Raw genomic sequence first — 56,925 nt, forward strand, 5'->3', positions numbered from 1 at the left:
CCGGCCGTCTACGGCGACCCGATGGAGTTCATCGGGGTCAAGGACGGCTTCAACGGCGAGCAGCTGCTGGAGTGGACCTTCCACGACCTGCACGGCAAGCACACCGATGCCGCGGTGGCCCGCCAGATCGCGGACCGCGAGCTCGGACGGGACGCGATGATGTCGCCGGAGGAGCTGCGCGAGGTGTTCGGCTGGCAGGACGAATGGGCGTTGACCGAGGCGATCGAACAGGAAGTTGTGACCGCATGACCACCACGGCCATCCCCGCGGGCGGCACCAGCCGTCCGCACAACGTGCAGCTCGGCCCCGGGGCCATGCAGAACTGGTCCGATCTGGAGCACCACCCGGCGGGCGCCAGCGCGGCCCAGCGCGCAGTGGTGCAGGAGTTGGTGCGGCCCGGGCAGCGGGTCGCCGTGGTCGGTCCCCACTCGCTCGACGTCATCACCGGCATCGCGTCGCAGGTGGCCCACCTCAGTGTCATCACCCGTTCCATCCCCGACGCGGTGACCATCGGCAACGCGCTGCTGGAGCATGAGTCGGTCGACGTGCAGTGCGCGAGTGCCGCGACCCTGCTGGAGCAGCCCGAGCCCTACGACCTGGTCGTGGCCCTCGACGACGTCACCCGCGTGTGGTCGCCGGAGAGCGAGCCGATGACGTGGGCGCAGGTCTACGACGCCGTACGCCGACTCGTCGCCCCCGGCGGCAGGTTGCTGCTCGGTGTGGAGAACGAGCTGGGTCTGCAGCGCATCACCAGCCTGCACTCGCGGTACACCAGCGACCACGACGAGGACTGGTCGGTCACGGCGACGTTCGACGCCAGCCGGCCGCGGTCCCTTCAGGCGTTGATCGATGTGGCCGACGGCGACACGGGATCGGTGCAGGTGCTCGGTGCGCTGCCCATCTGGCAGGAGCAGACCGTGCTCGTCAGCGGAATCGACGAGCTGTCACCCGAGCTGACCACCCTGCTCGGCGCGCTCACCCTCGGGTCGCCGGCGTACCGACGCGTCGGCGCCGACCCGACCCGGATGACCCGCGCCGCGGTGTTGTCCGGCCGCCTTCCCCATTTGTGCTCGGGCTGGATCCTGATCACCGGGCCGACCCCGGTGCAGGCGTACGCCGGTGCGGGCATCCTGGCCGACGACCCGGCCGGCCGGGTCGCGACCTACACCGACGTCGACGGTCAGGTGCTGCGCCGCGTGCCGGGCGCCTCCGATGCCATCGTGCCGGTCAGTGCAAGTGCCGAATCACTGTCAGGCACAGCCCTCGACGCGTGCGCCGCGCAAGACGTCGCCGGGTTGCGCGCGCTGCTGGTGCGCTACCGGGCGTGGCTGGTCGCCAACGCCACGGACGGTGTGCTGTCGCGCGACGTGGCCGACACGCGGGTCGACAACGTCATGCTGGACGACGACGGTTTCCAGGCGCTCGCGCCGGCCGAGGACGACCGTCCGTTGGACGAGGCGACCTGGGCCGCGCTCGCCGACCTGGTGCTGGTCATCCGGGCGCGCGGCTCCCGTCACCCGTGGCCGGCCGCAACCGACGACACCACGATGCTGGCCACTCTGGGCGCGATGGTCGGTCTGCCGGCGGACGGCGTACCGGAAGGTCTCCTTGCAGCCGCGGACGAGACGGCCGGTCTGCCCGCACACGACGTGTCCGGCCTTCTGGCCGTGGTCGAGCGGCTCACCGAGACCAACGAGGCGCTGGCATCGCGTTCGCGTTGGTTCGAGGAGCGCCTCAACGTGCGCGAGCGAGAGATGCGCGCGCGTGCCGAGCGGCACCGCAAGGAGCTGGAGCTCGCGGTCAAGCAACAGCGCATCCTGCAGGATTCGGCCGAGGACCTGCGCCGCTCCATCACCTACCGGGCAGGCGCCGCGATCATCAACCCGATCCGCAAGTTCGGCGGCAACCTGCGTCCCTGACGCGGCAGTCGCACGCACGGGCCGCAAGGGACCGCGCGGCGCCGTCGTACGCGCCGCGCGCCCCAGCAATCGGTCGAAGCCGCCTGAAACCCGAGCACGGCACCGCTTCCGGACCACGAGCGACAGCGGCAGCCCCGGACCTGCCGATAAGGGACCGCGCGGCGCCCTCACGAAGGCAAGACACCGCCGCGAAACGAACGCGCTGGTCAGCGCATCCGGCGGTAGGCACGGATGGCTCCGTCGGCCCGCTTGAGCGCGACCCGCGCGAGCTTCTTGGGGTCCCGCAGGTCGGCCACCTGGCTCGCGCGGCGTGCGAGCCGGTAGGTGCGGCCCGCCGTGAGCGCCGCAGTCGCCGCGACAGCCTCGTCGCGTTTCTCGACCTCGTCCAGCAGGTCCCGTCGCAGCCCGCGGATCCGTGCCTCGCGCAGCTGCAGTGCGGTGTCGCGATCTGCGAGCACCCTTGTCGTGGTATCGAGTTCAGAACGCATCGTCGCCACCAGATCCTGGTCGCGGTGTGCCCTCTCCAGCGTCGAGCGCAGATCCTCCGGTGCCGGGGGTAGCGGGGGCGCCTCTCCGTCCAGCACCGGCTCCGTCACCCCGGACATCCCGAGCCACAGCTCGACGAGCTGGTCGGTCGAGAGCGTGGCGGGCCAGGGGTTCTCATGCCCGGCCTCCCGCAACCGGTGCGCGAACCGGCGCCATGCGCGGTCGAGCAGAACGGCCGACGACGCGGACGACCCCGGCGTCGGTCGGTGGTCGAGACTCAGGCCGGGCGCGAAGCCGTCGCCGACGGGATGGATCTGGTCGAAGTAGACCGACATCGTCGCGAAGGACGCCGCAGATTCGCGTATCCAGGATCCCAGCCGTGCAGCGAGCGATCGGAACTCCTCGGTCTGCGCGAGCGCGACCTGCTGCAGCAGCAGGTGTTCCACCGTGCTGGACGTCGGCAGCGTCGCAGGAAGATCACGGGTGTCGTGCCCCCCGGTGACCAGCCCGTCGGTCGACCGGTCGAGCCAGACGGCGTCGTCACCGGCGCGCAGGTAGGCGGACCTGCCACGCCCACCCACGACGGCGATCCAGCCCGCAGCCGCGGCGGAGAGCGAACCGGCCAGCGACAGACGGTGCACCAGTGCGGCGGCCGACAGGATCCGTTGGCCGTCGGCCTGATCCAGGGCGCGCTGCACGACCGACGTGATGACCGTGCCCGGTCCACCATCGGCGAGGGCGCGGACGGAGACCAGGGTGCGCAGGTCGCGCGGATCGCCGAAACCGCAGTGCACGCTCGCGATCGGGAAACCCTCGGCCGCGAGAGAGGACTCCAGAGCGTGGACGGACGCCGGGCGGGAGTGATCGTGCCCGGCCGCCTCCAGCTCGCGCTCGGCCGCGTCCCGTGCGCTCGGCACGCTGAGCAGTTCATCGAGTCGAGCCGGGTTGCGGGCGCCGATCACGAGCGTCCCGCCCGGCCGCAGCTGCCCGCAGAGCAGACGCAGCGACTGCGACCAGGTCGTCGGGGTGCCGTCCAGGGCACCGGTGCGGTCGAGTCCGTCGACGGCGACGACCGCGTCGTACGACGCCCCTTCACCCGACGCGAACGCCGCGAGCGCGCCGGCCACGACCCGCACGTTGCCCGGCGCATCAGCGGCAATCCGGCCCGCGTCGTCGTGCGAGCGCACCAACACCGTCACCGAGCGCCCCTGGGCCCACAGTGCGGGCAGCAGGGCAGAGTCGGTGGCTCCGACGACGAGAAGCGAATCAGACTGCGGGAGAACGTCGCTCAGGAGATCGAGCAGGACCGGTCCGGAGATGACCGGCTGGTCGTGTACGGCGCGCAGGGCGCCCTCGATGACATCAGTCACGGTGGTTCCAATCCAGGAGGGTGCGCAGTTCTTCGGGGGTCACCACGTGCGCGGCGCCCAGTTCGCGGTCGGCGTACTCCCGCCAGCCGGTGTCGTCCAGTGTCGCCATCCACCGTCCGAGGCCGGTCAGGACCGGGTCCTGCTCACCGACAGCGGGTCCCTCCAGCGCGACAGGGAATCGCGACGCGGCGGCGAAGAGCAGCTCCGCGCGGGGTGCGTTCGCAATGACCCGTTCGTGGCGTGCGAAGAGATCCCGCAGCCGGACCAGGTAGCGCGGTTCGTCCGTGCCCGGCTCGTCCTGCGTCGGCCCGAGCGGGACGATGTCGTGACCGAGGTCTGTGTAGGCGGCCCGCAGCGCGGGGACGGCGTCGTCGGCCGGTGACAGACCGACGGTCGCCGATCCTGCGACGTGCTGCAGATGCACGGCGAGTCGGCGAGCGAGGTGCTGACCCTGGATGCCGTGGGTGGGGAGGAAGACGACGCCCCGGGGCGCCACGGGGGCAGGCGGCTCCTCCTCGCGCAACTCCAGCTCCTCCGGGGTGCGGAACGAATCCCGTTCCAGGGTCTGCAGATACGCCCACGGCGCGCCGAGCGCGAACCCTGGAGTCTGGCCGGCCGCCATCCGCCGACGACGTGCTGCGTCGCTCCAGACGAACACCGGCAGGCCGTCGTGCGCACCCGACGCCCGTCCCGTGAGATCCCATTCGGCCTGCACCTGCCCACGGATGCTCGGCGGACTCCACGGGTCGAGGTCGTCGTGCTCGGGGTCGGCGTAGACCGCGAGGATCTGCGCGTGGCCGAAGCGGTGATTGTCCGGGTGCATCAGCGCACCTGCGCGCGGACGGTCTCGGCGTTGGTGGTCAGCGTGAACAGTCGACCCGCGACCTGCAGTTCGTGTGGGAGCAGGCTCGCCGCGCCGGGCTCGCAGGCCACGGGGAAGTCGCCGCCCTCGATGTGCGCGAACAGCGTCCAGTCCGCGGCCGGTGCCCCGGGGACGACCGGTTCGTCCACGAGCGGGATCAGGAGCGCCGATTCACAGGTAGCCGTGAATCCGCCTGCGGTGACCTCGTATTCGCAGGCGACCTCGACGAAGTCGTCACTTCCCGGCAGATACCTGCGCCACGCCATCCCGCTGACCGGCACTCCCTGCCACACGACGCCGTGCACGACCACCTCGCCGTCGCGAGGCAGCACCAGGTACGCGGACGGGCGCGCCGGACCGTGGGTCAGACGCATCAGCCCGAACGGCGTGCGGGTGAGGCTCACCAGCTCGTCGGCCACCTCGACGGCCACGTTGCGCGCGTGATCCGGCCAGGACAGCGGGACCGGCCCGATATCGGTGATGAGTTCCACCGATCGCACGGACGTCTGGGTGAACGGATCGTCGGCGTGGTCGCCCTCGAGCACCTGTGCCGCCGGGACCCGCACCGTGAAGTCGGTCCGGCCATGGTGCTGGCGCAGCTCTGCAGGGAAGGACGCCGGCGGCAGCGGCCGGGCGCGGCCGATCTCCAGTGAGGCGACGGCGGAACGGTCCGGGATCGACCCCTCGATGACCAGGTCGGTGCCCTCGGCACGCACCTCGGTCACGGTCGTGGGCGCGTAGACGCGGAACACCGCGAGGACGCCGCCCTGCGACGCCGACGGTTGCAGGAGTGCATCCTCGCCCAGCCGGTGCGACGGCGCGTAGCGCGCGCTGCCGTCGTACAGGTTCTTCAGCATGCCGACCCGGTGGATCCCGCCGTTCGTCAGGTCGACCTCGAAGCGCAGCGGCCAGACCATGTCCGAGCGTTTCGCCAGGTGGGCGACGTCGACGCGGGTCTCGAACCCGACCTCGCTCACCCCGCCGCGCAGGTTGCGGGTGCGCCGCCGGGTCACCTCCAGCGGGTAGCGCGCCAGGCCGCACACCGCGCTCACCCCGAGCTCGTAGTCCGGCGCATCGGGGAAGTGCTCCAGCTCGACCCGACCCTGGATGACCAGATCGTCACCGTCCCAACGCAGATGCGTGACGGCGGTGGCCAGTTTCAGGGCGGTCAAGGGGTAGGAGTAGGTGCGCTCGGGCGCGGTGGAGCGGTCGTGGCCCGGGTAGGCCGCGGCGTACCGCCAGGGCGTGCGCCACGACCGGCGCAGCGGCACGCCGCCGACCAGTCCGCCGTCGTCGCGGAAGCGGGCGAGTTCGCGCAGCAGCGGGACGTCCGAGGCGCGCAGCGCGTGGTACTGGATCTGGTCGATGCGTGGCCGGGAGGCGATGTCGAATCTCAGCCGGGAGGTGAGCCGGTGGCCGAGTTGCAGCAGGGCGTCGACGTCCTCGTCGGGCACCACGGCGAACGCCGCACACAGCGCGGCCAGGTCGATCCCGGCCAGATACCAGTGCAGGGTCTCTCGGATCTTGGGCGTGCCCTTGCGGTCGGCCAGGTCGAGGACCATCTCGGCCGAGATCACCCGGTCCAGCAGGTTGTCGTAACGGAACACCTGCTGGGTGATGGAATCCCCGGATTCCCTTTCGCGCCAGTAGTACCCGTGCGCGGAGATGATGTCGACGGTGACGGCGTCCAGATGGGCGCCCAGCGTGACGGGGTAGTCCTCGTAGCGGATGGCCGGGAACTCATAGCCGTACTCGTCCCAGAAGCTGCGGCGGTAGACCTTGTTCCACACCATCCGGTCGCCGACCAGCCCCGGTCGGTCGAAGATGTCGGTGCCCGCGACGGTGTGCTTGCAGATCCCCCCGTGGGTCCAGCTCTGCCGCACTCCGGAGGTGCGGCTGAAGCGTCGCGCGTTGCTGAGCGCGAACGAGGAGCCGCTGCGCTCCAGCGAGGACACCATCAGCTCGAAACTGGAACGGCTCACCAGGTCGTCGCTGTCGATGAAGGTCAGGTAGCGCCCGGTCGCGTTCCGGGTGCCGGTGTTGCGCGCGGGCCCGAGGCCGGCGTTCTCCTGGGTGACGATCCGGAAGCGCTGATCGCGCTCGGCGTACTCGCGTGCCACCTCGACACTGGCGTCGGGGGAGCCGTCGTCGACGAGGATGACCTCGATGTCCTGCAGGCGCTGCACCCGGATGGACTCCAGGCATGGCGCGATGTAGTTCTCGACGCCGTAGTAGGGGACGACGACCGACAGGAGCGGACTGGACACCGGCGGTTAGATCAGGTCCAGCGAGAGCGCGGTGCCCCGGGCGACGTCGCGGGTGAAGGTGCGCCCCACGACGGAGTCGAAGTCGTCCGGCGGCAGACCGTTCGCCGGGCGGATGGACCGCACGTTGTCCGCCGTCACGGCCTCGCCGGCCTTCACGTCCTGGACCACGTAGAGGGAACGGCGGAAACGCAGCCCCTCCTTCTCCTGCTGACGTGCGCCGATGCGCGGCTGCCCCAGGCACTTCCACGCGATCTCGGTCTGGCTGACCAGTGCTGCCAGCTCGTCGGGCTCGGAGGAGAACGCCGAGTCGACGCCGCCTCCCTCGCGCGAGAGGGTCACGTGCTTCTCCACGACGACGGCGCCGAGCGCCACCGCGGCGATCGGCGCGCCGATGCCGATGGTGTGGTCGGAGTAGCCGACCAGGGCGCCGAAGGTGTCACGCATGACCGGGATGCCGCGCAGGTTGGACTCCGCCGGGTCCGCCGGGTAGTTCGCGGTGCACGCGAGCACGACGATCTGGTCGTTGCCCGTGCTGCGGGCAGCCTGGACGGCGGCGTAGATCTCCCCGACCGACGCCATGCCGGTGGAGATGATGATCGGCTTGCCCTTGCTGGCGGCCAGCCGGATCAGCGGCAGGTCGACGATCTCCGAGCTCGCGATCTTGTACGCCGGGGTGTCCAGCGACTCCAGCAGATCGATGGCGGTCGGGTCGAAGGGGGAGGAGAAGACGGTCAGGCCGTGCTTGCGCGCCTCGGCGAAGATCGGCTCGTGCCACTCGAACGGGGTGTGGGCCTCGACGTACAGGTCCCACAGGGTGCGCCCGCCCCACAGCTCGTGCCCCTGCGACAGTCGGAAGTCGGGGGCGTCGGACTGGATGGTGATGGTCTCCGGCGTGTAGGTCTGCAACTTCAGCGCGTGCGCACCCGACGCGGCGACCATCCGGACGATGTCCAGGGCCTTGTCCAGGGAGCCGTCGTGGTTGCCGGACATCTCGGCGATGATGAACGGCGGCTGGTCGGGGCCGATCTCGCGGTCGCCGATGCGGACGTTCGTCGCGGTCGTGCGGTCACTTGTCACGGTCATTGGGCTGCCTCCTGCGTCGGATGGTGTGCACGAGCACGCGTTCTCCATCGATGGTGTGCTCGGTCGCCGAGATCTCCTCGAAACCGTTGCGGGTGTTCATCCTGCGGACCGCCTCGTTGGCGTCCAGGACCTCGCCGTCGAGCTGCTCCAGACCCAGCTCGCCGAACGCGTAGCGCACCGCCTCGCGCTGGATCTGGATCCAGGCCGGAAGGAGCTCGCCGCGCGCTTCGAGTCCCGCGTTGTCCAGGTAGTAGCCCCACATGGCCCGGCGCTCCCCGGACTCCTGCTCGATGTCGAAGAACGTCACGACGCCGGACGGCGTATCGCCGCGCTCGTACATCAGCACGATGCGGGAGGGATCGTCCTGCAGTGCAGCCCAGTAGCGGTCGTGCTCCTGCGGGCTGATGACCCCTCGCGTCAAGGACACGGATCGCACTGCGGGATGGTTGCGCCAGGTGCGCACGGACTCCTTGTCCACCTCGGTGGCAGGGCGCAGCATCGAGCCTCCGGCAGGGCTGGTCTAGGGCGGATCACGGGTGGCGGACGGATGTCTAGACTACATCGCCATGACCACCCTTCCCCGTGACCAGGTCCGCAGCATGATGGGCGAGGTCCTCGCCGCGCAGGGCAAGGAACTTCCCGCCGAGGACGGCGCGCTGCTGGAGACCATCGGCTTTCGCTCCCTGGATTTCTCCGAGTTGGCGCTGCGTGTCGAGGACGAGTTGGACGAGGAGCTGAACTTCGACGCTCCCGGTCTGCGGTCGATCGAGACGGTGGGGGACGTCCTCACCTTCATCGACCAGCTGCAGCAGGCGTGAGCGAGCGCCTGTCTGCCGGCGCGGACAACCGCGTCGTCTCCCGTGGGTACGTCGGCCGGTGGCGTGACATCGACGAGGCACCCGACCTGCCAGACGCGGCGGCCTTCCTGGTCGCCGACAACACCGAAGCGATCCGGGCCGTCTGGCAGCACGTGCTGCACGCGGACCGCCGCGAGACGCTGGTGGCCGCGCGCTCGCGCATCGGCGCCGAGCAGGAGCAGGGGTTCCGCGAGTTCGGGCTGGCCGTCGTACGACCGCCGGACGTGCAGCCGGCACTGCTCGACCGACCGGCCGAACCCGGCCGCATCTGGCTGCTGACCAGCGGGTCCACGGGGCGGCCCAAGCAGGTCGCGCACACCCTGGACTCCCTCACCACCGTCGGCACCGATCAACCGCCACGTACTTGGCTGTGCCCCTACGCGACCGGCGCGTACGCCTGGTGGCAGGTCGTCACCCTCTCGATCCAGGTGCCGGGTCAGGACGTGGTCTTCGTCGAACCGGACGAGATCGACGCGTGGCCCGCGCTCGCGGAGCAGCACGGCGTCACCGCCGCGTCCGGCACCCCGACGTTCTGGCGCCAGGCCATCTTCCGTGCGGTCGACACCCTCTCCAGGGTGCCGCTGCGACAGGTCACGCTCGGCGGCGAGCCCGTCGACCAGGCCATCCTCGACCGACTGCACGAGGTCTACCCGGACGCGCGGATCTCATGGATCTACGCCTCCTCCGAGGCGGGGGCGGCCATCGCGGTGCACGACGGGCAAGCCGGATTCCCGACCGCTTGGCTCGACCGAGAGACCCCCGGACGACCCCGGCTGAGCGTGCAGGACGGTGAGCTAGTCATCGCCTCGGCCAAGGCCGCCGAGGGGATGGACGCACAGATCCACACCGGTGACCGCGCGGAGATCGTGGGCGACCGGGTCCTGATCACCGGCCGGATCGCCTCCGATGAGATCAATGTCGGCGGCTCCAAGGCCTCCGCGTCCGGCGTACGCGCCGTGCTGCTCGCGCACCCGGCAGTCGCCTGGGCGGCTGTGAAGGGCCGTCGCGCGCCCCTGGTCGGCAACGTCGTCACCGCGCAGGTCGTGCTCTCGGGCGACGCCACCGAAGCCGACCTCCTCGCGTGGTGCAACGCGCGGCTGCCGGACTATTCCGTGCCGCGCCGGTTGCGCGTGCTGCCCGAGATCCCGATCAAGGAGTCCCTGAAGTCCGATGTCTGATCACCCCACGAAGTTCTCCGCTGTGCTCCGATACTTCGCGGGGACCCCGATCTTCCTGAAGGAGATTTCCAACTCCCATGTCTGAGAATTCGACCGCCATTCCCCGCGCCAGCTGTGTCCTGGTCTCCGGCGGCTCCCGCGGGCTCGGGCTCGCGCTCGTGCAGGACGCGCTCGATGCCGGTGCGAAGGTCGCTACCTTCGCCCGCACGATCACCCCGGAGCTGGAGAAGCTCGCTGACGACCGCCCCGACGACGTGCATATCGGATCGGTCGACATCACCGATGAGAAGGCGGTGCGCACCTTCATCAAGGAGGCCGCAGCGCACCTCGGCCCGATCGACGCTCTGGTGAACAACGCTGCCATCGGCCAGGACTCGCTGCACGTGCACACCTCGCCCGAGCGCATCGCGGCCATCGTGGCGACGAACCTCACGGCCCCTCTGCTGGTGGTTCGCGCGTTCCTGCGGCACGCGATGGCGAAGTCCGGCCGCGGCCGCATCGTGATGGTGACCTCCGTCTGCGCGCAGCGTGGTTACTCCGGTCTGGTCACCTACTCCGCCACCAAGGGCGGGCTCGACTCGGCGATGCGCACCCTCGCCCGGGAGATGCACGGCCGCTTCCTGGTCAACTCGGTGGCGCCGGGCTTCTTCGCCTCCGAGATGTCCTCGGTGCTCGGCACCGAGCAGCTGTCCACGATCACCCGGCGCACGCCGACCGGTCGCCTGGTCGAGCCGGAGAACATCGCGCCCGTCGTGCGCTCGCTGCTCTTCGACGACACCAACATCAACGGCCAGGTCCTGACCATCGACGGCGGCGGCAGCATCTGAGTCCGCTCGACCCGGCGGACTACGTTGCGGCGTACGCCGATCCGGCGCATCTACGCCTCACGCCATCGCTGACGGCGGCGCGGGCGCTCGGTGGAGTGCGGTCCTACCTGCCCGACGGGCGCGGCGTCGTCTGGGTGGCGCCGGAGCTGCCGGGAATCGCCCGGGCCATCGACGCCGAACCCGCCGCGGCCGAGGTCTCTCGGCGGCTCGCGCGTCGAGCGGGCACCGAGGACCCCACGGTCGTCTGGCCCCTGTGGACCCGCGCCGAGACGGTCGCGAAACTGCTCGACCTTCCGGTCCTGTCCTGGCTGGCGTGGCCGGGCCTCGAGGTTCCCGCCCACCTGGCCTCCCGGGTGGCGCTGAGCACTGTCCTGCTACCTGACGAGGTGACAGGTGGTGTCACAGTGTCCTGTGGCGCCACCGTGGCGACCTGAGGCCTCAGCCGTCGGCGAGAGCACCCATCGGGTCCCAGGCCGGGAGCACGATCGGCTCCTGCTCCAGAGCATCCTGCAGCTCCTGCGGCAGGCGACTCCTGTGCGCGGCGATCTCGAAGACGTACGGCGCGAACCACGAGTCGTTCATCGTGTAGAAGCCCTGGTCGGCCTTGCTGTCGCCCCAGGAGTTCTCCACCCGCCACTTGCGCGGCGTGTCGCCGTCCAGGTCGACCCCGGTCAACAGCATGGCGTGCGTCATGAGCGTGTCGTGGAACTCCAGCCGGGCGGCCTTGTCCAGCGCGAACGAGGTGTCGTAGACGCCGTCGTAGTCGAAGAGCCGGGCGTCCCAGATGCCCAGGTCGCGCGCCATCATCTTGCTGACGTCGCAGCCGAACCACACCGGCTCGCCGTCGCGGATCGAGGCGGCCGCGATGCTCTTCAGCAGGTCGGGCTCGACGTTGAGGTAGCGCACCGGCACACCGCCGACGACGTTGCCGAGCTCGTCCACGGTGAAGGTCGCTCCGCGCGGGCTGCTCTCACGAGGGTCGTCGACGAGGCAGACGTAGTCGTCCAGGTCCTGCTCGACGTACCGGTCACGGAACTCCTGCGGGGTGAGCACGCCGTCGCGGTGGAACTGCTTGTCGGTGTCCGTCCACTGCCAGTCGACGGTCTCCGGCGGGGTGCCGAGGTGCATCGCGAGGATCCGGTACGCCGCGGACATGACCTGCGCGCGTACGCCGTCGATGTCCTTCTCCTTCGCCGCCCTCAGGTCGCGTGCGGCCTGGCGCAGCAGCGAGCGCAGCACGCCGTTCATCGCCCCGGTGTCGGAGGAGGAACGGGTCTCCGGCATCGCCGACTTCGGCACCAGGCCGTGCTTGTGCACCAGCGCCACGAACATGTTCCACTGGCCGCCGTCGCCCATGACCTCGTCGAGCACGAAGCCGAGGGTGCGGTCGTCGGACGGCCGGTCGCGCAGCCGGACCACCGAGTCCATGAAGTAGTTGCAGCGCTCGAGCTTGTCCCAGAAGAGCAGGTGGTTCTGGGAGAACTCGAAGTCCTTCAGTCCCATCCGGCGGGCGGCGCCGACGCGCAGCAGGTTGAGACCGGCGAAGAGCCAGCAGCGCCCGCTCTTCTCCTGGTTTGTGACCTTCCAGTCGTCCAGGCGGTGCGACATCGAGGTGTCGGTGCGGGTCACGATCGTGCGATCGAGCGCCACGTCGGCGAGCGCGGTGTTGGTGAGCGCGTTCTGCACGATGCGGTGGGTGGGGGAGGCGTCGAACTCCTTGCGCAGCAGGTCGACGTCGTCGGAGGTCAGGGCAGTAGTGGGCACATCACTCATCTATGCATCGTCGCACGCATGCGGGATTCGCTCCGAGGGCCGGCGCTGGCGGTAGGGCCCGCTCGGCCCGAAACGATGGCGCGCGGTCGCGCTGGGCTCCCGTGAGGGCCCGCTCGGCCCGAAACGATGGCGCGTGATCGCGCTGGGCTCCCGTGAGGGCCCGCTCGGCCCGAAACGCAGGCGTGCCGGTCGGTCAGCCGGGCTTGTTGATGCGGTTCCGGGCCGCTTCGACCAGTCGGGACGTGGGTGCGGTCATGAGGAAGAGCGCCTGTCGAGCCCGGGGGCCATGCTCGGTCTCGATGGCGTGCTCCAAGGCGCGGATCCGGCGTTCCTGACGGGTGGCGAGTCCCTCCAGATAGGTGATCTTCCCCTCGCGCTCGCGCAGTGCGCTCTCCAGTTGCGCGACCCGGGGGGCGTCGCCCGCGGGTTCGGCCCGCGGGTGACGCGTCGGGAGGGCGACTTCGTAGCGCAGCTTCTCCGCGTGCCGCCACGCGTCCTGATCGAGGTCGGCCCGTCCCGCGAGCGCTCCCAGCTCGTGGGCGATCCCGGCGGCGTCCAGCTCGGGCGGGTACGGGTGCTGGGAGGTGCCGGCGACCAGCGCGGCGGCGTCCCACAGGCCGTGCGCCACGGCCACGGGTGCGGCGACGTCCGCACCCTGGACGAGCACCCGCCGGGCCAGGACGCCGTCCTCGCCGACGACCGTGTTGCGCGGCACGGCATGCCCGCGCTGATCGGCCGGCAGTGCATCCACGTGATCGCTGTAGCGGACCACCAGGGCGCGGACGCGGTCCAGATCTCCGGCCCGGAGGGCCGCGACGAGCAGCACCTCCAGGGGTTCGCCCTCGGTGTGGGAGTAGTCAGGCAGCGTGGGCGCGAAGACGGCAGGCAGCTCGGGCAGGTCCCGGCCGCGGACGAGGACCCACCCGCTCGCGAGCTGGCGCACGGCACCGGCGCGCAGGGCGTCCAGCCAGTCAGGGTGCGCCGGCAGTGCCGCGCGAACGGTGGTGCCGGCCAACGGATCGGTGACGCGGGCACCGTCGAGCACCACCGCGTCGCCCAGGACCAGGTGCGACGCGGACTCGGGCAGGTCCGCGCGCACCGGTGGACGGTCGTCGTACCCGGGAGTGCCCACCCACCACGATGTATCGCCGGATGCCCGACCCTGCGAGACGGGTTCGACGGCGAGGGCGTTGGGGACGTAGGCGATGAACCGGCCGTCGGCGTGGGAGACGGCCAGGTCCAGCAGGTCGAAGTGCCCGAGGCCGGGGGAGTCGGGCGTGAGCACGCGTTCGGGCGGGTCCAGGATCACCACGGTGTCATAGGCCGACCGCAACGGCAGCCGGTCCAGTCCGCCGCAGTGCACGTCTACGCCCTCGGCGTGCAACCGCACCGCATCGATCGTGCCGCGCACCAGCACCGTCGCCCGCTCGCCCAGCCGGCGGGCCAGCGTGGCCGCCCGCGGGCCGATCAGCAGCACGCTGCCCTCGGCGTCGTCGAGGACGGCTGCGACCCACTCGGAGAGCGCCGTCGGAGGGTCGATGCCGTCGCGCCACCCGGTCATCTCGCCCCCGAGCAGGGTGGGACCGGCGCCTGCGTGCTGGCCGTCGTTGCTCATCCTCGTAGCCTAAGGCGGTCCCGCACCCACCAAGGAGGATCTGCGACCGATGGCGACGACCCCCACGATCGGCGTGGTGCTGCTGCACATGGGCGACCGCCCCGTGCAGCTCGCCGAGGCGCTGAGCACCCTGCGTGCCCAGCGCGACGTCGAGCTCGACGTCGTCCTGGTCGGCAACGGCTGGGAACCCCACGGTCTGCCGGACTGGGTGCGCACCGTGCACCTGCGGGAGAACGTCGGCATCCCGCAGGGCCGCAACGTGGGCGCGAGCGAGGCCCGCGGGGAGTTCCTGTACTTCTACGACGACGACGCCTCGCTTCCGACGCCCGACGTGCTCTCCCGGCTCGCGGCAGTCATCGGGGCCGACGACCGCGTCGCGGTCGCGCAGCCGCGCGGCGCGGATCCCACGGGCAAACCCGCGCCGCGCCGCTGGGTGCCGCGGTTCGACGTGCGTGACGGCGGGCGGGCCGGGTCGGCGACGTGGTTCTGGGAAGCCGTCTTCATGATCCGGCGTACGGCGTTCGAGCAGGTCGGCGGGTGGCCCGGGCAGTTCTTCTTCGGCCACGAGGGCATCGACCTGGCGTGGCGGCTCGTGGACGCCGGCTGGCGCATCGAGTACGTCCCCTCGGTCGTGGTGCACCACCCGTCCACCGACGCCGCCCGGCACGACATCTTCTACCGCACCAACGCCCGCAACCGGGTGTGGGTCGCGCGCCGACGGCTGCCCCTGCCGCTCGTCCCCGTCTACCTCGCCACCTGGACCGGCGTGATGATGCTGCGAGTGCCCGACGCGCGCTCCCGGTCGGTCTGGCTGGACGGCTTCCGCGAGGGCTGGACCACCGACCCCGGCGAGCGGGCGCCGATGTCCTGGCGGACGGTCGGCTGGTTGACCCGGGCCGGTCGGCCGCCGGTCATCTGATGCGCGTCGTCGTCACGGGCGTCCGCAGCCGCACCCACCTGGTGCATGTGTCCGCCTATCTGCGCACGGCACTGGACGCCACCGCGCGGGGTGAACTGGTCGACGTCGGCTACCTCGGCGGCGGCACCTTCCTCGGGAGCGCCAGCGTCGACGCGTCCGACGTGGCCCGTCTGCTGCCGGACGATCCACGGCTGCGGATCCGGATGCTCGACCGCCTCGAGGACTGGTCCCCCGCCGGCGACGAGCTCGTCTATGTCGCCGTCGGCGCCCCAGGTATCCGACCGTGGATCGAGCTGCGCCGGCGCGCCGGCCTGACCCGGATCGCGGTGGTGGTGACCGACGAGGGCATCGGCAGCTACGGCACCTGGCGCACCAGGCACGACGCCTGGCTGCGCCAGGGGGTCCGGGAGCCGTGGTGCACGGTGCGCACGAGCGCGGTACAGCTCGCCGACCGGGTGCTGACCACCCGGCGGTTCGCGATGTACGACGCTGCCCGCGACTGGGCGCTCGACCCGGTGATCGCCGAGGAGTTCCGATCCCGCACCAGCGAGGGGGACGGCGACGGCGCCGACCGGGTCGTGCTTCTCACCCAGCCCTGGGTCGAGATGGGCGCCCTCCCGCAGGCCGCCTACCTGGACCACGTGGCGCAGGTCCGCGACCGGGTCGCTGCCACGGGCCGGCGGCTCGTCGTGCGGCCCCACCCGTCCGAGGACCCGTCCCGGTACGACCGCTTCGAGACCCTCGCGGGCGATCTGCCCGCCGAGCTGGACGGGCGCGTCGTGGGCAGCGCCGCCGTCGTCGGCGGGTCGAGTACCGCCCTGCTCAACCTCGCCGCCCTGCACGACCTCCCGGCGTGGCGCCTGCTGGTGCCTGGTCTGGAGCATCTCGAGGAGCGCCTGGGCGCGGATCAGCGCGGCCTGCTGCGGCGCTACCTGCCCGCGGCGGTCGCGGCCACCGACCTCCCCGCGGGCTAGAGTCGACGAGGTGATAGGTAACTCCACTGCGGCGGGTCGGATCGCGACTTCGCCGACCGTGCAGAAGGCGTTCGGGAGGGCGCGCGCCGCCGCACTCGGTGCGCGAGGTGCCGCCGCGAAGATCCCCCGGCCCCCCGAACCGGCGAGCTCGCTTGGCGCCGCCGACGTGGCCGACGTACGCGTCACGGCACTGCTCGTGGACGGCGCCGACGCCCGCGCGGCCCGACGTCGTGCGCGGCGTCTCGGCCTGCCGCGCACCCTGGACGACACCGCCGCCTGGGCGGCGCTCGGCGGGCTCGCGGCCCTGCTGCGGGTCATCGACGACGGTCGTCGCCGCGCCGTGGTGGTGGACACCGCCGGCGCGCGGTCGGTCTTCTCCCGATGGGCGGTCACGGCCGGGTTCGAGCCCGTGCACGTGGACGTGATGCGTCCGGAGGTCGTCGGCACCGCGATCGACCCCCGATCGGTCGACCTGGTCGCACGTCTGCACCCGCACTCCAGCGTCGCCGAGACGGTGGACGCCGACCTGGCCCGCGCGGCGGGTGCGCTGCGCCGCGGCGGCGTCGTCGCCATCACGGTGCGGCTCGGCCCTCCCGAGGTGGGCGCCCTGTCGGTCGCCGACCTGCGCTCGCTCGTGGCCCGCGCCGACGAGCAGGGTCTGACGCTGCTGGGCGACCTCGACCTGCACGAGGGCGCCCGCGCCCGCGAGGTCGCGCTCATCGACGAGAGCGACACGTTCGGCCTGGCACTGCTGGCCTTCCGGCGCAGGTGAGCACGGCGCCCGAGACCGCCCGGTGGGAACCCGGGCGTCCGGTGCCGGTCCGAGCGATCCTCGGTCCGCTGCGCCGCGGTGCGGGCGACCCCACCTGGCGCGTGCACGAGGGCGCGCTGTGGCGCGGCGTGCTGACGCCGCACGGTCCGGCCACGGTGCGGCTGTGGCGCGAAGCCGACGGCGAGCACGCCGATCGGGCGCACCTGCACGCCTGGGGACCCGGCGCGAGCTGGTGTGCGGCAGCGCTTCCCGACTGGTTGGGCGCGCGCGACGACGTCAGCGCGTTCCAGGTGCACCACGACGAGCTGCGCGATGCCGCCCGACGGCTGCAGCACTGGCGGGTCGGCCGCACGGGTCTGGTGCTCGAGGCGCTGGTGCCCGCGATCATCGAGCAGCGCGTGACCGGCAAGCAGGCGTTCGCGGCGTACCGGGTGCTGGTACGCCGCCACGGGACCCCTGCCCCCGGACCCGGCGCGGAGCTCGGGTTGATGTGTCCGCCGGACGTGCCGGGCTGGCGGCGGATCCCGTCCTGGGAGTGGCTGCGCGCGGGCGTCGACGCCCAGCGGGCCGACACCGTGATGCGGGTGCTCCAGGTGGCCCACCGGCTCGAGGAACTGGAGCGGCTACCGCTGCAGACCGCTTGGCGTCGGCTGGGGTCCATCCCCGGCGTGGGGGTATGGACCGTGGCCGAGACGGTGCAGCGGGCGTTGGGCGACGCCGACGCGGTCAGCTTCGGCGACTACCACGTCGCCGCGGACATCGGCTGGGCCCTGACCGGCGCCGCGGTCGACGACGTGGAGCTGGAGCGGCTGCTCACGCCGTACGTCGGGCACCGTTACCGGGTGCAGTACATCGTCACGGCCGGCGGCCTCACCAAACCGCGCCGCGGCTCCCGGATCACCCTGCCGACCCACCTGCCGTAGGCGCGACAGGGAGGGTGCGCTCGCGTACCCGCAGGGTGACCGCCGTCCCGGCGCGTGACGCCTCGCACCCCAGGCGCTCACCGGCCAGCGCCACCTCCAGCCGAGCCCACACCCGGCCCAGGGCCATCGGATCGCCGGCGCTCAGCGTGACCAGCTCACCGGAGCCCTCGAGGTCGACCCCCACCTCGTCGTCGGCGCACAGCGCCACCCGCACGGCTCGGGCGACCCGGTCGAGGAGCGTCTCGGGCTGCACCGACTCGATGCCCACCTGCTGCGACAGCTCGCTCCCGGCCGGCACGCCGAGCGCGTCACGGACGGCCTCCGCGCGACCGAGCGCGAACCAGTCGCCCGGTCCCGAGCGCACCAGATCCCGAGCGGGCACGCCGTCCCCGGGCTCTCGGACGAGGTGCGCGAGCCCGCGCACGACGGCGACCGGCACCCGGTGCAGCTTTCCCTTGACCAGGTCGGCGGCGGAGGCGATCTCGTCGGCGAGGTTGCGGACCGTGACGGCGAGGTCCCGGCCGTGGGTGTCGGCGTGCCCGCGCAGATCGTCCAGGCCCGCGAGCCCGCTGGAGCCGAGTGCGAAATCGGTCAGGCCGGCGCGCCAGGCACGGCCCGAGGTGTCGCTGAGCACCACCGCGAACCGCGCCGGCACCAGGCCCGCGAGCCGTTCGTGCAGGTCGCGCGCGGCAGCGTCGGGGTCGTGGGGGAGCAGGAGCAGGCGCTCCTCGCGTGCATTGGAGGCGTCGATGCCGGCGCCCGCCATGACCGGCCCGCTGCGCGCGGCGACGACGCGGGTGACCGAGTCGGGGGTGCGACGTTCGGCCACCACGGACGTCGACTGCGCGAGCACGAGGGAGGCGCGATCGGTCGGGTCGGCGTGGAGGCCGAGGGCCTTGGAGACGATCTTGCTGGTCACCACCAGGATGTCGCCGTCCTGCAGCGCGAGGTCCGCTGTCGTCATGCCGGCGGCGAGCACGGCGGCGAGGTCGTCGCCGTGGACGATCTCCGGCAGACCGCCGAGAGGGATGACCCGCAGTTCGGTCGTGGCCACGCCTCAGCCCCGTCGGGGCAGTTCGGCGGCGAGGTCCAGGGCGGCGCCCGCCATCGCGCCCGCCGTCTCGACCGAGGTCATGAGCAGGGGTACGGCGCGCACCTGCAGCCGGGCGTCGTACCGCGCGCTCGCGTCGCCCTCGTCGACCAGCCACCCGGACAGGAAGTCGGCGTAGAGGCCGGCGACGCCGACGGGGGTGACCGGCACGTCCAGCGCCGCGAGGCAGGCGTCCGCGTGGCCGCGCACCGGTGCGCCACCGACCAGCGGCGAGACGCCGACGACGGGAGCGGCGGTGCCACGCAGGGCGTCCCGCACCCCGGGCACCGACAGGATGATGCCGATCGAGACGACCGGGTTGCTCGGCGGGAGCAGCACCACGTCGGCCTGCCGGATGGCGTCCAGCACGCCCGGCGCGGGTGCGGCACGATCCATCCCGGCCACCACGAAGCGCTGCGCGGGGACGGACGCCTGCATCCGCACCCACCACTCCTGGAAGTGCACGGCACGCTGCCCGTCCTCGTCGTCGATCACGACGTGGGTCTCGACCGGGGTGTCGGTCATCGGCAGCAGCCGCACGCCCTGCTCGGGCAGGCCCCACCGGGTCGCGAGCCGCCCGACGACCTCGCTCAGGGTGTGTCCCTGCCCGAGCCACTGGCTGCGCACGATGTGCGTGCCGAAGTCCCGGTCGCCGAGACCGAACCACTGCGGCGACGCGCCGTACGCCGCGAGCTCGCCCTGCACGGAATGCGTCTCGTCGGCCCGGCCCCAGCCCTGGCCCTCGTGCACCCCGCCGCCGAGGGTGTAGAGCAGGGTGTCGACGTCCGGGCAGACGCGCAGCCCGAAGAGGGTGATGTCGTCACCGGTGTTGGCGATGACCGTGACCTGGTGCGGGCTGCCAGGACGGGTCTGCAGGTGGTGCAGCAGGCCGCGCAAAAATCGTGCGCCTCCTACGCCCCCGGCGAGTGCGGTTATGTGCATGGTCGCCATCATCACCCGTGTCCTCGAAAAGCAGCGCAGTGGACCACAATCCAGGCTTGACTCGGGGGAATGACACGCGTGTAATTAGCTCTGTCGTTTCCGGTCGGTGTTGGAGGACCTCGTGCAGGAATTTGCTTTGATCGATGGGGACGGCGTTGACGACGAGGGGGAGTTGTCCTGGCAGGAACGCGCGCTGTGCGCGCAGACCGACCCAGAGGCGTTCTTCCCCGAGAAGGGCGGTTCGACCCGCGAGGCCAAGAAGGTCTGCGTCGGGTGCACCGTGCAGGCCGAATGCCTCGAGTACGCACTCGCTCACGACGAGCGGTTCGGCATCTGGGGCGGCCTCTCCGAGCGTGAGCGCCGCAAGCTGAAGAAGCGCGCGGTCTGAGCACGCTGCAGACCCGCTCCTCCCGGCCGCCGTCAGAGGATGAGCGCACCGGGGGTCTCGTGACGGCGCTGCTCGTCGTCCGTGGCGGGCACATCGACGGTCTTGACCGACCCGCCTTCCTCGACGCCACCTGCGCGGCACTGATCGAGCAGACCCGCCCGCCCGACCGGCTGGTCGTCGTCGACGCCACCGCCGACCGGATGATGCACGGGTACATCGACGACCACGAGCGACTGCGTGGCGCGTACCCGCAGGTGTCGGTCGTCGCGGTGCCGCGTGACGCGCCGTTCGCCGCGATGGTCGACACCGCGGTCGATGCTCTGCCCGCACCCGGCGAGGACCTGGTCGTCGCACGTCGTACCGGCGGCCGCGCGGGTCGTCGCCCTGTCCGCCCGCGTGATCGCACGCACTGGCTGTGGCTCCTGCACGAGGACTCCGCGCCGGACCCCACCGCCCTGGCGGAGCTGACCGCCGTGGTCGCGCAGTCCGAACGGGTCGGTATCGCGGGGTGCAAGGTGGTCGATGCTGCCGACCCCACGGTCCTGCTCGACATCGGCACCGACGTCACCCGCACCGGGCGGCACGTCGGCGCCGCGGCGGGCGAGACCGACCAGGGTCAGCAGGACCATCGCCGCGACGTGCTGTCGGTGAGCAGCGCCGGCATGCTGGTGCGACAGGACACCTACAACACCCTCGGCGGTTTCGACCCGGCGTTCGACGGCGAGGGCGACGGTCTCGACCTCGGCTGGCGCGCGCACCTGATCGGCCACTCCGTCGTCGTGGTCCCCGCAGCGCGGGTGCGTCAGGTCGCCGGCGACGCCGGCCGCGACGCCACGACACTGCGCCGTCACCGCCAGGTGGCGCTGGCCCGGGCGAGCCTGCTCGGCATGCCGTTCCTCGCGATCTGGACCGCGCTCAGTTCGCTCCTGCTGACCCTGGTGCTGCTGCTCGGCAAGCGTCCCCGCCGCGCCGCGGTCGAGCTGGCGCAGGCCACGGCACCGTTGGGCATGCTGCGCATCCTCGGCGCCCGCGGCCGATTCTTCCGGCGCGGCACGACCCGTCGGCGCAACCTGCGGGGACTGTTCGTTCCCGCGGCCGGAGCCCTGCGCGCCGCGTACGACGGGCTGCGCGACGGAGCCGGCGGGCGCTCCCGCGGCGCCATGGCACGCGACGCGGGCGCCGCCGAGACAGGTCCGGTTCCGGCCGTCGCCGAGGAACTGCGTGTCGAGCGCGGACCCCTCGCCCGGTCCGTGCTCGGACCCGCGGGTCTCGTGGTGCTGCTGCTCGCGATCGCCAGCGGTGTGCTGTGGCGTGACCTGCTGACCAGCGGCGCCCTCACCGGCACGGGGCGCGGCCTGACCGGTGGCCAACTGCTGCCCTTCGACACCGACGCGACCGGCATCTGGCGCACCTACCGCGACGCGTGGGTCGGCCCCGGCCTCGGACACCCCGCCACCGACGCGCCGTACCTGCTCGTGCTGGCCCCGCTCGCCTGGCTCGTGGGTCTGCTGCCGTGGATCGACCATGACGCCGCCGGGGGCGTCGCCGTCGCCTGGCTGCTGTTCGCCGCGATGCCGCTGTCCGGGCTGGCGGCCTACCGCGCCGGCCGGGTCGCGACCGACGCCCGTTGGCCGCGGCTGGCCGTCGCACTGCTCTGGGCCACGCTGCCCACGCTCACCACCGCCGTCGCGCAGGGCCGCCTCGGTGCCGTCGTGGGGCACATCCTGCTGCCGTTCGCGCTCGCCGGCACCCTCGCGGCTCTGCGCCGCGGCGCGAGCGGCGCGGTCACCTTCGCCGCGGTGCTGGCAGTCGCCCTCACGGGTGCCTTCTCTCCGGTCCTGTTGATGGTCTGCAGCGCGGTGGCGTTGGCCGGCGTGCTCCTCGCTCCCGGCGTCGGCCGGTTGCGGGCGCTCGCGGTCTTCATCGTGCCGTGGCTGTTGCTGGGGCCGTGGAGCCGCGACGTGCTGACCGGTGACCGCCGCGGGCTGCTCGCCGGTCCGGGTGCCCTCGACCCCACCCGCGGCGGCGGCGTGCACCCCTGGCAACTGGCGCTGCTGCACCCGGGCGGCCCGGGGTCCTACGCCGTCCTCGCATCGATCCCCGTGCTGGCGATAGGCCTGATCGGACTGGTGCGCACCGGACTCGGCCGCTCCGGGGCGGCGCTCATCGGGGTCGGCCTGCTCGGGCTCGGCGCAGCCCTCGCGGCTCCCCACGTGCTGCTCGCGGCCACGTCCCGTGGCGACGCCACGCCCTGGACCGGTCCCGCGCTGGACGTCTACGGGTTCGCGCTGCTCGCCGCCGGGCTGCTCGGCATCGCCGGTCTGGGCGCCGGGCGGTGGCGTCCGTGGGTGCACGGTCTCACCGCCGTCGCGTGCGTCGGGGCCTGCGCTGTCGCAGGGTTCGGGGTCTGGACCGCGTCGGCCACCGCGCTGACGCCGGTCGTGAGCTCGTTGCCATCCGTCGTACAACGTCAGCTGACCTCCGGTCCCGCACCCCGCGCCCTGCTGCTGACCGCCGCATCCGACGGCGCGGTCACCTACCAGCTCATCGGCCGGGAGACGGGCCTGCCCGCGCGCGACCTGCGCAGCCCGTACCCGTCGTACGACGCCCGCACGGCGGCAGCGGCCCGCGTGCTCACCTCGACCGGTGCGAGCGGTCGCACGGAAGGCTCCCGTCTGATGCACCAGCTCGGAGTCGAGTACGTCGTGGTGCGCGGAGTCGCCGCGGTCCGACGACTCGACGCACCCCTCTCGACGACCGCGGGGCTCACCCAGCTGTCCGCCGGCCGCTCCTCGTCGGTCTGGCGGGTGGAACCCACCAGCACGACCGGCGGCGACGAGGTCGGCAGCAGCCGACTCGTCATCCTGCAGGGTGGCCGGCCCACCACCGAGCTCGTCTCCCGCGCCCAGCACGGGCGCACCGACCTGACCGTGCCCGCCGGGGCGCCGGGACGCACCCTCGTGCTCTCGGAGGGCAGCGGCTGGACCGAGCACGGCCGTGTCGCGCTCGACGGCCGGGTGCTGTCGGCGTCGCCGGGTGCCGACCAGCCGACGTACGTCCTGCCGGCCGGCGGCGGTCACCTCGTGGTCGAGACCGGTGTCCGGCACGAGTGGCTCGCCTGGATGCAGCTCGGGCTGTTGATCGTCGTGCTCTACCTCGCGATCCCGTTCGGCACCCGTCGACCGCGCACGGAGCAGGTGAGCGGCACATGAGGATCGGCGGAGCGCTGCGGGTGCTGATCGCCGGCGGTGTCGCGGCCGGTCTGGTCTACGGCGCGGGGCGCGCCGAGGGCGAGGTGCATCTGGCCCGCGCCGCGGACCGCGTGGTCACGGTCGCCGGCACCTCGCAGGCCCTGCAGAGCGCTTCCGTCACCTGCCCCGGTGCAGACCGCGGCGGGATGAGCGACAGCACTGACCCAGAGGCCGCGCAGCAGCAGGTGACGCTGCTGTCCGGCAGTGCACCGACCAGCGTCCTGCCCGCGGGCACCCGCACCGAGGGAGCGCGCGGCGGCACCGTTCCCACGACGCGGACGGGCACGACGTCCACCACCCTCTCGGGGGACCGGGCGATGCGGCTCGACACGACCGGAAGCCTGGCGCCCGGCAGCACCGCCACGCAGTATTCCTACGACAGCATCAGATCCGCTCGGGGGATCTCCGTCCTGCAGTGCACGGCTCCCGTGCAGGACGCATGGGTGCTCGCCGGTGGCACCGAGCCCGGCCGGGTGACCCGCCTCGTCCTCGCCAACCCGGGCAGCTCAGCCATCACGGTGGCTGCGACCGTGGTGGGTAGCGCGGGACGCGATCCGTCCTCGGTCGCGGGCACGGTGATCGCGCCCGGACGGCGGACCGTCCTCACCCTCGGCGCGCTGCGCAGCGGGAGCGACCCCGCCATCCATGTGACCTCCTCCGGTGGGCCCGTCACGATCGCGGCCGCCGACGTGTGGATGGACGGCGAGACCCAGATCGGTGAGGAGACCACCGGGGTGAGCGCGTCGCCCGCGACCACGCAGGTGCTGCCCGCCGTACCCGTCCTCGGACCCGCGCCGGTGGTGCGGGTCGCCGATCCCGGCACCCAGGACGCCGTCGTACGCGTGCGCGCCACGGCGTCCGACGGGTCGATCGCCACCGAGCAGGTGCTCACCGTCGCGGCCGGACGTACCGGCTCGCTGACCCTGCGCGGGCTGACCCGCGGCGACTACAGCGTGCAGGTCCTCTCCGACGAGCCGGTCGTCGCTGCCGCTTCGGTGCGCACGACGGCGAACGGAGTCGGTGACCTCACCTGGGCGACGGGTGCATCCCTCACGCGCGCGCTCACCGGCACCGGCCTGCCCGAGGGCCTGGGCAACGGCGACGCGGTACTGGGGGTGACGGCTGCGAGCCGCACCGCGCAGATCGTGGTCAGCACCGTCGACGCACAGGGCCGGGTCACGTCCACCAGGCGTTCGCTGGCCGCGGGCACGCCTCTGCTGCAAGGACTTCCGGCCGCGCGGTCGGTGTGGGTGACGGTGCGCTCCGGGTCCGTCTGGGCTGCGGTCACCCTGCGTCGTACGGACCGCAACGGCCCGCTCGTCGCGACGACCACGCTGACGCCGCTCCCGCTGGCAGCGCAGGCTCCGGCGATCCGGCCGGCGAGCGGCTGAGGCTCACTCCGAGGCGCGGTCGGCCCACCACTGGGCGTAGGAGCGACCGCCTCGGACGGCCTGGTCGCCGGGCAGGTTCGAACCGTTGCCCAGCGCTGTCAGAACGCGCCCGACCCGCGGGAGCTGCACCTGATGCGGGGTGGGACGACCCGACAGGTGCGCGGTGAGGACGGCGATGTCGCGGGCGCTCAGCACCTCTGGCCCGGCCAGCTCGACGATGCCGCCGATCGGCGTGGTCTCCAACGCCACGTCCACCAGCCGTCGTGCCACCCACGCGGTGTCGCACGGCGCGAACTGCAGGCCCCGCACGCCGACGCCTACCCGGCCGACGTGCACCCCGCAGAACCGCTCCACGAACTCGTGGAACTGCGTGGCTCGCACGATCGTGTACGGCCGTTTCGACTCGCCGACGACCCGTTCGGCCTCGGCCTTGACGCGGGAGTAGGGAAGCGGGTTGTCCCAGCAGCCGACGATGGACACGTGGACCAGATGGGCATCGGGGTTGTGCTCGGCCAGCGCGTTGCACAACCGCTCCAGACCGTCGACGTCGACGGCGTGACCCTTCGGATCCGTAGCGCAGTGGATGACCGCCTGCACGTCCTGCACCGCGTCGCTCAGCCCTGCGCCGGTGCGCAGATCGCCGACGCACACCTGCGCATCCGTCTCGGCGTCGGCGCGGCGGGTGAGGACCCTGGCGGGGACGTCGGAGTCGAGCAGCTCGCGGACCACGGCCCGGCCGAGGGTGCCGGTGCCGCCGGTGACCAGCACGGGCGCGCGTCCGACGTGCGGGAGTCCGGACAGCAGGTCCGGTGCGGCGGTGGGGTCGGTCACGGGCGCTCAGTCCTGCAGGTCGTCGGGATGGATGCCGACGACGCCGGCGACCTGCTCGGCGACGATCTGCTCGATCAGGTCGGCGAGCTCGTCCTCACCCACGGCCCGCGCCTCGATCGGACGGCGGTAGATCACGACCCGCGGCGTCGCCTTCCCGGTGCCGGGGAAGGTGCGACCCAGCGCGACATCGGACTCCCACGGCGCCGGATCGTGGGTGGGCACGTCCTCGACGGCCACCTCGAGCATGTCCAGCGGCCTGCCGAGGCGACGCTCGACGCGCTCCAGGGCGCTCAGCACGGTCTCGTCGAACTCCTCTGCGCGGGTGCGCATGACCGGCACCCTCGGCCAGGCCAACGGCCCGCGGATGCCGCGGCCGTGCCGCTCTGAACGGGCAGGGCGGGCAGCGCGCGTCCCGGGTCCGGGTGTGCTGCGGAGGTCCTGCCAGGCGGCGTACCCAGTCATCCCAGGAGCCTATCCAGCCACCCGGCCATGTCGACCTCACCGTCGCCCGGCGCGCCGATGACGACGAGTCCGGGCGCTCGCCTAAAGTCACGGCGTGATGCACCCGAGCCCCCGCGTGATGATGCGCCAGTGCAACCGCAGTGCCTGCCATGGGCCGGCCGTTGCCACCCTGACCTACGTGCACGCGGACTGCACGATTGTGCTCGGACCGCTCGCCACCTATGCGGAGCCGCACTCCTACGACCTGTGCGCCGCGCACACCACGCGGTTCACCGCCCCGCGGGGCTGGGACGTCGTGCGACTCGCTGTCGACCTGGAGCCGCCGGTGCCCTCCGGTGACGATCTGGCGGCGCTCGCGGACGCCGTACGCGAGGCCGGTCGACGCGAGCCCGCACGTCCCGCCGCCGACCCGTCGGCCCAGCCGGGACGGCCGCGGTTGCGCATCCTGCCGAGCTCCTGACCCCCGTTAGGCTGCGGCCATGACCTCCCCACGCCTCGCCGAGTTCGTCAAGGCGTACGACGTGCGGGGCCTGGTGCCGCAGCAACTGTCGCCCGAGGTGGCTCGAGCGATCGGCGGCGCGTTCGCCGAGCAGATCGCGATCCCCGAGGGCGCGAGCGCTGTCGTCATCGGTCACGACATGCGCCCCAGTTCACCGCAACTGGTGTCGGCGTTCGCCGAGGGCGTGATGGCGCGAGGTGTCGACGCGGTGCTCATCGGACTCTGCTCGACCGACGGTCTCTACTACGCCAGCGGCGCCCTGGATCTGCCCGGGGCGATGTTCACCGCGAGTCACAACCCTGCGGAGTACAACGGCATCAAGCTGTGTCGCGCAGGGGCCCGGCCGATCAGCGCCGACACCGGACTGGATCAGGTGCGCGACCGTGCCCAGGAGTGGCTCGATGAAGGTCAGCCGGCCGCCGTCGACACGCCCGGCGTGGTCCGCGAGCGTGACCTGCTGGGGGAGTACGCCGCGCTGCTGCGCCGGCTGGTCGACCTGCAGGGGATCCGACCGCTCAAGGTCGTGGTCGACGCGGGCAACGGGATGGGCGGGCACACCGTCCCCGCCGTCCTCGGCACCGGGGCCGGGCTGGCGGCGCTGCCGCTGGAGATCGTGCCGATGTACTTCGAGCTCGACGGCACCTTCCCCAATCACCCGGCGAATCCCCTGGAGCCGGACAACCTGCGCGACCTGCAGGCCGCCGTCCGCGAGCACGGGGCCGATCTCGGGCTCGCCTTCGACGGCGACGCAGACCGGTGTTTCGTGGTGGACGAGCACGGCGACCCGGTCAGCGCGTCGGCGGTGACAGCGCTCGTGGCCACTCGCGAGATCGGTCGTGCGGTCGCCTCGGGCACTCCCGTCGACCAGGTCCGTGTGGTGCACAACCTCATCTCCTCCAGGGCGGTGCCGGAGATCATCACCGAGCACGGAGCCCAGGCGGTGCGTACCCGCGTGGGTCACTCGTTCATCAAGTCCGACATGGCCCACCACCGCGCGATCTTCGGCGGAGAGCACTCGGCCCACTACTACTTCCAGGACTTCTGGTATGCCGACACCGGCATGCTCGCCGCACTGCACGTGCTCGCCGCCCTCGGAGCCGACCGTCGTCCCCTCTCGGAGGTGATGCGCGAGTACAGCCGCTACGTCGCCTCCGGAGAGGTCAACTTCTCGGTCGACGACAAAGCGGCGGCGACCGCGCGGGTGCGCGACTGGGCGCTGCACCAGGACGGCGTCGTCGAGGACACCCTCGACGGCCTGACCTTCACCCACGATGGGTCGCCGATGTGGTGGCTGAACGTGCGCGGCAGCAATACCGAACCCCTGCTGCGGCTCAACGTCGAAGCCGCCGACGAGGCGACAATGACCGCCGTACGCGATGCGGCATTGGCTCGGATCCGTATCCACGACAAGGAGACCCGATCGATATGAGCACCGACGAAGCGCACGGTCTCGAACCCTGGCTACGCGACATCCTGCGCTGCCCCGTCTGCCGCGGCGAGCTGGTCGACGCGACCTCCCCGGACGGCAGACCGGAGCTGCAGTGCGCCTCGTCCTGCGACGCGGAGGGCGTCCGGCGCGGCTACCCGATCACCGACGGGATCCCCGTCCTGCTCGCCGACGAGGCACGCCTCATCCGCGGCTGAGCACGGTGCCCTCCCTCGAAGAGTCCTGGATCGACGATCCGGAAGAGCTGCGCTGGCGCGACTCGCGTGACAGCCTGCGCTCGCTGGCGACTGCCGGCGCGCAGGTGCGCGAGGCCGTCACCCTGAGCCGGGAGGCCGGCGTCGAGCGCGTCGCGTACGGCGAACGCCCCCGATCGGTCCTGGTCGCAGCACTCGGCGGGTCCTCGGTCGTGGCGGACGTGCTGGAGCTGCTCGCCGAGCCGGGTTCGCCGGTGCCGGTCACCGTGCGGCGCAACCTGCCGCTGCCCGGATGGGTCGGACCCCTCGACCTGGTCATCGCGGTGTCCCTGTCGGGGACGGCCGACGGGCCCGTCGCCATCGCCCGTGAGGCGGCCCGTCGCGGTACCGCCCTGCTGACCGTCGGCGCCGACGACTCGCCCCTGGCCGAGGCGGCGCATCGGGCGCGCGGCGTGCACGTCAGCGTCGGGCGTGGTCGCACCTCGAGCCGCACGTCGCTGTGGTCGTTGTTGACCCCGGTGCTGCTCGCGGCGGACGTGCTCGGTCTCGCCGACGTCCCGGACGCTGTCTTCCCGCAGATCGCCGCGCGGCTCGACGAGCAGGCGGAGACCTGCCGGCCCTCCTCGGAGTCGTTCGTCAACCCGGCCAAGCTGATGGCCGTTCAACTGGCCGAGACCGTGCCGGTGGTGCTCGGGGACAACCCGCTCACCGGTGTCGCCGCGCAGCGGGCGGCGTCCATGCTCGCCCGGACGGCGCGGATGCCGGCCACCTGGGGTGAGCTGCCGGACGCCGCCTCGCAGGTGGTGGCGTGCTTCGACGGGCCGTTCACCGCTGGCGGCGGCCAGGGACTGGCCGGGCGCACCGGCATGGACATCTTCGCCGACCCGTTCCTCGACGGCCCCGCGCAGCCGAGCCTGGGGCTGCTGATGTTGCGCGACGCCCCCTCCGACCCGCCCACCCCCGAGGGCGACGAGGCTGCAGCACTCACCGACGACCTGCTCGCGACCGCTCGTCAGGCCGACGTGCGCGTGGTCGAATCCATTGCTGCACCAGGTCATCCGGTCGTCCGGCTCGCCGAGCACATCGCGATGGTCGACTTCGCCTCGACCTACCTGGCCATCGGACTCGGCGTCGACCCCGCAGTGTCACCGCACGTGGCCGATCTGCGCGACCGTCGCCGCGGTCGCGGGCGGCCGTCTGCCGGATAGCGTGCCCGGCGTGAGCACCGACCCGCACAGCCCCACGCCGATGTCGTACGCCGATTACCTCGGCCTGGACACGCTGCTGGCCTCGCAGCACCCGCGCGCGGTGCCACCGCAGCACGACGAGCTGCTCTTCATCATCCAGCACCAGACCAGCGAGCTGTGGTTCAAGCTCGTCCTGCACGAGTTGCGCTCTGCCAGAGACCTCTTCGCTGCCGACGAGCTGCAGGCGTCGCTCAAACGACTGGCCCGCGTCAAGCACATCCAGGCCACCCTCACCCAGCAGTGGTCGGTGCTGGCGACGCTCACGCCGAGCGAGTACGCGACCTTCCGCACCTTCCTTGCGACCTCGTCCGGATTCCAGTCGGTCCAGTACCGCGCCGTGGAGTTCCTGCTCGGCAACAAGAACCCCGACATGCTGCGGGTGTTCGACGCCGAGCCGGGCGCCCGCGACCTGCTCGCCGAGATGCTGCGCGAACCGAGCATCTACGACGTGTTCCTGCAGCTGCTCGGCCGGCGCGGGTTCGCGGTGCCGCCCGAGGCGCTGGAGCGGGACGTGGCGACGCCGTACGTGCCGCACGACGCGATTGTCGAGGTGTTCCACGAGATCTACTCCGACCCGCCGCGCTACTGGGACATCTACGAGACGTGCGAGGAACTGGTCGACCTGGAGGACAACTTCCAGCTGTGGCGCTTCCGGCACCTGAAGACGGTCGAGCGCATCATCGGCGGCGCGCCGGGCACCGGCGGTTCCAGCGGCGTGGAGTTCCTGCGGCGCGCACTGGACCAGACGTTCTTCCCGGAGCTCTACACCGTCCGCGGGCAGATCGCGCAGGGGCAGTGACCGTCGCGTCCGCCGCTGGGACGCCCCGCCCTACGCTGAGACCGTGACTCACTTCGACCTGGCCATCGTCGGCAGCGGTTCGGGCAACTCTCTCGTCACCCCCGATTTCGACGGCAAGTCCGTTGCGATCATCGAGAAGGGACTGTTCGGCGGCACCTGCCTCAACGTCGGGTGCATCCCGACCAAGATGTACGTCTACGCGGCGGAGGTGGCCGACACCGTCCGTGACGCGAGCCGGTACGGCGTCGACGCGCACGTCGACGGGATCCGATGGCCCGCCATCCGCGACCGCATCTTCGGGCGGATCGACCCGATCTCCCAGGGCGGCGAGGACTACCGGGTCAACGGGGCCAACACGACGGCGTACCTCGGGGAGGGCCGGTTCACCGGTCCGAAGACCCTGACGGTCACCGTCGACGGTCGCGAGGAGGAGGTCTCGGCGGACCAGATCGTGCTCGCCAGCGGCACCCACGCGGTCGTCCCCGAGGAGATCACCGCCTCCGGCGTCCCGTTCCACACCAGCGACACGGTGATGCGGATGGAGCAGCTGCCGTCATCGATGGTCATCCTCGGCGGCGGGTTCATCGCCGCCGAGTTCGCTCACGTGTTCTCCGCGCTCGGCGTCGCCGTCAAGATCGTCGCGCGCGGCAAGCAACTGCTGACCAAGGAGGACGCCGACATCTCCGCGGCGTTCACCGAGCAGGCCGAGCAGAAGTGGGACGTGCACCTGGGCTCTCCTCTGGAGCGCGCCGAGGCAGTCGACGGCGGCGTCGAGCTGACGCTCGGCAACGGCACGCGGGTGCGGGGCGAGGTGCTGCTCGTCGCGACCGGACGCGCCCCGAACTCGCCCTCGCTCGACCTGGACGTCGCAGGCGTGGACACCTACCCGGACGGCCGGATCGTCGTCGATCCGCACGGCCGCACGTCGGCCCAGGGCATCTGGAGCCTCGGCGACGCGAGCTCGCCCTACCAGCTCAAGCACGTGGCCAACCACGAGGCGCGCATCGTGGCGCACAACCTGGCGCATCCGCACGACCTGCACTCCTTCGACCACCGCTTCGTGCCGCAGGCGGTCTTCACCCACCCGCAGATCTCCTCGGTCGGGCTGACCGAGGAACAGGCCCGAGCGACGGGTCGCGACATCACGGTCAAGGTGCAGAAGTACGGCGACGTCGCGTTCGGCTGGGCGATGGAGGACACCACCAGCTTGGTCAAGCTCATCGCCGACAAGAAGACCAAGCTGCTCATCGGCGCGCACTTCCTGGGCCCGGACGCCAGTTCGCTGATCCAGACCTCGATCCAGGCGATGTCCTTCGGGCTGACGGTGCCGCAGATGGCCCGGGGCCAGTACTGGATCCACCCGGCGCTGGCCGAGGTCGTCGAGAACGCCCTGCTGGGGCTGGAGTTCGACGACTGACCCGCACCTAGACTGCGCCCATGTCGAGCGAGGGTGGCAACAAGGCGATCATCGCGGCGCTCGGGGCCAACCTCGGCATCGCGATCACCAAACTGATCGCGTTCGCCCTCACCGGGATGAGCTCGATGCTCGCCGAGGGGATCCACTCCCTCGCCGACTCCGGCAATCAGCTGCTGCTCCTGGTGGGCGGTCGGCGGGCGAAGAAGGCGGCCACCCCGGAGCACCCGTTCGGCTACGGCCGCGAGCGTTATGTCTTCGGCTTCGTCGTCTCGATCGTGCTCTTCAGCCTCGGCGGTCTCTTCGCCCTCTACGAGGCCTATCACAAGGCGCACGAGGCGCACGCGGGCACAGGGGAGCGGCCGGGCTTCGGCCAGGACTGGTGGTGGGTGCCGGTGGTGGTCCTCCTCGCGGCGATCGTGCTGGAGGGTCTGTCGTTCCGTACTGCGGTCCGCGAGAGCAACCCGCACCGCGGCGATTCCTCCTGGCTGCAGTTCATCCGCAGGGCCAAGGCGCCCGAGCTCCCGGTGATCCTGCTCGAGGACTTCGCGGCGCTGGTCGGGCTGGTCTTCGCGCTCTTCGGCGTCGTGCTCTCGGTGTTGACCCGCAGCTCGTACTGGGATGCCGCCGGCACCGGCCTCATCGGCCTGCTGCTCGTCGCCGTCGCCGTCGTCCTCGCGATCGAGACCAAATCGCTGCTCGTGGGGGAGTCCGCGAGTCCGTCCGTCGCCCGGGCGATCGTCGCGGCGATCGAGGGCGCCCCGGGCGTCGACCGGGTCATCCACGCCAAGACGCTGCACCTCGGGCCGGAGGAGTTGCTGGTCGCCGCCAAGATCGCGGTCGGTGCCTCCGACACGGGCGCCGACGTCGCGCGGGCCATCGACGCGGCCGAGGAGAGAGCCCGGGCAAGCGCGCCCGACCTGCGACTGGTGATGTACCTCGAACCCGACCTCGACATCGCGCCGGTGCGATGACGGTGGACCGCATCGCGCTGATCTCCGATGTGCACGGCAACCTGACGGCACTGCGCGCAGTGCTGGACGACATCGCCGCCCGGGGCATCACGCGCATCGTCAACCTCGGCGACTTCGTCGGGAAGGGCCCACGGGGACAGCAGGCGGCCGACCTGTGCCGCGAGGTCTGCGAGGTCAACCTGCGGGGCAATTGGGAGGATTTCCTACCTGCCGAACAGCCGCAGTACCGCGATCCGTCCCAGTGGTGGTGGCGGGAGGAGCTACGACCGGATCAGTTGCCATGGCTACGCACCTTGCCGCTGTCGCACGACCTCGTGGTCGGCGGTCGACGGGTGCGACTTCTGCACGCCAGCGCTGCCGACGTGCACACCAAGGTGTTCGCTGACCTCTCACCGCTCGAGTTCGACGGGATGTTCGCGAGCACCGCACTCACCGGATCCGGTCCGGTGCCCACGGTGGTCGGCTACGGCGACATCCACGACGCCTACCTGAGCGTGCGGGAGGGCCGGACCTTGTTCAACGTCGGCAGTGTGGGCAACGCGCTCGACGAGCCCACCCCGTCGTATGCCGTCCTCGAGGGAGCCGTGGCCAGCGACGTGCCGGGGCCCTTCGGGCTGCAGTTCGTGCGGGTGCCCTACGACGTCGAGGCCGAGATCCAGGTGGCCGTCGACGCCGGCATGCCCGGCCTGTCGTTCTGGGCGACCGAGCTGCGGACCGGGGTCTACCGCTCGCTCCAGCCGGGGTGGCGCTAGTCAGTCCGCGGACCGTGGCACGAGACGCAGCACGGGGATGACCCGACTCGTCTTCGCCTCGTACCCCTTGAAGCCATCCGACATCGCAGTGAACTGCGCCCAGGCCGCGTCGCGCCCCTCGGCGGTGTCGACCGCGGTGACCGCGACCGTGCTGGTCCCGCCACCGTCGTCGGGTTTCTCGATCGTGACCTGCGGATGCGCCAGCAGGTTGTGATACCAGTCGGGGTTCCTGTCAGCGCCGGCCGCCGATGCCGCGATCAACCACGAGCCGTCGTCCTGCGGGATCGCCGCTACCGGGTTGATGCGTTCGACGCCGGACTTGGCACCGATGTGGTGCACGAGCACCAGTGCCCGCCCGAATCCGTTGGTGCTCACCGTGCCACCGTTGTCGCGAAACTCCTCGATGATCGATGCGTTCCAGTCGGACATGGTGTCTCCTTCACGCGTCGGTGGCGGCTGGGTCGGGTTCGTCCTCGTCCGGGCGTTCCTGGTCGTCCTTGATGCCGATACCGGTGGCGTCGCCGGCCTGATCCTGGGAGCTGCCGTCGGTCTCCCGGCCCGTAGTGGTGGAGTCGTCGGTGAAGACCGGGCGGTGCTTCTCCTCATCGCCCTCCCCGGCGTACTCCTCGCTCACCGCGTCCCACTTGGCGAGCTTGTCCTGGTCGACGTCGATCTTCAGCTCGTCGGGGATCGGGTGCTGCGGGGTGTCATCGCTCATACCGTCGACTGTAGCCAGCGCAAGATGTGGACGTCCGGACTCGATCGACCTGATGTCCGGATCCTCGTGCACGTCGAGATCGGGCGGTTCACCGGTGCCGCCGGCGAGCAGCCACATCCGTCGGAAATCCATTGCCTCGGCGGCCGATGAATTCCGGCCCAACCGCACCCAGTCCGGATGCAGAGCTTCGCCGGATGCTCCGCGGTACGGGGCCGCGCCGGCCTCGATGCCGGGATCCGGCGGGATCCCGGGCACCGGCCCGAGCGGGACGCCTCCGCGGTCGAGGAATCGGAACCGGCCAGGGCGACCTTGCACCGGCTCGATCGCGAAGTCCCCGCAGTGGTGCCGGTCGTGGTGGTAGGGGCACAGGCTGATCAGACCGTTGAGGTCGGTGTCGCCGCCGTCCGCCCAGTGCGTCACGTGATGACACTCGACGTGGTGGGTAGCGAAGCATCCGGGGTGACGACATCCGCCGTCGCGGTCCTCCACCAGACGGCGAGTGCGTCGCGGCACGATCCGCTGGGCACGTCCGACGTTGACCGGCGAGCCTTCCGTCTCCCAGACCGGCTGGACCAGTCCGTCGCAGGTCCACTTGCGCAGCAGGTGACGCGGGAGCGAGCTGCCCTTGGTGACCCACCCGCGGCCCACGGTGTCCAGGTACAGGTAGATCCGGAACTTGCCGGCTCGACCGCCCGAGAGCTCGGCTCCGGCCTCGAGGGACCGGGTCGCGACCTCGGTGAGGGCGTCGGCCATCGTGACGCGCGGCTGACCGGCGAGGAAGAGCGCGTCCTTGGCCTCGACGATCGCCTGCAGCACGAGAGCGCCGATGTCGGCCGGTGCGTCGTACGTCAGGTGAAAGCGGCCGTCGCGGGTCTGCATCGACAGCTGTGGGCGCGCCACCGCAGGGTCGAACGGGTCGTGGCGCTCGGGCGGAGAGTCCGCCTCGGGCGCCGCGGGCGCGAACTCGTACCGCCCGAGTGCGCGGCGAAGTTGGGTCACTGTGGCGTGCCGGGCCAGTTCCACCACCGCGTCGTCGAAGCCGTCGGGGGTGTACTTCGCGATGACCGCCGCCTGCCCGATCGACAGCTCGCCTTCGTCGAGCCCGCGCGCCAGCTCCGGTAGGGACCGGGTGCGGCGCGCGATGCCGGTGACGCGTGCGGCGTCGCCGTGCGACAGGCCCGCGTAACAGGTCAACCAGTGCTCGGGAGAGCGGATGCCGCTGAGCGCCCACGAGTCGTCGTCGATGACCTGCGCGACCAGCGACACCAGATCTGCGTGAGCGGAGTTCAATCGGCCCACCACGCGCGACAGGGTGGTGCGCGGGTCGGGCGGCGTCAGCACCGCGGCGTTCGAACTCATGTTCATATACAGTCACCGACCACCGACAGCGGCCTTGCGTGCGATCACATGCACCCGAAATGGCGCGCGTTCGGGGCCGAGCGGGCCATAACAACGGAGGCGGGGACGGTGACACTCGCGTTCGGGGCCGAGCGGGCTAGAACGCGCGCTGCCGCGATCGTGCCGCTCCGGTCGTGGGCGATGGTCGTTCACCGGTAGAATCGCGAGTGCCGGCGTGGGTGATAACCCGTGCCACGCAGCCCAGCAGGGCGCGCCGGGTCCATTCATCGACCACATTCGATCAGCCATGGCTGCTGCCGTGGCGGAAGGAGAACGAGCACCATGTCGTTCGACTACAAGGTCAAAGACCTGGGCCTCGCCGAAGCGGGCCGTCACCAACTGCGCCTGGCAGAGCACGAGATGCCCGGCCTCATGTCGCTGCGTGAGGAGTTCGGGGCCAGCAAGCCGCTCAAGGGCGCGCGCATCGCCGGCTCCCTGCACATGACGGTGCAGACCGCCGTCCTCATCGAGACGCTGACCGCGCTCGGCGCCGAGGTCCGCTGGGCCTCCTGCAACATCTACTCCACCCAGGACGAGGCCGCCGCGGCGTCGGTCCTCGGACCGAACGGCACCGCCGAGGACCCCCAGGGTGTCCCGGTCTTCGCCTGGAAGGGTGAGACGCTCGAGGAGTACTGGGCCTGCACCGACAAGATCCTCACCTGGCCCGGCGGCGAGGGTCCCAACATGATCCTGGACGACGGCGGCGACGCCACGATGCTGGTGCACAAGGGCCGCGAGTGGGAGCTCGCCGGCGCCGTGCCCGCCACGACCGAGGCGGACTCCGAGGAGTTCGCGGTCTTCAAGGACCTGGTCCGTTCCACCATCGCGACCGACCCCCACAAGTGGACCAAGATCTCCGAGGGCATCCGCGGCGTCACTGAGGAGACCACCACCGGCGTGCACCGCCTGTACGAGCTGGCGCGCGCGGGTGAGCTGCTCTTCCCGGCCATCAACGTCAACGACTCGGTCACCAAGTCCAAGTTCGACAACAAGTACGGCTGCCGGCACAGCCTGATCGACGGGCTGAACCGCGCCACCGACGTCCTCATCGGCGGCAAGGTCGCCGTGGTGTGCGGCTACGGCGACGTCGGCAAGGGCTGCGCGCAGTCCCTCGCCGGTCAGGGCGCCCGCGTCATCGTCACCGAGGTCGACCCGATCTGCGCGCTGCAGGCCGCGATGGAGGGCTTCCAGGTCGCCCGTCTCGACGACGTGCTGGACATCGCCGACATCTACGTCACCACGACCGGCTGCTACGACGTCATCACCGCCGAGCAGATGTCGAAGATGAAGAACAAGGCGATCGTGTCCAACATCGGTCACTTCGACAACGAGCTGGACATGGCCGGCCTGGCCAAGGTCCCCGGCATCACCAAGACCGAGATCAAGCCGCAGGTGCACGAGTGGACCTTCCCCTCGGGCAACAGCATCATCGTGCTGTCCGAGGGCCGGCTGATGAACCTGGGCAACGCGACCGGCCACCCGTCGTTCGTGATGTCCAACAGCTTCGCGAACCAGACGATCGCGCAGATCGAGCTGTTCACGAAGCCCGGCGAGTATGAGAAGCAGGTCTACGTGCTTCCCAAGCACCTGGACGAGAAGGTCGCGCGCCTGCACCTGGACGCGCTCGGCGTGCACCTGACCGAGCTGACCAAGGGCCAGGCCGAGTACCTGGGCGTGGACGTCGCCGGGCCGTACAAGCCGGAGCACTACCGCTACTGAGTCGCCCCACGAAGTTCTGCACGTGAAGAGCGACCCGGGAGATCACCGATCTCCCGGGTGGCCGCACGTGGTCCTGGCATCTCAGGTGGTGGACTCGACCGGCCTCGTCGGGACTCGTCTCGCAATGTGGGAAACTGACCGCTACGTCGTCATACCAGAGGGAGATCTGCTCGATGCCCATGCGGGGACAGGTGTTGATCGTCGACGACGACCCTTCACTGGCGGAGATGCTCGGCATCATCCTGCGCGGGGAGGGTCTGCAGACCAGCCATTGCGCAGACGGCGCCAAGGCGATGCAGGCGTTCCGCGACAGTTCGCCCGACGTGGTGCTGCTCGACGTGATGCTGCCCGGGATGAGCGGTGTCGACGTATGCCGGGCGATCCGTGCGGAGTCCGTGGTGCCCATCGTGATGCTGACCGCGCGCACCGACACGATCGACGTGGTGGCCGGGCTGGAGTCCGGGGCCGACGACTACATCACCAAGCCGTTCAAGCCGCAGGAGCTCATCGCCCGCGTGCGGGCGCGGTTGCGCCGCAACGACGAGCCGGAGACCGAGCACCTGACCCTGGCCGACCTGGACATCGACGTGTCCGGCCACAAGGTCACCCGCGGTGGCGAGGCCATCTCGCTCACGCCGTTGGAGTTCGACCTGCTGGTCGCGCTGGCCCGCAAGCCGTGGCAGGTCTTCACCCGCGAGGTGCTCCTGGACCAGGTCTGGGGTTACCGCCACGCGGGTGACACCCGGCTGGTCAACGTGCACGTGCAGCGTCTGCGGTCGAAGGTCGAGAAGGACCCGGAGAACCCCACGATCGTGCTCACGGTCCGCGGGGTGGGCTACAAGGCGGGTCCGGCATGACCGGCGACGACGCCCGGGCGGCCGGCGCCCCATGAGCGAGCTGGTGCTGGTGACCGGTGCGCGGCGCTCTCGGGCGGGTCGTGCCTGGAGGTTCGTACGCCGCACCTGGCGCCGCTCCATCCACGCCAGGGTCATCACCATCACGGTCACCGCCGGTGTGCTCCTCACCTTCGTGCTGGGCAGTTACATGTACCAGCGGATCGCCGACGGCCTGATGGACAACAAGGTCCACTCCGCCGAGCAGGACGCGCTGTCCAAGCGGGCCGTCGCGCAGGGCTACTTCAGCGCCAACGACAAGCCCGACCGCGCCTCGCTGGAATCGCTCGTACGGCAGACCGTCCAGTCAGTGGCGTCTCCTGGCGACGACCTGTCCCGACGGGTCATCTTCGAGCAGGGTCTGGCCCCGGTCACCCAACGCCTGAGCAAGCAGAGCACCGGGCCCAAGAACACCGTCGTCCCGAAGGCGATGCAGGAGGCCGTCGCCAAGGACCCGACGCACCAGCAGACCCAGATCGTGACCGTGCCGCGCTACGTGCCGCGCTACATCAACGGTGTCGAGAACGGGAGTGGAATCGGCACAGGCCACATCTCCGCCGTGATGGTGGGGTCACAGGTGGTCGTGCCCGGCGCCGGGGTGTACGACCTCTATCTGGTCTACCCGATGGACACCGAGGAGGAGACCCTCGGCATCGTCAAGAGCGCGTTCGCCGTCGGCGGCATCCTGCTGATCCTGATGCTCGCGTCGCTCGCCTACCTGGTCACCCGCCTCGTGGTTGCGCCCGTGCGCTCCGCCGCACACGTCGCCGAACGACTGAGCGACGGTGCGCTCAACGAACGGATGCCGGTGCGCGGCGAGGACGACCTCGCGCGGCTGGCGACGTCCTTCAACGCCATGGCGGACAGCCTGCAGCGGCAGATCCGACAACTCGAGGACCTGTCGACCCTTCAGAAGCGATTCACCTCCGACGTGTCGCACGAGTTGCGGACGCCGCTCACCACCATCCGGATGGCTGCGGACATGCTCCACGACCGGCGCGCCGACTTCGCGGAACCCGTGGCGCGGTCGGCGGAACTGCTGAACCGGGAGCTCGACCGCTTCGAGACGCTCCTCACCGACCTCCTCGAGATCAGCCGCTTCGACGCCGGCGCGAGCTCGCTGCAGGACGAACCGGTCGACATCCGCGACATCGTGCGCCGGGTCTGCGACGGGTATGAGTCCCTCGCCACTCGCAACCACACCCGCCTGCGGGTGCACGGACGGCGGCCCGCGGTCGCGCCCATGGACCGGCGCCGGGTCGAGCGCATCGTGCGCAACCTGGTGAGCAACGCGATCGAGCACAGCGAGGGCCGGCCCATCGACATCACGGTCGGCAGCAACTCCACCGCGGTCGCGGTGTCCGTGCGCGACTACGGCGTCGGGCTGGCGCCGGGCGACTCGGCCCGCGTCTTCAACCGGTTCTGGCGCGCCGACCCCGCCCGTGCCCGAACGACGGGCGGCAGCGGTCTCGGGCTCTCGATCTCCTTGGACGACGCACGCCTGCACGACGGCTGGCTGCAGGCCTGGGGCGAGCCCGGCCAGGGCGCTTGCTTCCGGCTGACACTGCCCGCGAAGACCGGTGTCCCCATTGCCCGTTCGCCCCTCAACCTGGCGCCGGACGACTCCGCCGTCGGCCGCATCATGCCGCAGGCGGACAGCCTCACCATCGGGACCCGGACGGCACCGGGGTCCACGACGTATGCGGCGGCCGAGATCACCCGAATGGAGGGGGACCGGTCGTGACCCCGGGTCGCACCCGGGCACGCTGGACTCTGGCGCTGCTGCTCCCGCTCACCCTGACAGGCTGTGCGGGCCTCGCGGCCACCGGCACCGTCCATGCAGAGCAGCCGATCAGCAACGCCGCCGTGCCCCACGTGGACGTGCAGCCGATCGGTCCGTACGACGGCGAGTCGGCCGAGGACGTCGTCACGGGATTCCTCGTAGCGGGGGCCAGCCTCGACGACGATTACGGCGTGGCGCGGCAGTTCCTCACCTCGACGGCGTCGGCGAAGTGGCAGTCGGCCGAGGGGGCGGTCATCACCACCAGCGACTCCGACTTCAAGGTCACGCAGCAGGGATCCGGCCGAGTCCGGGTGTCGGCGGCGGAGCAGGCCGTCCTCGACACGACCGGTCATATCACCGCTCGCGAGCCGAACAGCAGGATCGATGCGTCGTTCGGAGTGACCAGGGTGGGGGGTCAGTGGCGGATCAGCAGCCTGCCGGCCGGGTTCCGTCCGTGGATCAGCAACGTGAACTTCTCCCAGGTCTACACCCCGCAGCGCATCTACTACCCCAGCGCGACGTCCAGGGTGCTCGTCCCGGACGTGCAGTGGTATCCCGCCGCGGGCCTGGCGACCGCCGTCGCCCGCGCCGTACTCGCCGCGCCGCCGACCTGGTTGCAGGGTGCACTGCGCACCCCGAACCAGTCGCACATCGGCCTCGCGATCAACGCCGTACCGGTGGATCCGAACACCGGAGTCGCCTCGATCGACCTGACAGCCTCGGCCCAGAGGGCGGACGGCACGGTTCGTACGGCGCTGTGGGCCGCCATGACCGCGTCGCTCACCGGTGTGAACTCGACCGTCATGGTCGTTCCGTCGGTGACGCGCGTCGAACTCACGGCCGGCGGCAACCGGGTGGCCGCCCCGCACCTGCCCGCCCAGCCGGCGACCGCGGCGGACCTGGGCTATGCAGTCGCCGGTTCCCCCAGCGCGGCGCTGATCACGCGCAACGGATCGGTCCTGTCCTGGCAGGGCTCGGGGCCCGCGGGTCCGCTGCGGGATTCCGGGGAGTCCGGGGAGAACACCGTGCGACTGCCGGCGATCTCCTCGAAGTACTACGACCTGGGCGCCGACACCTCTGGCGATGCGATCGCGGCGCTGTCGATCGACCGCGCTTCCTTGGGCGTGTGGGTGAAACGCAGCTTCCACGTGGTGCCGACGTTCGCCGGCAACCTGACCCGGCCGACCTTCACCGGCAGCACCGCCCTCGTCGCGGGCATCTCGGGCACCCCGCGGCGCGGCGCGGCGCCGTCCGGCGGGGGTGTGTGGGCCGTCGACACCGCTGCAGGATCCCGGGTGACGGCTCGTCAGCTGTCGGTGCCGTGGCTCGGGCGGTCGGTCGTGCTGGCGCTGAAGGTGTCCGCGGAAGGCGCGAGAGTGGCCATGGTCGTACGAGACGGGCAGGGCCGCACGTCTGTCCAGGTGGCGGGGCTGCTGCGGGACACCCGAGGTTTTCCCATCGGCATCGGCACGCCCGTGACGATGCCGGTGGCTCTCGCGTCGTATGCGGACGTCGCATGGCTCGACGACGTGACCCTGGGCGTCCTCGGCGCCACCACACCGGAGAAGGGTCACACCCAAGGGGCGGACGAGATCGCGCTGGTGCCGCTGAGCGGGCAGCCGGACATGTTCTCCGCCCCGCTCGGCGTGCAGAGCGTCGTGTCGGGCGGTAGTGGCACCGACGACATCTACGTGCTGGATCACCGCGGCAGCGTCTGGACCCGTCAGGGGGCCGGTTGGGCGCGCATCCCCGGCGCTGACGACCTCGCCGCACCCGGCACCTGAGCACCCGTGGCGTAGCCGGTCCACATCCCCTGCGACCCGGCTGCCCCGTCCACACCCGTGTCGGCCGGGACCGGACACCGTGATTGAGCGCTGATCTCCTGGTGCGATGCGCTGGGTGGAGGAACTGCTGGATCTGGTCGCACCCCGCCGGTGCGCCGGATGCGACGCGGCCGGCGCACGCGTCTGCGGCGGGTGTGCGGGGGAGTTGTCCGCGGCACTGGGGCCGGTGAGCATCCGGGTGCGGCCGAGCCCGGAGCCGGAGGGCTTCCCGCCGACCTGGGCACAGGGCATCTACGCCGGAGTGCTCGCACAGGTGCTGCGCTGCTACAAGGACGACGACCGCCCGGATCTCGTGCAGTGCTGCGCGCCGTTCGTACGCGGTGCGCTCTGCGGGTGCCTGCACGAGGACTCCGCGGTGAGGGACGCGATGCTCGCCGGCACTCTGGCGGTCACTACCGTCCCGTCGTCCGCGCGAGCCTTGCGAACCCGAGGCCGAGATCCGTTGTGGGACCTGGTGACCCGGGCGCTCGCGCGACACGACGGCGTGCTCCCGCCGCCGGTGAGGCTGCTGAGGGTCACGCGCCGGACCCGGGATCAGGCCGGCCTCGATGCGACTGCGCGGGCCGGCAACCTGAGCGGCGCGATGCGGGTCCGCGACGACGTCGACCCGCTCATCGGCGGACGCGTGGTCATCGTGTTCGACGACATCGTCACGACCGGGTCCACCCTGGTCGAGGCGGCCAGGGCTCTGGGGTCCGCGGGGGCGTCCCACGTCGTTGCTTGCACCATTGCCGCCACCCCCCGGGCCGGTTACCGTCAGGGGATGGAGCGCACTGTCGGCACGCTACGTGCCGCCGCTCTGCCCCGCCCCTCCTCGCGTGGGGGTGATCCGTCGGCCTGACCGGTCCGGCCCGCCACCAGGATCTGCCCCGCATCGCGATCAGGAGGTCGTTCATGGAGATCAGTGTGACCGGACGTCACGTGGCTGTGCCCGAGCGTTTTCAGCGCCACATCGAGGACAAGCTGGCCAAGGTGCCGCAGCTTGACCCGGCCGTGGGCCGTTGTGAGGTGGTTGTGACGCACGAGGCCAACCCCCGCCAGGCGAAGGAAGCACAACGCATCGAGATCACCTGTTACGCCAAGCGATCGGTCATCAGGGCGGAGGCGAGCGCCGATGACGAGTACGCCGCCCTGGACCTGGCGGCGACCCGGCTGGGGGAGCGGCTGCGACGCCAGCACGACAAACGACGGGTGCACCGGGGGCGGCGCGTCCCCGTCTCGGTCGCCCGGGCCACGGCGGCCCTCACCGACTGGTCGGACACCTCCGGGCCGGGCGGACCCGCGCAACTGGACGGACATCCCGATCCGCTGCCACCCCACGTCGCCGCCCTCGGCGGGGACGAGGACTGCCCGATCGAACTGCGGGAGAAGGTGCACCGCAGCATGCCGATGGGCGTGGACCAGGCCCTACGGGAGATGGAACTGGTCGGCCACGACTTCTACCTCTACCAGGACGCCGACACCGGCACACCCAGCGTCGTCTACCGGCGACGTGGCTGGTCCTACGGCGTCATCCAGCTCGAAGTCGCCGCCGAGGATCCGAACTCGTCAAATTCGCCAACCCCGGGGGTCTCGGCCACCGTCTGAGGCACAATCTGGAAGCGTGAGCGACCAGCGAATCACCGTGCAGGTCGCCGCCGCCAGCCCGATCTACCGGCGTGGGATCGCGGCCGTGCTCCAGGAACACGGCATGGAGGTGGTGGCCTCGGCCGCCGACGGCGACCAGCTGTCGGCGGCCAGGCCCGCGGACGTCGTTCTCGTGCAACCGGAGTTGCCCGGGCTGGCGGCCGCGCTGCGCGCCCTCGCCACCGACCCGGACCATCCCAAGATCATCCTGCTCGTCGGTCCGGCCGAGCCGTTCGCCGTCGGGGCCGCCCTGCGGCACGGCCCGGCCGGGCTGCTCCTGCAGGACGCGGGAGCCGAGGAGTTCGAGGCTGCGGTGCGGGCGGTGTCCGCCGGCGGGGGATGGATCTCCGCGCCCCTGGTGCCGCTGGTGCTGCCGCTGGCCGTCTCGGGCGCACTGCGCGCCGCGATCGAGGACTCGGCGGCGGGCACGCTCAGCCGCCGGGAGCGGGAGGTGCTCGTACTGGTCGCGTCCGGCCACTCCAATCGCAAGGTGGCCTCCGAGCTGTTCATCGCGGAGAACACGGTCAAGAACCACGTGCGCAAGATCCTGGAGAAGCTCGATCTGAACAGCCGGGTCGAGGCCACCCTGTGGGCGGTTTCCACCGGGCTGGTCGACTCCAACGAACGCAAGTAGCCGGCCCGTCGGTGCCGACGGGCACAATGCCCCTCATGTCCTCGAGCGCGGCGCCCAGAGTGGTGCGCGCTGCGTCCGCCCGTCGGATCGCGCTGGCCGCGCAGGGTTTTCACGGCTTGCGACCTGCCGGTCCGGTGACCACCCGGTCCCTGCAACGGGTCATCGACCGCGTGGGTGTGGTGCAGATCGACAGTGTCAACGTGCTGGTGCGCAGTCAGTACCTGCCGTTCTTCTCACGACTCGGTGCGTACGACCGCGATCTGCTCGACCGAGCCCGTGACCGCGCGCCGCGCCGGCTCGTGGAGTACTGGGCCCACGAGGCCAGCCTGATCCCTCCGGCCACCTGGCCCCTGCTGGACTTCCGGATGCAGCGGGCCCATGCCGACGCCTGGGGCGGGATGCGTCGGGTCGCCCGCGACCACCCCGATCTGGTGGCGCAGGTCCTCGCCGAAGTGCAGGGGCACGGCCCGCTCACCACCCGCGAGTGCGAGGCACGACTCGCCGCAGACGTGGTGCGCCCGACCGAGCACTGGGGATGGAACTGGTCGTTGGTGAAGAACGCGCTGGAGCACCTGTTCTGGGCCGGTGACATCAGCTCGGCGGGGCGCACCGCGCAGTTCGAGCGGCGCTACGACGCCGTACGCCGGGTCCTTCCGCCGACGCAGCGCGCCGCGGCGGATCCGGCCTCCCGGCCCGCTCCGGCCGAGGCGTTCGTGGAACTCATGCGGATCGCGGCGCGAGCCCACGGCATCGCCACCGTGCAGTGCCTGCGCGATTACGTCCGGCTCAGCCCGGAGCAGGCGGCGCCCGCTCTCGAGACGCTGGTGGGCGCCGGAGAGCTGGAGCCGGTGACGATCGAGGGTTGGAATCGCCCTGCCTACCTGCACGTCGACGCCGCGCGTCCCCGTGCCGTGCACGCCGAGGCGCTGCTCAGCCCGTTCGACTCGCTCATCTGGCAGCGGGATCGCACGCACAAGCTGTGGGACTTCCACTACCGGCTGGAGATCTACGTGCCGGCGCCGCAGCGGGTGCACGGCTACTACGTGCTGCCCTTCCTCTTCGGCGACCGGCTGGTGGGCCGGGTCGATCTCAAGGCGGATAGGGCGGCGGGGGCGTTGCTGGTGCAGGGGGTGCACTGGGAGGTGCACGCGGACGTCGCCGCCCGGCGAGCCCTGGGGCGACAGTTGGAGCAGATGGCCGACTGGTTGGATCTGGACAGAGTGACCGGGCCAGGCATGGAGGAGACACGATGAGCGAGCTGACCGTCCGCCGCGACGAGGAGCGCAGTCGCTACGAGGCCTACCTCGGCGACGAACGGATCGGTGTCGCCGACTTCGAGCAGGTCGGGGCAGCCGTTCTGCTGCCGCACGTCGAGATCGACCCGCGCCACGAGGGTCGGGGCCACGCCTCGCAGCTCACCCGCGCGACCCTGGACGACCTGCGCGCTCGCGGGGTCACCCGGATCGTGCCGCAGTGCCCTTTCGTGCGGATGTGGGTGACCAGGCACCCGGAGTATCAGGACCTGGTCGGCTCGTAGTCCGCAGCGAGCAACTCGAAGTAGATGCTGTTGCTGATCGAGCCGTCCGTGCGGGTGTAGTCGGCGTGGGCATGCCCCCACTCGCGAAATCCCCTGTCCCGCAACAGTTTCTGGGAGTCGACGTTCTCTGCGTCGGTGTCCGCGTCGATGCGGATCAGGCCCAGGCCGTCCTGGGTCGGTGGCGCGAAGCCGTGGGCCAACGCGGCGTCGATCGCCTCAGCGGCGTACCCCCGGCCCCGTGCGTCCGGGTAGAGCCAGTAGCCGATCTCGGCGCGGTCGCGCACCGGTCCGGCGCGGTCGAAGAGGGTGACGGCGCCCAGGGCCTGATCGGTGCGGGCGTCGGCGATGCACCACATCACCTGCCCCTCGTCGGTCTGCCGGGCCCGTCGGTGGTACCACTCGTCCCAGGTGGAGTGCGTCGGCTGGGCGCCGGCGGGCATGTAGCGCAGCGCCGCCCGGTCGAGCTCGACGTCCTCGCCGGGGCGGTCTTGCACGGTCCAGGGCCGCAGCACGAGCCGCGCCGTGCGCAGCGTCGGGACCACGGCGGGCTCGATGTTCTGTGCGAGCCGGTCGTCGCCCTGCAGCAACTCGAACGTGAGGGCGCCCGACGGTGCGGCGCCGGGGCGCGCGAGCACGGCACGTTCGTTCGCCACCTGGCGGAAACCGGCCCGGCGCAGCGCGCGCGCCGAGGGGCGGTTCTCGATGTCGGTGCCGGCCTGCAGTCGATGCAGGCCGAGCCCCGATGCCCCGGAGTCGTCGGTCGACGGCGCGAACGCATGGGCGATCACCAGATCGAGAGCCTCCTGCAGGATGCCGAGACCCCGCGCCGAGGGATACAGCCAGTAGCTGACCCGGCCGCTCCCGAGGGTCATGACGGCTCGCAGGTGCTGCACCGCGATGTGTCCGAGGGGCTCGTCGAGGTCCGGGTCGACGATGCACCAGCAGACGGCGTCGCCCTCGGCCATCCGTTCCCGCCGCTGCAGCAGCCAGGTGGTGTACGACGCGGGGGCGGGCTGGTTGCCCATCATGAACCGCTCGCTCTGCTCGTCCGGCCCCTGACGCGGCACGTCGTCGCCATGCCAGGGGCGTAGGAGGAACCGGCCGCCGTCCAGGACCGGCGGGTCGTACCACGGGTGCCGGGGCCGCCGAGGTTCGCCGGCGCGCAGGTGACCCACCCAGACCCCGTCGACCGAGGCGCCGTCGGACACCGGATGCGGCACGTCCCAGATGCCGTCCACGGCGAAGCCGCATGCCCAGGCCACCCGTCGGGAGGCGAAGTTGCCCCGTGCGGCGCGCCAGGTGAGACCCGACAGCCCGAGCTCGTCGAACGCGTACGACGCGAGCAACTGCAGCGCCCGCCGGCACACCCCCGTCGCGCGCGCGTCCGGGTGCACCATGTAGCCGACCTCGAAGGTGTCGCCGCGCCGGTCGTGCAGCCCGATGTTGCCGACCCACCGGCCGGCGACCTCGATCGCCCACTCGATGCGGGCGCCCTCGAGGCGGCCACGCTCCGTCGCGGCGATGAAGTCTGCGGCGTCGGACTCCTCGTACGGCTCGGGCAATCTCAGCCACGCCCGCGCGCCGGGATCCCGGCACGCCTGCGTCATCCGGGGTATGTCGTCGACGCGCGGGGCGCGCAGGGTGAGGTCGCCGTCGACCAGGAGGGGCACGTCGTGGGGAAGGTGGGGCACGATGCCACTCAACCAGCCGTTGCACATCAGACGCACATCGATTTAGTGGCGCGCAGCACAGGGCCCTAAACTCGACGGCGGTATGCCCACTCACGAGGAGCTTTCGTGCCCAAAGTAGTCGAGAAGGTCCTTCGCGCCGGAGAAGGCCGCCTGTTGAAGAAGCTGCAGGCCATCGCCGACCAGGTCAACGTCCTGGAGGAGGACTTCGAGAAGCTCAGCGACGCCGAACTGCGTGGCGAGACCGACAAGTTCAAGGCGCGGCTCGAGGAGGGCGAGACCCTCGACGACCTGCTGCCCGAGGCGTTCGCCGCGGTCCGCGAGGCTGCCCGCCGCACCATCGGCAAGCGGCACTTCGACGTGCAGATCATGGGTGGCGCCGCGCTGCACATGGGCAACGTTGCCGAGATGCGCACCGGTGAGGGCAAGACGCTCGTCGCGACGCTGCCGTCCTACCTCAACGCACTGTCGGGCAAGGGCGTGCACGTCGTCACCGTCAACGACTACCTCGCGGAGTACCAGTCGGAGCTGATGGGCCGCGTGCACCGCGCGCTCGGTCTGGAGACCGGCGTCATCCTGGCGTCGATGACTCCGGAAGAGCGTCGCGTGGAGTACGCGAAGGACATCACCTACGGCACCAACAACGAGTTCGGCTTCGACTACCTGCGCGACAACATGGCGTGGTCGCAGGAGGAGCTGGTCCAGCGCGGGCACCACTACGCGATCGTCGACGAGGTCGACTCGATCCTGATCGACGAGGCGCGGACGCCGCTCATCATCAGCGGACCCGCCGACGAGGCCACCCGTTGGTACGTCGAGTTCGCCCGGATCGTCGACAAGCTGACCCGGGCGCCCAAGAAGGACCCCAACAACCCCACCGAGGTCCGCAAGGGCGACTACGAGGTCGACGAGAAGAAGAAGACCGTCGGCATCCTGGAGCCCGGGATCGAGAAGGTCGAGGACCTGCTCGGCATCGAGAACCTCTACGAGGCCGAGAACACCCCGCTGATCGGCTACCTCAACAACGCGATCAAGGCCAAGGAGCTGTTCAAGAACGACAAGGACTACGTCGTCATCGACGGCGAGATCCTGATCGTCGACGAGCACACCGGCCGGATGCTCGCCGGACGTCGCTACAACGAGGGCATCCACCAGGCGATCGAGGCCAAGGAGGGGGTGGACATCAAGAACGAGAACCAGACGATGGCCACCGTCACCTTGCAGAACTACTTCCGGATGTACGACAAGATCGCCGGGATGACCGGTACGGCCCAGACCGAGGCAGCCGAGCTGCACCAGATCTACAAGGTCGGCGTGCTCACCATCCCGACCAACAAGCCGATGATCCGCGAGGACAAGTCCGACCTGATCTACCGCTCCGAGAAGGCGAAGTTCGGCGCGGTCGTGGCAGACATCGTGGCGCGCCACAAGGAGGGCCAGCCGGTCCTCGTCGGCACGACCAGCGTGGAGAAGAGCGAGTACCTGTCCGAGCAGCTGCGCCGCCGCAAGGTGCCGCACGAGGTGCTCAACGCCAAGCAGCACGAGCGTGAGGCCGCGATCGTCGCGCAGGCCGGTCGCAAGGGTGCCGTCACCGTGGCCACCAACATGGCCGGCCGCGGCACCGACATCATGCTGGGCGGCAACCCAGAGTTCATCGCGGTCGCAGCGCTGAAGAAGAAGGGCCTGGACCCGGCCGAGACGCCGGAGGAGTACGAGGCCGCGTGGGACGAGGCGCTGGCCAAGGCCGAGAAGTCGGTGAAGGCGGCGCACGAGGAAGTCCTCGAACTCGGCGGTCTCTACGTGCTCGGCACCGAGCGCCACGAGTCGCGCCGGATCGACAACCAGCTGCGCGGTCGCGCGGGGCGCCAGGGCGACCCGGGCGAGAGCCGTTTCTACCTCTCGCTGCAGGACGACCTCATGCGGTTGTTCAACAACAAGCTGGTCGAGCGGTTCATGGTCGGCGCCGACGGCGAGGACGAGGTGCCCATCGAGTCCAAGATGGTCAGCCGCTCGATCCAGAGCGCGCAGGGCCAGGTCGAGAGCCAGAACTTCGAACAGCGCAAGAACGTGCTCAAGTACGACGACGTGCTGAACCGTCAGCGCGAGACCATCTACCGCGACCGTCGCCGGGTCCTCGAGGGTGAGGACCTGGAGGGGCAGATGCGCCACTTCGTCAACGACGTGGTCGACGCGTACGTCGACGGCGCGACGGCCGAGGGCTTCGCCGACGACTGGGACCTGGACACCCTGTGGGCCGCGCTCAAGGACCTCTACCCGGTGTCGGTCACGTTGGCCGAGGTCGAGGACGAGGTGGGCGGCCGGTCCGGGCTGACCGCCGAGGTGCTGGGCCAGGAGCTGCGCTCGGATGCCCAGCACGCGTACGACGCACGGGAGAAGCAGCTCGGCGAGCGGGTCACCCGTGAGGTCGAGCGCCGCGTCGTGCTCTCCGTGCTGGACCACAAGTGGCGCGAGCACCTCTACGAGATGGACTACCTCAAGGACGGCATCCACCTGCGCCAGTTCGCGCAGCGCGACCCGCTCGTGGAGTACCAGCGCGAGGGGTATGAGATCTTCGCGGCGATGAACGAGGGGATCAAGGAGGAGTCGGTCCAGAGCGTCTTCCATGTCGAGGTCGATCCGCAGGAGCTGGAGGCGTCGCTGCCCAAGCAGTCCGAGGAGCAGATGACGCTGGTCGCGCCGAACGAGTCCGGCCGCGCCGAGGCCCACCTGGTCGACGAGTCGGGCCGGATCGCCGACAAGGACTCCCAGCTGCCGCGCGCGCAGCGGCGCGCCAAGAACAAGCAGGAGAAGAAGGCGGCGACGGCGCGGTCGGGGGGCGCAGGGAGCTCGGCCAAGCGCAAGAGCTGAGTTCAGCCCAGCTCGAACGCGGTGATCAGCCACCGGCCGTCCACCCCGCTGATCCGCAGCGCGATCGCCCGTACGCGGCCCTCGTGGTGCACGACCACGCTTGCCTCGACGACGCCGTCGGCGGGCTCGCAGGTGGCGATCTTGCGGATGACGCTGCGGCGCGCCCCGACCGCCCCGCGCCGTCTCGCGACGGCGTGCCGGCGGCAGAGCGCGGAGTACAGGTCGGTGGTCATCGACCGGGCGAACTGCTGCGGCGGGCGTGACCCGGTCATGCTCTCCAGCAGCGCCGCGGTCATCGCCCGCACCCAGGCGACCGGTTCGGGCAACTGCGTGCGCAGCGTGGCCTGCGGTCCGAAGTAGGAGTCCTCGTTCGCGCTGCGGAAGTCGACCGCGAGGCAGGACTGCACGTAGCGCCTGCCGCCGCGTCCGATGCCGGCGGCGTCGGCGTAGAGGCGGTCGAGTTCGCCCTCACTGAGCACGCCGGGCTCCACGTCGACCGCGGGCCGGATCCGTAGCGGCCGTACGCCGACGTGCGCGGGAGCCGTTGACGAAGCTGTCGAACTCATCGTGGATCTCCTTGCGGGGCGGGGGTGTTCATGAGCACGGACGCTTCGGGGCGGTGGAGGATCTGTCCGACTTGAAGCAGGTCGGGATCGGGACCGATCAGCTGCCGGTTGTGGGTGTACCAGCGCGGCCACTCGGCGGCGATGGCGGCCGGGTCGTCGGTGCGCAACTCGCGGCCGACGAGGGACCAGAGACTGTCGCCACGGCGTACGACGACCTCGGTGCCGTCGTGTGCGCTGCCCGCGCAGCCGGTGACCAACGGCGCGCTCTCAGCGCCGCGAGCGCGGGTGGGGGAGGGCGCCGGTGCGGTCCAGCCGGGAACCGGTGCGCAATCGTCCATCTCCGCGCGGCTGCGGGGCACGGCAGAGCCGAAGCCGGGCACGGGGGCATGCACGACAGCATCGACGCTGCGCAGGGTGGCCGCCTGCGCGCCGGCGGGTCGACCGGCCAGTGTCGTGGTCATCGTCGCGGCCAGCAGCACCAGGGCGACGCGACCGACGAGCCCGCCGGGCAGCTCGCGCGGAGTGCTTCGGACGACGCGCAAGCCGGCGAGCACGACCAGGATCGCCCAGAGCAGGGCCAGGACCAGCGCGCCGCGGATGACCAGGGGAACGGCGTCGACGGTGCTGATGGTCGCGCGCCGATCCAGGTCGGCATAGACCGCTGTCACCGATCGGACCGACCACCACGCCGCGACCAGCAACATGGCGACCGCGCCCGCGCCGAGCGCACCTGCGCGGCCGGGGCGAAGGTTCGAGGCGATCCCGTCGGATGTCGTCATCTTTGGACTGTAGGTGCGATGGAACACATCTGTCTACGCTTTATGACGTTTGGTGTCATTTGATGACATCTGCCTCGCTGGGGTCGCCGCGTCGCTAGCCTGGCCGCATGCGATGGTCGGAGTTGTTCGCCGACCTCGAGGCGCAACTGGACGCGGCCGATCGGGCGGAGTTGGACGCTCAGGTGGCCGATCGCACCCGCCGCGAACGCGCTGCCGTGTCCTGGACGGACCGGGCGGCCGCGGCGCTCGGTGCACCGTTGACCGTGCACACGCCCTGCGGCCCGGTCCGTGGCTCGCTGGAGGATCTGGGTGCCGACTGGTTGCTGCTGGACGAGCAGGGGCACGGGCGGCTCGGCAGCGCCGTGCTGCCGTTCTCGGCGGTGCTGTCCGTGACCGGACTGCCGGTGCGCAGTACGGACGGCCGGGGTCTCGGGCGCCGGTTCGGCATCGGGGTCGCGCTGCGCGCCATCGCCCGCGACCGAGGTGCCGTCGCGGTGCACGACATCCACCGCGGGGTGGTCGTCGGCACCGTGGACGCCGTCGGGTCGGACCATCTCGACATCGCCGAGCACCCTGCCGACGCGGTGCGCAGGTCGGGCGTGCTCACCGGCCACCGCGCCGTGCCCTTCCGGGCGATCGCGGTGATCAGGCGCGGCTGACCGGGCCCTCAGTCGGCGTCGACGGTGCCGGACTCGACGCGGGTGCGCGTCTGCGCGTACGCGCGCTGGATGTAGTTCTCCAGCTCGGCGACCTCGACCCGCCAGCTCTTGCCCACCTTGATCGCGGGCAACTCACCTGAAGCGACCAATCCGTAGGCCTGGCGGGCGGAGATGTTGAGCGTCTCGGCGACGTCGGCGATCTGCACGAATCGAGCGGGCACCGCCCCATTGTGGCCCACGAGGGTCAGTTGCGCCGTTTCGGTTGTGGACGACCGTGGGTGCCGCGACACTGACGCCGGGAGGTCACCGATGCCACAGCTTCGTCGACGGGGCAGTCACGTCTCGCTGCCCGCGCCCGCCGCAGCGCGGCTGCAGCGGCCGTCGTGGCGGGACGGGCGCCTGATCGCCGGCGTGCTCCTCGTGCTGGTCGCGATGCTCACCGGCGCCGCCGCGCTCTCCCATTTCGACTCCTCGGTCGAGATGCTGCAGGCGTCGCACACGCTCGTGCCCGGTCAGACCATCGGAAAGGGCGACGTGAGATCGGTCAAGGTGCGGATGGACGGGCCGCACGCCGGATACCTGAAGGCGGGACGCCGTCTGCCGCACGGCCAGGTGGTGCGCACGGTGCAGAGCGGAGAGCTGGTGCCGGTGTCGGCCGTCGGCGACGGGTCCTCGCTGCACGAGAAGACCATCGCGCTGCCGGCCACCACGGGGCAGTCCGCGATCCTCGTCGCCGGATCGATCGTCGATCTCTACGTGTCGGCCAAACAGACCGCGGCGACCGGCGACACCGACTACCAGGAACCCAAGCTGCTGATCTCCGGTGTGCTGGTGGCCCGGATCTCGACCCCGGCCTCGGGCCTCGGGGCGGGGACCACGGACGACTCGGTGCAGGTGCAGGTCCCGGACGCGCAGGTCTCCGCGGTCCTCGCCGCGGTGAACAAGGGCGCGAAGGTCGATCTCGTGCCGGCGGCAGGATCGCCGGTGCGGGGCGGGTCGTGAGCACGACCGTCGTCACGGCGGTCAGCGCGCCGTCGGAGGCCGCCGTGGCCACCGCGCTCGGTACCGAGAGCGAGTTGCGCGTAGTGCGCCGGTGCCCCGACGTCGCCGACCTGCTCGCGGTCGCGCAGGCCGGCCGGGCGCAGGTCGCCGTGATCTCGCCCGATCTGCCGGGTGTGCGCCGCTCGACCCTTGCCGACCTGCGCGCCAGCGGTGTGCAGCTGGTCGGCGTCTTCGATCCCTATGACGAGGTGCAGGAGCGCACGCTGCGGCAGTGGGCGGTGCCGCGCGTGGTGAGCGTGCACGACCCCCGCGCCCTGGTGGCGCACGTGCTGGCCGCCGCGGCGGGCGCCACGTCCGACCCGCGGGCACCGGCCGGTGACGTCGACGCCGAGCTGGCGCTCCTCGTGGGAGATCCGCAGGGCGCCCCGGACGCCGTGGACGAGGAAGAGGAGGACGACGACCAGGATCACGAGGACGAGCCGCGCGGGAGCGGGATCATCGCCGTGTGGGGTCCGGTCGGAGCGCCCGGGCGGACGACGGTGGCGGTCAACCTGGCCGCGGAGCTCGTCCTGAGCGGCAGGTCGGCGATGGTGGTCGACGCCGACACCTACGGCGCGTGCGTCGGTCAGTTGCTGGCGCTGCTCGACGAGGCGCCCGGGATCGCCGCGGCGATGCGGCTGGCCGAGGCCGGCCGGCTCGACGTGCCCTCCCTGGCAGCCGTGGCACCCGTGGTCGATCCGGGATTCCGCGTGTTGACCGGCATCTCGCGTGCGTCCCGGTGGCCGGAGATCCGCGAGGACGCCCTCACCGAGGTGCTGCACACCGCCCGCGCGATGGTCGACCACGTCGTCGTCGACTGCGCCGCGCCGATCGAGGAGGACGAGGAGCTCAGCTACGACACGCTGGCTCCCCGCCGCAACGCCGCCACGCTCGCCACCTTGCGCGCCGCGGACACGGTCGTGGTGGTCGGCACGGCCGATCCCGTCGGGCTGCAGCGCCTCGTCCGGGCACTGGAGGACCTGCGTCCTGTGGTGCGCGTGGATCCCACGGTGGTGGTCACCAGGGTGCGCAGTTCCGCGGTCGGGAGTTCTCCCGAGACCAAGGTCACCGAGGCGCTGCACAGATTCGCCGGCGTCAGCGATCTGAGTCTGGTGCCCGAGGACCGGGAGGCTATCGACGCCGCACTGCTCGCCGGCCGCACGCTGGCCGCCGGCGCCTCGCATTCGCCCGCGCGCGAGGCGATCCGGGCGCTCGCGGCCCGGCTGTCGGGCGTGGAGCACCTGAGTCGCCGCGGGCGGTTACGCGTACTGCGCCGAGGCTCCGGTCCGGCGTGACGGGCCGACGTCGTCTGGCAGCATGGCGTCGTGGCCGACCGACTCAGTTCCCTCGATGCCTCGTTCCTCTATCTGGAGCAGGCCACGACGCCCCTGCACGTCGGGTCGGTGATGATCTTCGAACCCGGGCCGGACGGGTTCTCCTACGAGCTGCTGCTCGACCTGGTCGGCAACCGGATCTCCTACGTGCCCCGCTACCGCCAGCGGGTGCGGGAGGTGCCGGGCCGGGTCAGCCCGCCGGTGTGGGTGGACGACGAGGACTTCGACCTCAGCTACCACGTACGCCGCTCCGCGCTGCCGCGGCCGGGGACGGTCGCGCAGCTGGAGGAGTTCGTCGCCCGCATCCAGGCGCGTGCTCTGGACCGCGACCGGCCGCTGTGGGAGATCTACCTGGTCGAGGGTCTGGAGCGAGGCCGGTTCGCGCTCGTCACCAAGACCCACGAGGCGCTCGTGGACGGTCAGAACGCGGTCGACCTGACCCAGGTCATCGTCGACGCCGACCCGGGCCGTGAGGTCGCGCTGCCGCGGTTGTGGCGACCGGCGAAGGCGCCCAGTGACATGGAGTTGCTCGCGGCGGCGGCCGTCGATGTGCTGCGCCGTCCGACCGAGGTCGCCCGCGGAGTACGCGACGCCGTCACCGGCGTCAGATCCATTGCGACACAGGCTCTCTCGACCGTCGGAGACGTCGCCGGAGTGCTCGCCCGCAGCGTCACGCGGCCGGCCCCGTCCAGTCCTTTGAACCGACCGATCGGCGCACATCGCCGCTATGTCATGGTCGAGAGCGACCTGGCGGCCTATCAGGCGGTCCGCAACCGGGTGGCCGCCGCGGAGGACCTGCAGGAGTCGCCCGACGGCGAGATCACACCCGTCACCTCCATCACCGTGCACGCCGTCGTGCTGGCGACCATCACGGGCGCACTGCGCACCTGGCTGATGACCCGGGGTGAGGGCATGGGCGGTGCGGAGAAGATCCGCGCCATGGTGCCGCTCAGCGTCGCCGGGCGCGAGGGTGAGAGCGGACTGGTGGTGCCGTGCTTCATCGATCTGCCGGTGGGGGAGCCGCGGCCGATGATGCGCCTGCATCAGGTCGCCTACGACATGCAGCAACAGGTCGAGGGAGGTGCCAGTGCGCGGTCGCTGGCCAGCCTCGGCGGGTACGCGCCGACGACGCTGCACTCCCTGGGCTCCCGGCTGGGCAGCGCCATCTCGCGTCGCATGTTCAACCTGGTGATCACCAACGTCCCCGGCCCGCAGCAGCCGCTCTACGCGGCCGACGCGCAACTGGAGAGCACCTACCCCGTGATCCCTCTGGCCAAGGGCCAGGCGCTCACGATCGGGCTCACGTCGTACGACGGGAAGGTCTGCTTCGGGCTGAACGCCGACCGCGACGCGATGCCCGATCTGGACGTGTTGGGGCAGTGCATCGAGGACGCGCTGGCCGAGCTGGCGCACGAGGGAGCAGCATGAAACGGGTCTACCTGCCGCTGACGGCGTCGCAGCTGCACACATTGCAGGGCACACGACGTCTGCCCGACGACGAGCTGGTGGGGTTCGCCGTCACCGAGCTGCTGACGGAGACGCTGCCGGCGTCGGAGGACGACGAGGGTCGCGAGTACGCCGCTCTGCAGGAGGCAGCGCTGCAGTCCGCCAGTCGCGGCGGCCGGGTGGTCGTCGCAGCGGACGTCGACGACGAACTGGTGCAGCCGCCCGCCGCGGGGGATGAGGGATCACCGGGCCGGGTGCTCGTCCGCGAGGGGCTCGACCTGCGGCGCGTGGTCAGCCTGCAGGTGCTGGACCCCGCGGGCGAACGCGATCCGGACAGCGACCTGGACCTGTCCTGGTACGACGTGACCGAGCTGGCGCAGCTGCTGCTCGACCTCGGCGAGGCCTGAGCGCAGCCGGGCCCGATCGGCGTACTCCGCGTCGTCGTGCCACCATGGCGGGACCGTATGCAGGGCCTCCTCGGCTCTGCGCTGCCCCCGCACGAAGGAGCCACCGCTCATGGATGCCGTCACGTCCGTCCCCGCCCCCCGTAACGAGCCCGTCCTGGAGTACCGGCCGGGCAGTCCCGAGCGCGCGGATCTGGACGTCGCGCTGGAGCAGCTGGCGTCGGCGCCGGTCGACCTACCGCACACCATCGGCGGCAAGCGGGTCACCGGCGGCGGCGAGCCGATCGACGTGCGCCAGCCGCACGCCCACCGCAAGGTGCTGGGCACGATGCGCAACGCCACCGCCTCCGACGCGCAGCACGCGGTCGACGCGGCGAAGGCGGCGGCGCCCGGGTGGCGCGAACTGTCCTTCGACGACCGCGCCTCGGTGCTGCTCAAGGCCGCCGACCTGCTCGCCGGCCCCTGGCGGGCACGCCTGAACG

General features: G+C 71.3%; 54 protein-coding genes (2 of these 54 running past the window's edge). 37 read left to right on the plus strand and 17 right to left on the minus strand.

Translation table 11 applies throughout. The features are described from left to right. Together HNR15_RS04585 and HNR15_RS04590 are read left to right on the plus strand one after the other, a co-directional pair. Window positions 1-249, plus strand: partial view of a hypothetical protein gene (locus HNR15_RS04585; protein ID WP_179479511.1) — the 3' end only. Its footprint begins 618 nt before the window's first position; only the last 249 of its 867 coding nucleotides appear in the window; the start codon falls outside the window, past its left edge; the stop codon is at window positions 247-249. Then, a complete protein-coding gene (locus HNR15_RS04590) occupies window positions 246-1,919 on the plus strand; it encodes a class I SAM-dependent methyltransferase (protein WP_179479513.1) in 1,674 nt (557 codons plus the stop codon). Before HNR15_RS04585 ends, HNR15_RS04590 begins: the two co-directional genes overlap by 4 nt. Before the next feature lie 206 nt (window positions 1,920-2,125). Here the strand turns inward: HNR15_RS04590 and HNR15_RS04595 are convergent, their stop codons facing one another. Genes HNR15_RS04595 through HNR15_RS04615 form a run of 5 tightly spaced genes read right to left on the minus strand, consistent with a single transcriptional unit; the run spans window position 2,126 to window position 8,486 of the window. Then, window positions 2,126-3,775 (minus strand): hypothetical protein, encoded by a 1,650-nt coding sequence (locus HNR15_RS04595; protein ID WP_179479515.1) that lies wholly within the window; start codon window positions 3,773-3,775, stop codon window positions 2,126-2,128. Further along, a complete protein-coding gene (locus HNR15_RS04600) occupies window positions 3,768-4,598 on the minus strand; it encodes a hypothetical protein (protein WP_179479517.1) in 831 nt (276 codons plus the stop codon). Before HNR15_RS04600 ends, HNR15_RS04595 begins: the two co-directional genes overlap by 8 nt. Then, window positions 4,598-6,904 carry a glycosyltransferase gene (locus HNR15_RS04605; RefSeq protein WP_179479519.1) on the minus strand — a complete coding sequence of 769 codons (2,307 nt, stop codon included), beginning with the start codon at window positions 6,902-6,904 and terminating at the stop codon, window positions 4,598-4,600. Before HNR15_RS04605 ends, HNR15_RS04600 begins: the two co-directional genes overlap by 1 nt. A gap of 6 nt (window positions 6,905-6,910) precedes the next feature. Then, window positions 6,911-7,987: a pseudaminic acid synthase gene (pseI, locus tag HNR15_RS04610; RefSeq protein ID WP_179479521.1), complete on the minus strand. Its 1,077-nt coding sequence runs from the start codon at window positions 7,985-7,987 to the stop codon at window positions 6,911-6,913. Then, window positions 7,971-8,486 carry a GNAT family N-acetyltransferase gene (locus HNR15_RS04615; RefSeq protein WP_179479523.1) on the minus strand — a complete coding sequence of 172 codons (516 nt, stop codon included), beginning with the start codon at window positions 8,484-8,486 and terminating at the stop codon, window positions 7,971-7,973. Before HNR15_RS04615 ends, pseI begins: the two co-directional genes overlap by 17 nt. Before the next feature lie 67 nt (window positions 8,487-8,553). Here HNR15_RS04615 and HNR15_RS04620 point away from each other — a divergent pair, with 67 nt between their 5' ends. The 4 genes from HNR15_RS04620 (at window position 8,554) to HNR15_RS04635 (ending at window position 11,283) form a co-directional block, all read left to right on the plus strand. Continuing rightward, window positions 8,554-8,805, plus strand: a complete 252-nt coding sequence (locus HNR15_RS04620) for an acyl carrier protein (protein WP_179479525.1) — start codon at window positions 8,554-8,556, stop codon at window positions 8,803-8,805. Further along, window positions 8,802-10,022 carry an AMP-binding protein gene (locus HNR15_RS04625; protein ID WP_179479527.1) on the plus strand — a complete coding sequence of 407 codons (1,221 nt, stop codon included), beginning with the start codon at window positions 8,802-8,804 and terminating at the stop codon, window positions 10,020-10,022. Before HNR15_RS04620 ends, HNR15_RS04625 begins: the two co-directional genes overlap by 4 nt. A gap of 77 nt (window positions 10,023-10,099) precedes the next feature. Then, window positions 10,100-10,849, plus strand: coding sequence for an SDR family NAD(P)-dependent oxidoreductase (locus HNR15_RS04630; RefSeq protein ID WP_179479528.1), 750 nt, complete (start codon window positions 10,100-10,102; stop codon window positions 10,847-10,849). A 95-nt stretch (window positions 10,850-10,944) separates the two neighbouring features. Beyond that, window positions 10,945-11,283, plus strand: a complete 339-nt coding sequence (locus HNR15_RS04635) for a hypothetical protein (RefSeq protein ID WP_179479529.1) — start codon at window positions 10,945-10,947, stop codon at window positions 11,281-11,283. Between the two features lie 4 nt (window positions 11,284-11,287). Here HNR15_RS04635 and HNR15_RS04640 read toward each other — a convergent pair whose 3' ends face one another. Further along, window positions 11,288-12,622, minus strand: coding sequence for a C1 family peptidase (locus tag HNR15_RS04640; protein WP_179479530.1), 1,335 nt, complete (start codon window positions 12,620-12,622; stop codon window positions 11,288-11,290). Window positions 12,623-12,815: 193 nt separating this feature from the next. Further along, entirely contained in the window at window positions 12,816-14,237 is a 1,422-nt protein-coding gene (locus tag HNR15_RS04645) for a hypothetical protein (protein WP_179479531.1), read from the minus strand. Between the two features lie 49 nt (window positions 14,238-14,286). Between HNR15_RS04645 and HNR15_RS04650 the strand changes: the two genes are divergently transcribed. From HNR15_RS04650 to HNR15_RS04665, 4 genes are read left to right on the plus strand one after another with little or no spacing between them, the layout of a single operon-like run. Next, window positions 14,287-15,156, plus strand: a complete 870-nt coding sequence (locus HNR15_RS04650) for a glycosyltransferase family 2 protein (RefSeq protein ID WP_246305886.1) — start codon at window positions 14,287-14,289, stop codon at window positions 15,154-15,156. Beyond that, window positions 15,156-16,130, plus strand: a complete 975-nt coding sequence (locus tag HNR15_RS04655) for a polysialyltransferase family glycosyltransferase (RefSeq protein WP_179479532.1) — start codon at window positions 15,156-15,158, stop codon at window positions 16,128-16,130. Before HNR15_RS04650 ends, HNR15_RS04655 begins: the two co-directional genes overlap by 1 nt. 10 nt (window positions 16,131-16,140) lie before the next feature. After that, window positions 16,141-16,902 (plus strand): hypothetical protein, encoded by a 762-nt coding sequence (locus HNR15_RS04660; protein ID WP_179479533.1) that lies wholly within the window; start codon window positions 16,141-16,143, stop codon window positions 16,900-16,902. After that, the gene (locus HNR15_RS04665) at window positions 16,899-17,825 is read left to right on the plus strand and encodes a DNA-3-methyladenine glycosylase family protein (RefSeq protein ID WP_343048420.1); all 927 of its coding nucleotides are present in this window, start codon (window positions 16,899-16,901) and stop codon (window positions 17,823-17,825) included. Before HNR15_RS04660 ends, HNR15_RS04665 begins: the two co-directional genes overlap by 4 nt. Here the strand turns inward: HNR15_RS04665 and cofE are convergent. Both cofE and cofD read right to left on the minus strand, forming a co-directional pair. Continuing rightward, window positions 17,800-18,879: a coenzyme F420-0:L-glutamate ligase gene (cofE, locus tag HNR15_RS04670; protein ID WP_179479534.1), complete on the minus strand. Its 1,080-nt coding sequence runs from the start codon at window positions 18,877-18,879 to the stop codon at window positions 17,800-17,802. The two genes, HNR15_RS04665 and cofE, sit on opposite strands and share 26 nt — an antisense overlap. Before the next feature lie 3 nt (window positions 18,880-18,882). Next, window positions 18,883-19,857 carry a 2-phospho-L-lactate transferase gene (cofD, locus tag HNR15_RS04675; protein ID WP_179479535.1) on the minus strand — a complete coding sequence of 325 codons (975 nt, stop codon included), beginning with the start codon at window positions 19,855-19,857 and terminating at the stop codon, window positions 18,883-18,885. Window positions 19,858-19,978: 121 nt separating this feature from the next. Between cofD and HNR15_RS04680 the strand changes: the two genes are divergently transcribed. Genes HNR15_RS04680 through HNR15_RS04690 form a run of 3 tightly spaced genes read left to right on the plus strand, consistent with a single transcriptional unit; the run spans window position 19,979 to window position 24,887 of the window. After that, window positions 19,979-20,245: a WhiB family transcriptional regulator gene (locus HNR15_RS04680; RefSeq protein WP_179479537.1), complete on the plus strand. Its 267-nt coding sequence runs from the start codon at window positions 19,979-19,981 to the stop codon at window positions 20,243-20,245. A 59-nt stretch (window positions 20,246-20,304) separates the two neighbouring features. Beyond that, window positions 20,305-23,457 (plus strand): glycosyltransferase, encoded by a 3,153-nt coding sequence (locus HNR15_RS04685; RefSeq protein ID WP_179479540.1) that lies wholly within the window; start codon window positions 20,305-20,307, stop codon window positions 23,455-23,457. Beyond that, complete coding sequence (locus tag HNR15_RS04690) at window positions 23,454-24,887, plus strand: DUF5719 family protein (RefSeq protein WP_179479541.1); 1,434 nt, start codon at window positions 23,454-23,456, stop codon at window positions 24,885-24,887. Before HNR15_RS04685 ends, HNR15_RS04690 begins: the two co-directional genes overlap by 4 nt. 3 nt (window positions 24,888-24,890) lie before the next feature. Here the strand turns inward: HNR15_RS04690 and HNR15_RS04695 are convergent, their stop codons facing one another. Further along, a complete protein-coding gene (locus tag HNR15_RS04695) occupies window positions 24,891-25,718 on the minus strand; it encodes an NAD(P)H-binding protein (RefSeq protein WP_179479543.1) in 828 nt (275 codons plus the stop codon). Window positions 25,719-25,724: 6 nt separating this feature from the next. Beyond that, complete coding sequence (locus HNR15_RS04700; RefSeq protein ID WP_179479545.1) at window positions 25,725-26,048, minus strand: metallopeptidase family protein; 324 nt, start codon at window positions 26,046-26,048, stop codon at window positions 25,725-25,727. A gap of 229 nt (window positions 26,049-26,277) precedes the next feature. Here HNR15_RS04700 and HNR15_RS04705 point away from each other — a divergent pair, with 229 nt between their 5' ends. From HNR15_RS04705 to HNR15_RS04740, 8 genes are read left to right on the plus strand one after another with little or no spacing between them, the layout of a single operon-like run. Next, the gene (locus HNR15_RS04705; RefSeq protein ID WP_218883970.1) at window positions 26,278-26,640 is read left to right on the plus strand and encodes a DUF3499 domain-containing protein; all 363 of its coding nucleotides are present in this window, start codon (window positions 26,278-26,280) and stop codon (window positions 26,638-26,640) included. Window positions 26,641-26,659: 19 nt separating this feature from the next. Next, entirely contained in the window at window positions 26,660-28,108 is a 1,449-nt protein-coding gene (locus HNR15_RS04710) for a phosphomannomutase/phosphoglucomutase (protein ID WP_179479547.1), read from the plus strand. Further along, window positions 28,105-28,323: a Trm112 family protein gene (locus HNR15_RS04715; RefSeq protein ID WP_179479549.1), complete on the plus strand. Its 219-nt coding sequence runs from the start codon at window positions 28,105-28,107 to the stop codon at window positions 28,321-28,323. Before HNR15_RS04710 ends, HNR15_RS04715 begins: the two co-directional genes overlap by 4 nt. A 5-nt stretch (window positions 28,324-28,328) precedes the next feature. Next, on the plus strand, window positions 28,329-29,528 hold the full coding sequence (locus HNR15_RS04720; protein WP_179479550.1) for an SIS domain-containing protein: 1,200 nt from the start codon (window positions 28,329-28,331) through the stop codon (window positions 29,526-29,528). Window positions 29,529-29,568: 40 nt separating this feature from the next. Then, a complete protein-coding gene (locus HNR15_RS04725) occupies window positions 29,569-30,366 on the plus strand; it encodes a tryptophan 2,3-dioxygenase (RefSeq protein WP_179483591.1) in 798 nt (265 codons plus the stop codon). A gap of 43 nt (window positions 30,367-30,409) precedes the next feature. Then, on the plus strand, window positions 30,410-31,783 hold the full coding sequence (locus tag HNR15_RS04730) for a mycothione reductase (RefSeq protein ID WP_179479551.1): 1,374 nt from the start codon (window positions 30,410-30,412) through the stop codon (window positions 31,781-31,783). Between the two features lie 20 nt (window positions 31,784-31,803). Beyond that, window positions 31,804-32,754 carry a cation diffusion facilitator family transporter gene (locus HNR15_RS04735; protein WP_179479552.1) on the plus strand — a complete coding sequence of 317 codons (951 nt, stop codon included), beginning with the start codon at window positions 31,804-31,806 and terminating at the stop codon, window positions 32,752-32,754. Then, a complete protein-coding gene (locus HNR15_RS04740; protein WP_179479553.1) occupies window positions 32,751-33,506 on the plus strand; it encodes a metallophosphoesterase family protein in 756 nt (251 codons plus the stop codon). The genes HNR15_RS04735 and HNR15_RS04740 overlap by 4 nt, the downstream gene beginning before the upstream one ends. Here HNR15_RS04740 and HNR15_RS04745 read toward each other — a convergent pair whose 3' ends face one another. Together HNR15_RS04745 and HNR15_RS04750 are read right to left on the minus strand one after the other, a co-directional pair. Further along, window positions 33,507-33,935: a nitroreductase/quinone reductase family protein gene (locus HNR15_RS04745; RefSeq protein ID WP_179479554.1), complete on the minus strand. Its 429-nt coding sequence runs from the start codon at window positions 33,933-33,935 to the stop codon at window positions 33,507-33,509. A gap of 10 nt (window positions 33,936-33,945) precedes the next feature. Continuing rightward, entirely contained in the window at window positions 33,946-35,583 is a 1,638-nt protein-coding gene (locus tag HNR15_RS04750) for an HNH endonuclease signature motif containing protein (protein ID WP_179479555.1), read from the minus strand. Window positions 35,584-35,904: 321 nt separating this feature from the next. Here HNR15_RS04750 and ahcY point away from each other — a divergent pair, with 321 nt between their 5' ends. From ahcY to HNR15_RS04795, 9 genes are all read left to right on the plus strand, one after another. Further along, window positions 35,905-37,341, plus strand: a complete 1,437-nt coding sequence (ahcY, locus tag HNR15_RS04755) for an adenosylhomocysteinase (protein WP_179479556.1) — start codon at window positions 35,905-35,907, stop codon at window positions 37,339-37,341. 179 nt (window positions 37,342-37,520) lie between these two features. Next, entirely contained in the window at window positions 37,521-38,198 is a 678-nt protein-coding gene (gene mtrA / locus HNR15_RS04760; RefSeq protein ID WP_179483592.1) for an MtrAB system response regulator MtrA, read from the plus strand. Window positions 38,199-38,229: 31 nt separating this feature from the next. After that, window positions 38,230-39,978 (plus strand): MtrAB system histidine kinase MtrB, encoded by a 1,749-nt coding sequence (gene mtrB / locus HNR15_RS04765; protein ID WP_179479569.1) that lies wholly within the window; start codon window positions 38,230-38,232, stop codon window positions 39,976-39,978. Next, window positions 39,975-41,801 carry an LpqB family beta-propeller domain-containing protein gene (locus HNR15_RS18775; RefSeq protein WP_179479571.1) on the plus strand — a complete coding sequence of 609 codons (1,827 nt, stop codon included), beginning with the start codon at window positions 39,975-39,977 and terminating at the stop codon, window positions 41,799-41,801. The genes mtrB and HNR15_RS18775 overlap by 4 nt, the downstream gene beginning before the upstream one ends. A 106-nt stretch (window positions 41,802-41,907) precedes the next feature. Continuing rightward, window positions 41,908-42,702, plus strand: a complete 795-nt coding sequence (locus HNR15_RS04775) for a ComF family protein (protein WP_179479573.1) — start codon at window positions 41,908-41,910, stop codon at window positions 42,700-42,702. 53 nt (window positions 42,703-42,755) lie between these two features. After that, the gene (hpf, locus tag HNR15_RS04780) at window positions 42,756-43,448 is read left to right on the plus strand and encodes a ribosome hibernation-promoting factor, HPF/YfiA family (RefSeq protein WP_179479575.1); all 693 of its coding nucleotides are present in this window, start codon (window positions 42,756-42,758) and stop codon (window positions 43,446-43,448) included. A 16-nt stretch (window positions 43,449-43,464) separates the two neighbouring features. Beyond that, complete coding sequence (locus tag HNR15_RS04785; RefSeq protein ID WP_179479577.1) at window positions 43,465-44,121, plus strand: LuxR C-terminal-related transcriptional regulator; 657 nt, start codon at window positions 43,465-43,467, stop codon at window positions 44,119-44,121. Window positions 44,122-44,156: 35 nt separating this feature from the next. Beyond that, window positions 44,157-45,374, plus strand: coding sequence for a winged helix-turn-helix domain-containing protein (locus tag HNR15_RS04790; RefSeq protein WP_179479579.1), 1,218 nt, complete (start codon window positions 44,157-44,159; stop codon window positions 45,372-45,374). Beyond that, the gene (locus HNR15_RS04795; RefSeq protein WP_179479581.1) at window positions 45,371-45,658 is read left to right on the plus strand and encodes a GNAT family N-acetyltransferase; all 288 of its coding nucleotides are present in this window, start codon (window positions 45,371-45,373) and stop codon (window positions 45,656-45,658) included. The genes HNR15_RS04790 and HNR15_RS04795 overlap by 4 nt, the downstream gene beginning before the upstream one ends. Here HNR15_RS04795 and HNR15_RS04800 read toward each other — a convergent pair. Beyond that, window positions 45,637-47,349, minus strand: coding sequence for a GNAT family N-acetyltransferase (locus tag HNR15_RS04800; protein ID WP_179479583.1), 1,713 nt, complete (start codon window positions 47,347-47,349; stop codon window positions 45,637-45,639). The genes HNR15_RS04795 and HNR15_RS04800 overlap by 22 nt on opposite strands. A gap of 105 nt (window positions 47,350-47,454) precedes the next feature. Between HNR15_RS04800 and secA the strand changes: the two genes are divergently transcribed. Further along, window positions 47,455-50,214: a preprotein translocase subunit SecA gene (secA, locus tag HNR15_RS04805; RefSeq protein WP_179479585.1), complete on the plus strand. Its 2,760-nt coding sequence runs from the start codon at window positions 47,455-47,457 to the stop codon at window positions 50,212-50,214. A gap of 2 nt (window positions 50,215-50,216) precedes the next feature. Here secA and HNR15_RS04810 read toward each other — a convergent pair whose 3' ends face one another. Further along, on the minus strand, window positions 50,217-50,780 hold the full coding sequence (locus HNR15_RS04810) for an Rv3235 family protein (protein ID WP_179479587.1): 564 nt from the start codon (window positions 50,778-50,780) through the stop codon (window positions 50,217-50,219). Beyond that, window positions 50,777-51,559, minus strand: a complete 783-nt coding sequence (locus HNR15_RS17900) for a LysM peptidoglycan-binding domain-containing protein (RefSeq protein ID WP_218883547.1) — start codon at window positions 51,557-51,559, stop codon at window positions 50,777-50,779. The genes HNR15_RS04810 and HNR15_RS17900 overlap by 4 nt, the downstream gene beginning before the upstream one ends. A 107-nt stretch (window positions 51,560-51,666) precedes the next feature. Here HNR15_RS17900 and HNR15_RS04820 point away from each other — a divergent pair, with 107 nt between their 5' ends. Next, window positions 51,667-52,218: a hypothetical protein gene (locus HNR15_RS04820; protein ID WP_179479589.1), complete on the plus strand. Its 552-nt coding sequence runs from the start codon at window positions 51,667-51,669 to the stop codon at window positions 52,216-52,218. Between the two features lie 8 nt (window positions 52,219-52,226). On the opposite strand, the gene HNR15_RS04825 is transcribed toward HNR15_RS04820, so the two are convergent. Continuing rightward, window positions 52,227-52,439, minus strand: coding sequence for a helix-turn-helix domain-containing protein (locus tag HNR15_RS04825; RefSeq protein ID WP_179479591.1), 213 nt, complete (start codon window positions 52,437-52,439; stop codon window positions 52,227-52,229). Between the two features lie 88 nt (window positions 52,440-52,527). Between HNR15_RS04825 and HNR15_RS04830 the strand changes: the two genes are divergently transcribed. The 5 genes from HNR15_RS04830 to pruA form a co-directional block, all read left to right on the plus strand. Next, a complete protein-coding gene (locus HNR15_RS04830) occupies window positions 52,528-53,220 on the plus strand; it encodes a hypothetical protein (RefSeq protein WP_179479593.1) in 693 nt (230 codons plus the stop codon). Continuing rightward, on the plus strand, window positions 53,217-54,554 hold the full coding sequence (locus HNR15_RS04835) for a CpaE/TadZ family protein (protein WP_179479595.1): 1,338 nt from the start codon (window positions 53,217-53,219) through the stop codon (window positions 54,552-54,554). The genes HNR15_RS04830 and HNR15_RS04835 overlap by 4 nt, the downstream gene beginning before the upstream one ends. A 30-nt stretch (window positions 54,555-54,584) precedes the next feature. Further along, a complete protein-coding gene (locus tag HNR15_RS04840) occupies window positions 54,585-56,021 on the plus strand; it encodes a wax ester/triacylglycerol synthase family O-acyltransferase (RefSeq protein ID WP_179479596.1) in 1,437 nt (478 codons plus the stop codon). Beyond that, the gene (locus tag HNR15_RS04845) at window positions 56,018-56,446 is read left to right on the plus strand and encodes a DUF6912 family protein (protein WP_179479597.1); all 429 of its coding nucleotides are present in this window, start codon (window positions 56,018-56,020) and stop codon (window positions 56,444-56,446) included. Before HNR15_RS04840 ends, HNR15_RS04845 begins: the two co-directional genes overlap by 4 nt. 109 nt (window positions 56,447-56,555) lie before the next feature. Continuing rightward, window positions 56,556-56,925, plus strand: partial view of an L-glutamate gamma-semialdehyde dehydrogenase gene (gene pruA, locus HNR15_RS04850; protein WP_179479598.1) — the 5' end (the start) only. The gene runs 1,259 nt beyond the window's last position; the window shows 370 of its 1,629 coding nt (coding positions 1-370); its start codon is at window positions 56,556-56,558; its stop codon lies beyond the right edge, outside the window.

Origin of the sequence: Allobranchiibius huperziae (genome assembly GCF_013410455.1) — a bacterium.
GTDB lineage: Bacteria > Actinomycetota > Actinomycetes > Actinomycetales > Dermatophilaceae > Allobranchiibius > Allobranchiibius huperziae.

Coding starts and splice junctions, on each gene's coding strand:
- HNR15_RS17900 (WP_218883547.1), bottom strand. CDS start 51,559: ATGACGACATCCGACGGGATCGCCTCGAACCTTCGCCCCGGCCGCGCA.
- HNR15_RS04745 (WP_179479554.1), bottom strand. CDS start 33,935: ATGTCCGACTGGAACGCATCGATCATCGAGGAGTTTCGCGACAACGGT.
- HNR15_RS04740 (WP_179479553.1), top strand. CDS start 32,751: ATGACGGTGGACCGCATCGCGCTGATCTCCGATGTGCACGGCAACCTG.
- HNR15_RS04735 (WP_179479552.1), top strand. CDS start 31,804: ATGTCGAGCGAGGGTGGCAACAAGGCGATCATCGCGGCGCTCGGGGCC.
- HNR15_RS04650 (WP_246305886.1), top strand. CDS start 14,287: ATGGCGACGACCCCCACGATCGGCGTGGTGCTGCTGCACATGGGCGAC.
- HNR15_RS04820 (WP_179479589.1), top strand. CDS start 51,667: ATGCGATGGTCGGAGTTGTTCGCCGACCTCGAGGCGCAACTGGACGCG.
- HNR15_RS04715 (WP_179479549.1), top strand. CDS start 28,105: ATGAGCACCGACGAAGCGCACGGTCTCGAACCCTGGCTACGCGACATC.
- cofD (WP_179479535.1), bottom strand. CDS start 19,857: ATGCACATAACCGCACTCGCCGGGGGCGTAGGAGGCGCACGATTTTTG.
- HNR15_RS04750 (WP_179479555.1), bottom strand. CDS start 35,583: ATGAGTTCGAACGCCGCGGTGCTGACGCCGCCCGACCCGCGCACCACC.
- HNR15_RS04700 (WP_179479545.1), bottom strand. CDS start 26,048: ATGCGCACCCGCGCAGAGGAGTTCGACGAGACCGTGCTGAGCGCCCTG.
- HNR15_RS04590 (WP_179479513.1), top strand. CDS start 246: ATGACCACCACGGCCATCCCCGCGGGCGGCACCAGCCGTCCGCACAAC.
- HNR15_RS04795 (WP_179479581.1), top strand. CDS start 45,371: ATGAGCGAGCTGACCGTCCGCCGCGACGAGGAGCGCAGTCGCTACGAG.
- HNR15_RS04615 (WP_179479523.1), bottom strand. CDS start 8,486: ATGCTGCGCCCTGCCACCGAGGTGGACAAGGAGTCCGTGCGCACCTGG.
- HNR15_RS04705 (WP_218883970.1), top strand. CDS start 26,278: ATGCACCCGAGCCCCCGCGTGATGATGCGCCAGTGCAACCGCAGTGCC.
- hpf (WP_179479575.1), top strand. CDS start 42,756: ATGGAGATCAGTGTGACCGGACGTCACGTGGCTGTGCCCGAGCGTTTT.
- HNR15_RS04710 (WP_179479547.1), top strand. CDS start 26,660: ATGACCTCCCCACGCCTCGCCGAGTTCGTCAAGGCGTACGACGTGCGG.
- mtrB (WP_179479569.1), top strand. CDS start 38,230: ATGAGCGAGCTGGTGCTGGTGACCGGTGCGCGGCGCTCTCGGGCGGGT.
- HNR15_RS04655 (WP_179479532.1), top strand. CDS start 15,156: ATGCGCGTCGTCGTCACGGGCGTCCGCAGCCGCACCCACCTGGTGCAT.
- HNR15_RS04645 (WP_179479531.1), bottom strand. CDS start 14,237: ATGAGCAACGACGGCCAGCACGCAGGCGCCGGTCCCACCCTGCTCGGG.
- mtrA (WP_179483592.1), top strand. CDS start 37,521: ATGCGGGGACAGGTGTTGATCGTCGACGACGACCCTTCACTGGCGGAG.
- pseI (WP_179479521.1), bottom strand. CDS start 7,987: ATGACCGTGACAAGTGACCGCACGACCGCGACGAACGTCCGCATCGGC.
- HNR15_RS04620 (WP_179479525.1), top strand. CDS start 8,554: ATGACCACCCTTCCCCGTGACCAGGTCCGCAGCATGATGGGCGAGGTC.
- HNR15_RS04630 (WP_179479528.1), top strand. CDS start 10,100: ATGTCTGAGAATTCGACCGCCATTCCCCGCGCCAGCTGTGTCCTGGTC.
- HNR15_RS04690 (WP_179479541.1), top strand. CDS start 23,454: ATGAGGATCGGCGGAGCGCTGCGGGTGCTGATCGCCGGCGGTGTCGCG.
- HNR15_RS04790 (WP_179479579.1), top strand. CDS start 44,157: ATGTCCTCGAGCGCGGCGCCCAGAGTGGTGCGCGCTGCGTCCGCCCGT.
- HNR15_RS04830 (WP_179479593.1), top strand. CDS start 52,528: ATGCCACAGCTTCGTCGACGGGGCAGTCACGTCTCGCTGCCCGCGCCC.
- HNR15_RS04845 (WP_179479597.1), top strand. CDS start 56,018: ATGAAACGGGTCTACCTGCCGCTGACGGCGTCGCAGCTGCACACATTG.
- HNR15_RS04640 (WP_179479530.1), bottom strand. CDS start 12,622: ATGAGTGATGTGCCCACTACTGCCCTGACCTCCGACGACGTCGACCTG.
- HNR15_RS04810 (WP_179479587.1), bottom strand. CDS start 50,780: ATGAGTTCGACAGCTTCGTCAACGGCTCCCGCGCACGTCGGCGTACGG.
- HNR15_RS04600 (WP_179479517.1), bottom strand. CDS start 4,598: ATGCACCCGGACAATCACCGCTTCGGCCACGCGCAGATCCTCGCGGTC.
- HNR15_RS04775 (WP_179479573.1), top strand. CDS start 41,908: ATGCGCTGGGTGGAGGAACTGCTGGATCTGGTCGCACCCCGCCGGTGC.
- HNR15_RS04725 (WP_179483591.1), top strand. CDS start 29,569: ATGTCGTACGCCGATTACCTCGGCCTGGACACGCTGCTGGCCTCGCAG.
- ahcY (WP_179479556.1), top strand. CDS start 35,905: ATGTCGTTCGACTACAAGGTCAAAGACCTGGGCCTCGCCGAAGCGGGC.